This is a genomic window from Runella sp. MFBS21 (assembly GCF_029433105.1).
Classification (GTDB): Bacteria; Bacteroidota; Bacteroidia; order Cytophagales; family Spirosomataceae; genus Runella.
Genome location: NZ_JARNTW010000030.1, coordinates 1 through 57,671, shown reverse-complemented (window position 1 = coordinate 57,671; position 57,671 = coordinate 1). Strand labels below are relative to the sequence as shown.

Here is a 57,671-nt window from a genome sequence, read left to right as displayed (position 1 = left end):
CCCTTGATAATAAGCTTTGGGGTTGATAAATGTCATTCCTATACCACCAAATATATACGGCTTTATAAAGCGCTCGGTATGAAATCCAAACAAATCAGCTTGCAAACCTACATAAGCAGCAGAATTAGTGGATCTAAAAGAAAGGTTGTTGTACCAAATAGGTCCGCCTTCTTGTTTGGCCGAAAGTCTATATAGATTTATTTCTCCTCTAGCCGAAAAGTGTTCAGATAACCTATACAATAAAGCCACCGCTAAATGTGGTTCAATGAATCTCAAATCGGTTTTGGCTCTCATATCTCCTAAGTAATAAGACAATCCTCCGCCGAAACTAAGCTTCATGCTTCCAAAAGCAGGAGTATTACGATATAGCCGGCTGGATCTACTCGTTTGAGATCTAAGTACTTGTGCACAAAAAATAAGAAATAAGAATACGAACCAACGAACTTTCATGTTATGACTGCTTTATTGACCTCACTCCATACATTTACTACATAACGAAAATTATAGCGATGCTAATACACAAAATTGTGCCATAATATATGTTGTACAGAAAGGGCTATTTTGACAAAAGTAAAAGGATAAAATTATTTTATAAAATTTCTCACAAAATGCTTGCTTTTGCAGCTTGAATTTCAGACCTTTGCAAGCCTTTTCAGAAAGACGCCTTTTAGTTTCAATCAAAATATAGGTTGGGTGAAGGTCCGAAAGGAAACCGCATCTGAATTCACTGATGATAAGCTCCCTTACGAGAGTATTATTTTCAAGATAGAAGTCAGATGTCTCCGCATCTGACTTTTTTTTTGAAATCAAATAAACGTACTTGGATTGTTAAAATAAATTTACGACCTTTGCAGTCCATTTTGTAAAATAAATTTTATAACCTGCTGTAAATCAAAAAGATGTCTGGTTTAATAGGAAAAAAAATCGGGATGACAAGCGTGTACACTGCGGACGGGCAGGCTCTGGCGTGTACTGTAATTGAGGCTGGTCCTTGTGTAGTTACGCAAGTTAAAACCGATGAAACCGATGGATACTCAGCTATTCAGCTCGGTTTTGCAGAAAAAAAAGAAAAACACACGACCCAGCCGCTCGCGGGTCACTTCAAGAAAGCTGGGACAACGCCCAAGCGCAAATTGGTTGAGTTTAAGGAATTTACTCAAGATCTTTCGCTCGGACAAACGTTGACTCTCTCAGAGGTATTTGTTGAAGGTGATTTTGTTGATGTTGTAGGTACTGCTAAGGGGCGTGGTTTCCAAGGGGTAGTTAAGCGTCATGGTTTTGGAGGTGTTGGTGGCCAAACACACGGTCAGCACAACCGCCAACGTCACCCAGGTTCGATTGGAGCTTGTTCATTCCCTTCTCGTGTATTTAAAGGGCTTCGTATGGCAGGTCGAATGGGTAACAATCGCGTTAAGGTTCAAAACCTTAAAGTGTTGAAAGTCATTCCTGAGCAGAATCTCGTCGTTATTAGTGGTTCAGTGCCGGGTGCGAAGAATTCTTTTGTAATCATCGAGAAGTAATTAATAGCTACGGTGAACTGTTCAATCCGATATTAAGACAATGGAACTTTCAGTATTAGATATAAAAGGAAAAGATACGGGCAAAAAAGTAGCCCTTGCCGATGAAGTTTTCGGCATTGAGCCAAATGAGCACGTTGTGTATTTGGACGTTAAGCAGTATTTGGCTAACCAACGTCAGGGTACACACAAATCAAAAGAGCGCGGAGAAGTTTCGTACTCAACAAAGAAAATTAAGCGCCAAAAAGGAACTGGAGGCGCGCGTGCTGGTTCAATCAAGTCGCCAGTATTCGTAGGTGGTGGTCGTGTATTTGGTCCAAGACCTCGCGATTATAGCTTCAAACTGAACAAGAAAGTGAAGGTATTGGCGCGTAAGTCTGTACTTTCTGCAAAAGCCAAAGCAAATGGTATTTCTGTGATTGAGGACTTTACTTTTGAAGCACCCAAAACAAAACAATACTTAGCGCTCTTGTCTGCTTTCTCGCTTTCAAATAAGAAGACCCTTCTTATTTTGCCTGCTAATGACAAAAACGTGTATTTGTCAGGACGTAACATCCCAAAGGTAAATATCACTACTGCAGATGAAGTAAATACTTATGATCTCATCAATGCTGAGGTGCTGTTGATAAGTGAAACGGCTGTGTCGAAGTTAGAAAATCTTTTGAACAAGTAAGACAATGAGTGTACTCAAGAGACCCATATTGACCGAAAAAGCTACTGCACTCAGTAATTTGGGTAAGTATGTATTTGAAGTGTCAAAAACTGCCAATAAAATAGAAATTGCTAAAGCCATCGAGAAAATGTATGGTGTAAACGTAGCAAGCGTAGATACAATGCGCGTTATTGGTCGTAAAAAAACTAGAATGTCACGTGGTAAAGCAATTAGTGGTATTACTTCAACGTATAAAAAAGCCATAGTGACTCTAAAAGAAGGCGAATTGATTGATATCTACGCCGAAATTGTTTAATAATCGTTGAAGTAGCAAATAACAGAACAAAACAATGGGAGTCATTAAGCTCAAACCAACAACACCCGGTCAACGCTTTCGTACGGCTCCGTCGTTTGACGAGATAACAACCGACAAGCCCGAGAAAAGTCTGTTGGCCCCCATCAAAAAAACTGGTGGACGCAATAGCCAAGGTCGTCGTACAGCTCGTTACATTGGCGGTGGCCACAAGCGCATGTACCGTATCATTGATTTTAAGCGTAACAAAACTGATATCCCTGCTACGGTAGTATCAGTAGAGTACGATCCTAACCGTTCTGCACGTATTGCTCTATTGCAATATGAAGACGGTGAAAAACGCTACATCATTGCTCCACAAGGAATCGTAGTAGGTCAGACCGTGATTTCTGGCTCAAGTGTAGCACCAGAAGTAGGCAACGCGCTTCCTTTAAGCTCAATGCCAATCGGTACTATTGTTCACAATGTAGAACTACATCCAGGTAAAGGAGGACAATTGGTACGCAGTGCTGGTACTTATGCTCAATTAGTTGCACGGGATGGTAAATACGCGGTATTGCGTATGCCCTCAAGTGAGATGCGTATGGTTTTGTCAGTCTGCATCGCTACTGTAGGGTCAGTATCTAACGCAGATCATATGAACGTAAGCTTAGGTAAAGCTGGTCGTAAGCGTTGGTTAGGTATTCGTCCTCGCGTTCGTGGGGTTGCAATGAACCCAATCGATCACCCTATGGGTGGTGGTGAAGGCCGTGCCTCAGGAGGTCATCCACGCTCACGTACAGGTTTGTACGCAAAGGGTAAAAAGACCCGTACTCCTAAAAAGTATTCAAACCGTTTGATCATTAGCAAACGTAAAAAATAATCGAAGATAAATGGGACGTTCGATAAAAAAAGGGCCATACATTGATTTTCGCCTTCAGAGCAAAATCGACACCATGAATGGTTCTGGCAAAAAATCAGTTATTAAAACTTGGTCAAGACGCAGTACAATCTCTCCAGATTTTATTGGTCATACTTTTGCGGTACACAATGGGAATAAATTCATTCCTGTGTACGTAACCGAAAACATGGTAGGGCATAAGCTAGGTGAATTTTCACCTACTCGTAACTTCCGCGGACACATTGCAAAAAAAGACAAAGGAAAGAGATAAGTTATTAGTTAATGGTTAGCCATCATTCATTGGTTTTATTCCACATAACTATTAACAGATAACAATTAATGTTTTTCTGAAAGAAAATGGAAGCAAGAGCTATATTAAGAAACGTACCCACTTCACCTCGCAAAATGCGCCTTGTGGCTGACATGATTAGAGGCCAGAAAGTGAGCCGTGCGCTAGCAATTTTGCAGTATCAGCCACAGGCTGCTGCTCCGGTTTTGAAAAAAGTGTTGATGTCGGCAGTAGCCAATTGGCAACAACTCAACGAAGGCGCTAAACTTGAGGATGCTGATTTGGTCGTTAAAACGATATTTGTGGACGGTGGTGCCATGCTAAAGCGCCTACGCCCAGCTCCACAAGGACGTGCTTATCGCGTTCGTAAACGTTCAAATCATATCACTATCGTGGTAGATGATGCTGCACAATTAATCCAACAAGAAGCCTAAAATTTCAATAACGAATGGGACAGAAAGTTAACCCTGTAGGTCTGCGACTCGGTATCGTCCGTGGTTGGGAATCAAGCTGGTACGGTGGACGTGAGTTTGCTGACAAGCTGATTGAAGATGAGCAGATTCGCAAATATATTTCCGCTCGTATTCCAAAAGGCGCTATTTCAAAAGTAGTAATTGAACGTACTTTGAAACGCATCACTTTGACGATTCACACTGCCCGCCCAGGGATTGTAATCGGAAAAGGTGGAAACGAGGTTGATAAAATCAAAGAAGAACTCAAGAAGATTACGGGTAAAGATATCCAAATCAACATCTACGAAATAAAGCGTCCAGAAATAGATGCTAAATTGGTAGGAGAGTCAATTGCCCAACAATTAGAAAACCGTATCTCTTACCGTCGTGCGATGAAACAAGCGATTTCGTCGGCAATGAGAGTAGGTGCTCAAGGAATCAAAGTACGTATTTCTGGCCGCCTTGGTGGAGCAGAAATGGCCCGTACTGAAGAGTACAAAGAAGGCCGCGTGCCTCTTCATACCTTGCGTGCTGATATTGACTATGCTATCTCTGAAGCATTGACAGTATACGGTAAAATCGGTATCAAAGTTTGGGTCTTCAAAGGTGAAATCTTTGGAAAGCGTGATTTGTCTCCTGTGAGCGGTGGCGCTGCCTCAGCAGAACGTAGTGGAGGCAACGAACGTGGAGGAGAAAGAGGCGATCGTCGTCGTGGTGGTGGTGACCGTGAAGGTGGCGACCGTCGTAGAGGAGGTGATCGTGACGGTGGCAAAAACCGTAACAATAATCGCAATAAGAAAAAGTAATTATCGAAAGCAAAAGAGCTTGAAAAGCTCTACTAATACTGCTGAACCATGTTACAACCGAAAAGAACCAAGTTCCGCAAACAACAAAAAAGCAAAGGGTCTGAACAAGGTATGGCCACTCGTGGCCACCAGATCGCTTTCGGTACGTTTGCCATTAAAGCGCTCGAACCGGGCTGGATTACAGCTCGCCAGATTGAGGCAGCTCGTATTTCCGTTACTCGTGCAATGAAACGTGAAGGTCAGGTATGGATTCGTATCTTCCCAGATAAACCAATCACCAAAAAACCTCTTGAGGTTCGTATGGGTAAAGGAAAAGGTGCTCCTGAATATTGGGTAGCCCCTGTTAAAGCAGGAACCATTTTGTTTGAAGCTACTGGTGTTTCTCTTGAATTAGCAAGCGAAGCCCTTCGATTAGCGGCACAAAAATTACCTGTGAAGACTAAATTCGTAGTTCGTCGCGATCATCAAGAAGCAGAATAAGCATTAGTCAAATGAAAAATAGTGAAATAAAAGCGCTAAGTGTAGAGCAATTGCAACAAACCCTTGTGGAAGAGCAAGATCGCCTACTTAAGTTGAAGTTTGCTCACGCCGTATCTCCTATTGAAAATCCGATGCGTATTCGTAATACGCGCCGTCTGATTGCTAGGTTGAAGACGGAGTTGTCGGCTAAAAACAAGGCCGTAAGCGCGTAATAATGGTCAGGAGACCCCAATTGTAAAATAACCGACACAATGGAGGCAGCAGCACAAACAACCGTAGAAAGAAATTTACGCAAAGTCAGAGTAGGCCGCGTCGTAAGCAACAAGATGGAAAAATCTTGCGTTGTTGCGGTCGAGCGTAAAGTTAAGCACCCCAAATATGGTAAGTTTATGAAAAAAACAACCAAATTGATGGTGCATGACGAAAACAATGAGTGTGGCATTGGCGATACAATTCGCGTCATGGAAACTCGCCCACTTAGCAAGAATAAGCGTTGGAGATTAGTCGAAATCATTGAAAAAGCGAAATAACAATGGTACAGCAAGAATCAAGACTGTCTGTCGCTGATAATAGTGGAGCAAAAGAAGTACTCGTAATCCGTGTATTGGGTGGTACTGGCAAGCGTTACGCTTCTATTGGCGATAAAGTAGTAGTGACAGTTAAACAGGCAATTCCCTCGGGCAACATTAAGAAAGGTACTGTTTCTAAGGCCGTTGTTGTTCGTACCAAAAAGGAAATCCGTCGTAAAGATGGCTCTTATATTCGATTTGAGGACAATGCCGTAGTATTACTCAACAACCAAGACGAGCCACGTGGTACTCGTATCTTTGGCCCTGTTGCTCGCGAATTGCGTGAGAAAAACTTTATGAAAATTGTTTCATTGGCACCTGAAGTATTATAAGAAGCAATGGAAAGAAAATACAACAAACAACCCAAGCTGCATATCCGTACCGGCGACACGGTAAAGGTAATAGCAGGTAACTCAAAGGGTCAGACTGGCAAAGTCACGAAAGTGTTAGTAGAGAAACAACGTGCTATCGTAGAAGGTGTAAACTTGATAACAAAGCACATAAAGCCTACTGCCGCTAATCCTCAAGGTGAGCTTAAAAAAACGGAAGGTTCGATTCATATCAGTAATTTGATGTTGGTTGATCCTGCTAATGGCCAGCCTACACGTATTGGTCGTAAGCTTAATGATAAAGGAAAGCTACAACGCTATTCGAAAGAAACTGGGCAGTTTATTCCAGACTCTTCGAAATAGTCGGCCCATTAAAAGTAGCCTACAGTAAAAAACACAATTTATAAAGTGGGTCGGAAATCCACTAAATCAAAAAAATGGCAACTCCGAGATTAAAAGAAAAATATTCGAACGATATCGTCAAGCAATTGAACGAGAAGTTCCAATACAAATCGGTAATGCAAGTACCTCGTTTGTCGAAAATTGTAATCAACAAGGGAATTGGTGCTGCTGTAGCTGATAAGAAATTGATAGATGCTGGTTTAGAAGAAATTACCATCATCGCTGGACAGAAAGCTGTTCCTACAATTTCTAAAAAAGCGATTTCAAACTTCAAACTTCGCGAAAAAATGCCAATTGGTGTTAAAGTTACTCTTCGCGGAGATCGTATGTACGAGTTTTTAGATCGTTTGAATTCTATCGCTTTGCCACGTGTCCGTGACTTCCAAGGAATCAGCGACAAAGGCTTTGACGGACGTGGTAACTACACATTTGGTGTTAAAGAGCAAATTATCTTCCCTGAAATTCAGATTGATAAAGTAAACAAGATCTCAGGTATGGATATTACGTTTGTAACAACCGCAAAAACTGACGAAGAGAGCTATGAGCTTCTAAAAGCTCTTGGTATGCCCTTCGTAAAAGGTAAGAAATAAAAATCCTTTTTATAAATAAGGAAATGGCTAAAGAATCCGTAAAAGCAAGAGAATTGAAAAGACAGAAGTTGGTTGCAAGATATGCCGCCAAACGTGCTGCACTCAAAGAAGCTGGAGACTACGAAGGCTTGGACAAATTACCCCGAAATTCATCAGCGGTACGTTTGCACAACCGCTGCCGTCTTACAGGGCGTCCTAGAGGGTATATGCGTAAATTTGGGATTTGTCGCGTAGTTTTTCGTGAAATGGCATCCCAAGGGAAAATTCCCGGCGTAACCAAATCAAGTTGGTAAACCTCTTTTGTTTTTAAAAAATCAATTCCGTAACTTTGCAGCCCTTTTGCGGAAGGGTAGCAACAAATCAGTAGAGAAATGATAACCGATCCCATAGCAGATTATCTGACGAGAATCAGAAACGCCATAAGGGCGAAGCACCGGGTTGTGGAAATACCTGCTTCTAACATTAAGAAGGAGATAACGAAAGTACTCTACGACAAAGGCTTTATCCAAAACTATAAGTTTGAAGATAACGGTCCTCAGGGTACAATCAAGATTGCTTTGAAGTACAACCCCGTAACAAAGCAGTCGGCCATTGTTGATTTGCAACGTGTAAGTAAACCAGGTTTGCGTAAATATTCGGGTGCGACCGAATTGCCTCGCGTACTCAACGGTTTAGGTGTTGCAATCGTATCTACCTCGAAAGGGGTAATGACTGACAAAGAAGCTCGCGTCTTGAACGTGGGCGGAGAAGTATTGTGTTACGTTTACTGATAAAAACATAGAAAGAACATGTCACGTATAGGAAAAAAGCCGATTACGCTACCAGCAAACGTCACAGTATCGGTGTCAGATGAAAACATTGTAACAGTAAAAGGTCCTAAGGGATCCTTGAGCCGTGCAATTGATAGAGATATTACAATAGAGGTAGAAGGAACTGAACTAGTAGTTAGCCGTCCTACCGAACAAAAACGTCACAAGGCAATGCATGGCCTTTACCGCGCACTCATCAACAATATGGTGACGGGCGTAAGCGAAGGCTATAAAGCACAACTTGAAATTGTAGGGGTAGGTTACAAAGCTTCTGTCAATAACAATGTGCTAGAAATGAGCCTTGGCTATTCTCATGGTATCTATTTTGCTGTACCGTCTGAAGTAAAGATAACAGCAACAATGGAGAAAGGTCAAAACCCGAAAGTTTTCTTGGAATGTATAGACAAAGAACTTTTAGGTCAAATTGCAGCTAAAATTCGCTCATTCCGCAAAGTTGAACCTTACAAAGGAAAAGGTATTCGTTTTGTTGGAGAAGAGATTAGACGTAAGGCTGGTAAAGCGGCTGCTAAGAAGTAATCGGTAATCTGAAAAATAGTAAGCAATCATGGCTTCAGTAAAAAGCGAAAGAAGACAGCGCATCAAGTACCGGATTCGGAAAAAGGTAAATGGTACATCAGAAAAACCACGCCTTTCTGTATTCAGATCAAATGCGCGAATTTATGCGCAAATAATAGATGACACAAAAGGTCTCACTCTTGCCGCAGCTTCATCTTACGAACTTGACGCAAACAAGTCAAGTGTAAATACAGAAGATGCTAAACAAGTAGGACTCAAAATAGCCGAAAAAGCTATTGCTGTAGGTGTTAGCACGGTTGTTTTTGACCGTAATGGTTATTTGTTTCATGGCAAAGTTAAAGCATTGGCAGACGGCGCTCGTGAGGGTGGTCTCAAATTCTAATAAGATATGTCAAACAGTATTAAACCTGTGAAGTATAATGAGGCTGACCTTAAAGAAAAGGTAGTCGCTATCAATCGCGTTGCTAAAGTAGTAAAAGGTGGTCGCCGTTTTAGCTTCTCAGCAATCGTTGTCGTCGGTGACGGCAAAGGTGTAGTAGGTTATGGCTTAGGAAAAGCTAATGAAGTAACCGACGCTATCGCAAAAGGAATCGAAGATGCGAAGAAAAACCTCGTACAAGTTCCGTTGCTTAAAGGCACAGTGCCTCACGAAATGCACGGTAAATTTAGTGGAGGTTTGGTTTTTGTAAAACCTGCCGCTCCTGGTACTGGAGTAATTGCAGGTGGTGCGATGCGCGCTGTTTTAGAAGCGGCAGGAGTGCATGATGTATTAGCGAAATCAAAAGGTTCTTCAAACCCTCACAATGTGGTAAAGGCAACTATTGATGCCTTACTAAAAATGAGAGCTCCTCATCAGGTAGCTTTTCAACGTGGGGTGAAGTTGGCCAAAGTTTTTAATGGATAATCTTTTACGAAAATGTCAAAGATAAGAGTTACACAAGTTAGAAGCAAAATTGGTCGACCTGAGAGTCAAAAGCGTACACTGACAGCTTTAGGCCTTGGTAAAATCAGTAGTAGCGTTGAGATTGAAGTGAATCCTGCCATCGCTGGTATGATTCGTCAAGTAGATCATTTAGTGAAAGTCGAAGAGATTTAACAAAGAAGTTAATTGTTTGGTTGTATTTTTCTATAACTACTAGACAATTAACACTTAACCATTCCCTTACAGGCAATGAATCTTAGCTCATTAAAACCAGCCGCAGGCTCGGTAAAGACAAAAAAACGTTTAGGTAGAGGTCACGGTTCAGGAATGGGCGGAACATCTACTCGTGGACATAAAGGTGCGCAATCACGTTCTGGTTATAGTCAAAAAAGCCACTTTGAAGGTGGGCAGATGCCTCTCCAAAGACGTGTTCCTAAGTTTGGTTTCAAAAATATTAACCGTGTAGAATACAAAGCACTTAACTTGGATACAATCCAAGCATTAGTAGAAAAAACTAACGTGTCTGTAGTTGATACGGAAGTGCTTTTGAGCAATGGATTAATTTCTAAAACAGATTTAGTGAAAGTACTTAATCGCGGTGAATTGAAAGCTGCAGTAGAAGTAAAAGTCCATGCTTTCTCTAAAACAGCCGCCGAAGCCATTGAAAAAGCAGGTGGAAAAGCAGTTACTTTGTAATCTTTCAAAAGATTTTTGTAACTTTGCCTGATTTTTTCACAGGTAAATCTAAAAACGCATGAAACGGTTTATACAGACCTTAAAAAATATCTTTTCAATTGAAGAGTTGAGAAATCGTATTCTCTACACTCTTCTCTTGATTTCAGTCTATCGATTAGGTTATTATATTGTACTACCGGGTGTAGACGAATCAAAGCTTAACATCGATACCGGTGGCCTATTAGGGTTACTAGATACCTTTTTAGGGGGGGCATTTAGCAAAGCTTCAATCTTTGCATTAGGTATTATGCCTTATATTTCTGCTTCAATTGCTATCCAGCTTTTGACAATGGCTTTGCCTTATTTTCAAAAAATGCAGAAAGAAGGCGAGTCTGGGCGGAAAAAACTGAACCAAATCACGCGAGTACTTACGATTTTTGTAACTATTGCACAATCGATTAGTTATTTGCAAACGACAATCTCGACAGATGCGTTACTTATCAGTCGGGCCTCGTTTACGATATCCTCTGTGTTCATTCTTACTGCTGGTACTATTTTTTGTATGTGGTTAGGAGAAAGAATTACAGACAAGGGAATAGGAAATGGTACTTCCATGCTTATCATGATTGGTATTGTTTCTCGTTTTCCTAAAGCTATCTTTCAGGAAGCATCTTCGAGAGGTTCAGGTGAAGCTTTGATTTTTGTACTAGAAATAGTGGCCTTATTCTTAGTGGTAATGTTTGCTGTAGCACTAACACAGGCCGTTCGCCGAATCCCTATTCAATATGCCAAACAAGTAGTTGGTAATAAAGTAATGGGAGGCCAAAGACAATATCTTCCTCTTAAGCTTAATACCTCAGGAGTAATGCCTATCATTTTTGCTCAGGCATTAATGTTTATCCCTTCTTTAGTAGCAGGGCTTTTTGCAGAAAAGAGTGACTTCGCTAGTTCTATTGCAACTATATTCAATGATTATACGACTTGGCAGTACAATGGCCTTTTTGCAACGTTGATTATTGTATTCACCTTCTTTTACACTGCAATTGCAATTAATCCACAGCAAATCGCAGACGATATGAAACGTGGAGGTGGATTTATTCCGGGTGTTAAACCTGGTTTAGCAACATCGGACTTTATCGCAACCGTTCTTGACAGGATTACTTTACCAGGTGGTATTTTGTTAGCAGTTGTAGCTATTTTACCATCTCTGGCAAGTTTGACCGGTATGACACGTGAATTTGCTCAATTCTTTGGTGGTACGTCATTACTTATCCTTGTGGGAGTTGTTTTGGATACACTCCAGCAAGTTGAAAGCTATCTCTTGATGAAGAGATACGAAGGTTTGATGAAATCTGGACGTGTAAAAGGTCGTACAGAAACAGTTGCTGCCTAATGTCAAAGATGATGTTTCTAAAATCAGAAGAAGAAGTCTTACTGATTAAGGAAAGCGCACAAGTATTAGGGAAAACGCATGCTGAAGTAGCTAAATGGATAAAACCAGGGGTTACTACTAAGCAATTAGATAAAATAGCAGACGAATATATAAGAGACAATAAAGGTATACCTTCTTTTAAGGGGTATAACGGCTTCCCAGCTTCGCTTTGTATATCTCTCAACGAAACAGTAGTACATGGTTTTCCAAGCCAGTATGTATTGAAAGAAGGAGATATAATATCAATCGACTGCGGTGTGAAATTACACGGATTTCATAGCGATAGTGCTTATACTTACCCCGTGGGTACCGTAAGTACAGAAGCGATGAATCTGCTAAAACGTACAAAGCAATCGCTCTATTTAGGTATAGAACAAGCGGTAGAAGGAAAAAGTGTAGGAGATATAGGATTTGCTATTCAGTCATATGTTGAGCGTTTTGGTTATGGGGTGGTTAGAGAGTTAGTGGGGCATGGCGTAGGTCGAAACCTCCACGAAAGCCCCGAGGTTCCTAATTATGGAAAGAAAGGTCAAGGCCCAAAGCTAAAAGAAGGGATTGTGATAGCCATAGAACCTATGATAACCCTTGGAAAGCGTACAGTAGTGCAGGAAAAAGACGGATGGACAATACGCACTGCCGACCGTAAACCTGCCGCTCATTTTGAGCACACTGTATTGGTTCGAAAAGGGAAAGCCGAGATTTTGACCACGTTTAAATATATAGAAGAAGTAACCGAAAACACGACGTTAATGGTAAGCGTCTAACTTTCTTACCAAAAAGCTGTATATGGCAAAACAAGGACTTATCGAAGTAGATGGAATTATTGTAGAGGCATTATCAAATGCTATGTTTAGAGTACAACTTGAAAACAAGCACGAAGTAATCGCCCATATTTCGGGTAAGATGAGAATGAATTACATTAAAATCTTGCAAGGTGACCGAGTTAAATTAGAAATGTCACCCTATGATTTGTCTAAAGCTCGGATAATTTACCGATATAAATAACAGTAACTTGATGGTAGATAGCGAATTTTAGAATACTTTTTTTTAGAGATTCTATTGTTTCAAAGTCTTAAATCCAAAATCAAATACAACAATGAAAGTTAAAGCGTCTATTAAAAAGCGCAGTGCTGAATGTAAAGTGATTCGCCGTAAAGGGAAACTTTACGTTATCAATAAGAAAAATCCCAAGTACAAACAAAGACAAGGATAATTATAAGATATGGCACGTATTGCAGGTGTTGACATTCCGGATAAAAAACGCGGTGAAATTTCGTTAACTTACATTTACGGAATCGGACGTAGCTCTTCTCGTAAAATATTGGAGAAGGCCGGAGTTAATTTAGACAAAAAAGTAGCTGAATGGTCTGATGAGGAAGCAAACGCTATCCGGGCGATCATTAACGGTGAATATAACACAGAAGGAACTCTTCGCTCAGAAATTCAGTTGAGCATCAAGCGCCTTATGGATATTGGTTGCTATCGTGGTTTGCGCCATCGTAAAGGTTTGCCTGTACGTGGTCAGAGAACAAAAAACAATAGCCGCACGCGTAAAGGAAAACGTAAGACAGTGGCCAACAAGAAAAAAGCTACTAAGTAGTAATTGAGTTAAAAGTTATTTGTGAGTAATTGGTTATAATTTTAATTAACGAATACAAGTAGCTAATAACATTCAACCTGAATAATAAAATGGCTCAAAATAAGCGTAAAGATAAAGCTAAAAAACGCATTGTACAGGTGGAGCAAGTTGGCCAAGTCCATATCAAAGCTTCATTTAACAACATCATTATCTCAGTTACCAATTTGTCAGGACAAGTGATTTCTTGGGCATCTGCTGGTAAAATGGGCTTCAAAGGCTCTAAGAAAAATACCCCTTATGCTGCACAAACAGCAGCTCAAAGCTGCGCTCAAGTAGCATATGACTTAGGAATGCGCAAAGCTGAGGTGTTTGTTAAAGGACCAGGTTCTGGTCGTGAATCGGCGATTCGTACTGTACAAAACGTGGGTATTGAAGTAACAACTATCAAGGATATTACTCCACTACCTCACAATGGTTGCCGTCCCCCCAAACGTAGAAGAGTATAAGTACTAAGTTTTTATAAAGCCGTAAGGACAATCCGCAATTTGGACACTGGGGTTGCAGGATTGTTCATACGGTAATTTTTGTGTTTAAATTAATTCAATTCAAATGGCACGTTATACAGGTCCAAAGTCAAAAATTTCACGCCGTTTTGGTGAACCCATCATGGGGCCAAGCAAGGCGTTGAATAAGAAAAATTATCCTCCCGGTCAGCATGGCCGTGGTCGTCGTAGCAAAAAGTCTGAATACGCACTTCAGCTACAAGAAAAACAAAAAGTGAAATATACTTACGGTATTTTGGAACGCCAATTCCGTAACTTGTTTCATCGCGCAGCAGTACGTGAAGGTATTACTGGTGAAAACTTGCTCAAATTGTGCGAAGCACGTTTGGATAATACAGTGTATCGTTTGGGTATCGCTCCCACTCGCCGCGCTGCTCGTCAGTTAGTAACTCACAAGCACATCACTATTGATGGTGAAGTTGTAAACGTTCCTTCATTTTCGCTTCGCCCAGGGCAAGTAGTTGGAGTACGTGAAAAATCAAAATCACTCGAGGCTATTACAGCTAGTTTGGTTGCACGTACAGCTGCAGCTAAGCGTTTTAACTGGCTTGAATGGGATAACTCTTTAATGGTTGGTAAGTTTGTTCAGTATCCGGAACGTGATCAGATTCCTGAGAATGTCAACGAGCAAGCCATCGTCGAATTGTACTCGAAGTAACTTTAAAGTATTGCAAAACCCATTGGGGTGGGGTTCCACGTCAAGGGTTTTGTTTTTGTATGTTTAGTAAAACATACTTTTTTGGCTTATTGCCACACTTCGGACTCTAAAAAAACTGCTAATCCTATGTCTATTTTAGCATTCCAAATGCCCGACAAAGTCGTAATGGAAAAAGCCGACGATTTTCACGGGTTGTTTGAGTTCAAGCCTCTTGAAAAAGGTTTTGGCGTAACAATCGGAAATGCGTTGCGCCGTATTTTGCTTTCATCACTTGAGGGGTACGCTATCATTAGTGTAAAATTCCCCAGTGTACTTCATGAGTTTTCCTCAATCGAAGGAGTGGTGGAAGATGTTACCGAAATCGTGCTGAACCTTAAAATGGTACGCTTTAAAAAGGTTTCGGAATTGGTTGATAACAAAATCACGGTAAGTGTTAAGAACCAATCAGTCGTAACCGCTGGCGATATTGCTAAGTTTACCTCTTCATTTCAGGTTTTAAACCCCGATTTAGTTATTTGCCACATCGACGACCAGATTACTTTCGAGATGGAAATCATCCTTGAGAAGGGTCGTGGATATGTACCTGCGGACGAACCGCGCAACATGGAATTGCCGATAGGGCACATTCCTATTGATGCGATTTATACGCCCATTAAAAATGTTAAGTATAGCGTTGAAAATACGCGTGTAGAACAGAAAACTGACTACGAAAAACTGCTCATTGAAGTAACTACCGACGGGTCTATTCACCCTGAAGAAGCTTTGAAAGGAGCTGCTTACATTTTGATTCAACACTTCATGTTGTTCTCTGATCAAACTATGACGTTTGAAACTCAGAAAAATGATGAAGTAAGCGAAGTAGACGAAGAAATGCTTCGTATGCGTAAGCTTTTGAAAACACCTCTTGCTGACCTTGATTTGTCTGTGCGGGCTTACAACTGCCTTAAATCAGCAGACATCAAATCTCTAGGGGATCTTGTCAAATTAGAAGTAGCTGACATGATGAAGTTCCGTAATTTTGGTAAAAAATCTTTAACAGAATTGGAACAGCTTGTGGCAGAAAAAAACCTTGTTTTCGGTATGGACGTTGCGAAGTACCGCTTAGACGAGGATTAGTGTTAATGTAAGATGTGTTGTCACATCTTAGTTTTTTTTAACAAATTATTTCACCGGTTAGTATTCTGAAGCGCGTAAATCGCCGCTCGAAGCTAATCTCAAACTCAAACCAATGAGACACGGTAAAAAAGACAACCATTTAGGTCGTACCTCATCGCACCGTAGTGCGTTGTTGCGAAACATGGCTGCATCGTTGATTTTGCACAAGCGTATCCAAACTACCTTGGCGAAAGCAAAAGAGCTTAAAAAATTTGTAGAACCAATTTTGACACGGGCTAAGGAAGACAACACCCACAATCGTCGTATTGTTTTTTCTTATATCCCTGAAAAAGAGGTTATCAAAGAACTTTTCAGTACTGTATCTGACAAAATCGCTGACCGTCCCGGTGGATACACTCGTATCATTAAATTGGGTACTCGTCAAGGAGATGCGGCTGAAATATGCTTGATTGAGCTAGTTGACTTTAACGAAACTCTTCTAACAGCAGTTGAAGAGAAAGCTACTAAAACTCGTCGTAGCCGTCGTGGAGGTAAAAAAGCTTCTTCTCAAGATGAGCCAGAAACCTCAGCTGTAGAAGTAAAAGCTGCACCTACTGTAATCGAAGAAGCCCCTGCTACTGAGGAAGCTGCCACAGAAGCCGCTGATGATTTAGAGATTATTGAGGGGATTGGACCTAAAATCGCCGCCGCTTTAGTTAGCGCAGGTGTGAGCACCTTTGCTCAACTGGCAGACATGACTCCTGAAGAAATTCAGAAAATTGTATCTGAAGCTGGTATTGGCTCGAAAAGTCCAGCGACTTGGCCGCAACAAGCTGCCCTTGCGCGTGACGGGAAGTTTGATGAATTGAAAACTTGGCAAGACGAATTAAACGCTGGTCAAGAATAATTTTTCTCATAAAAAATAAAAAAAAATGAAGAAAAATTAAAATACAGAAGGGGTTAAACGAAAGTTTAGCCCCTTTTTTTTGAAATTTGTAGCAACAATTCTCAATTACTAAATAAAAAATGAGTTCTAGACAACCTGCATTATTACTTCTGGAAGATGGGACAGCCCTTAGAGGGACTGCACTAGGTAAAATTGGCACCATGGGAGGGGAGATTTGCTTTAACACAGGTATGACCGGATATCAGGAAATTTATACGGATCCTTCATACTTTGGGCAAATCGTCATAAATACGACCTCTCATATCGGAAACTATGGGGTACAACTAGAAAATGAAGAAGAATCCAGCTCGATTAAAATTAGCGGAATGGTTTGTAATTCGTTTTCTCAGATTTATTCTCGTAAAACTGCGGATTTTTCTCTTCAAACTTATTTTGAACGTGCCAACATCGTCGGAATCAGTGATGTAGACACTCGCCAGTTGGTTCGGCATGTAAGACAAAAGGGAGTAATGAATGCTATCATTTCATCCGAAATTTTGGATGAAAAAACGTTGCGTGAACACCTCCTGGATGTCCCTAGTATGGACGGGCTAGAATTGTCATCCATTGTAAGTACAAAAGATGTGTACTTTATGGGGGATGAAGCTACTGCAAAATATCGGATTGCAGTAATGGATTATGGGATTAAAAAGAGTATCCTCTTAAATTTGGTGCAACGTGGCTGCTTTTGTAAAGTATTTCCTGCAAAAACATCCTTTGAGGAAGTAATGGCGTTTAATCCAGACGGATTTTTTATCTCCAATGGGCCAGGGGATCCAGCTGCAATGCCGTATGCGGTCGAAACCGTAAAACAATTTTTAGATACCAATAAGCCCTTGTTTGGAATATGTTTAGGACACCAAATTTTGGGTCTTGCTAGTGGGATTTCTACCTTTAAAATGCACCACGGTCATAGAGGACTCAATCACCCTGTCAAAAATCTTCAAACAGGACTATCTGAAATTACATCTCAAAACCACGGTTTTGCAGTAAGTCCGGCTGAAATTGAAGCTCACCCTGATGTAGAGGTGACCCATATTAATTTGAACGATAAAACGATAGAAGGGATTCGTCGTAAAGACAAACCAGCGTTTTCGGTACAATATCACCCAGAAGCCTCTCCGGGACCTCACGATTCACGTTATTTGTTTGATGATTTTGTGAAGTTATTTAAAGCTTAATACCCTAATTGTATGCTAAAAAGCTCCCTAAATTACTTTTGGGGAGCTTTTTGTTTGGTAGCTTGGTAAATTTAAGGGGTGAGTTGCTTTTAAAAGAACTTATCGAAGTATCCATAAAAACTTTCTAAGTTCTTAGCTTTCTCATGAAAAATTATCTTTATACACTGTCGATTGTAGTAGCTGCTACATTGGCTATGTTTTATCCAGCTCCTTTTACCCAAATTGGTGATTTTCAGCTCAAAAGTCTTATTCTTCCTTTACTTCAAATCATTATGTTTGGAATGGGGACTACTATGAGTCCTAAAGATTTTGAGGCAGTAGTAAAATCACCCAAGAGTGTATTGATTGGAATTGTGTGTCAGTTTACAATTATGCCATTGATAGGGTTTTCATTAGCTACATTGTTTGAATTTCCGGCCGAAATAGCAGCGGGTGTTATTTTGATAGGTTGCTCTCCAAGTGGGTTGGCTTCTAATGTAATGGCCTATATTGCAAAGGCCAATGTTGCCCTTTCCTTAACTATTACTTCGTTGGCAACCCTGTTAGCACCTGTGCTTACTCCTTTATTAATGAAGCTTCTAGGAGGTGCATTTATTGAAGTTGATTTCTTCAAAATGATGATTGAAATTTTGAAGATTATTATTTTACCCATTGGGCTTGGTTTATTAGTCAATCGCTTATTTAGACATCAAGCCGATTTTTTAAATAGATATATGCCTTTGGTTTCAATGGCAGGAATTGCGCTTATTATTTGTATTATTACGGCCGCAGGGCGTGAGAGTTTATTGAAAGTTGGAGGAGCGTTGGTAATATGTACTCTCATTCATAACTTATGTGGTTACTTGTTAGGATATTGGAGTAGTAAACTCCTAAAACTGCCCGAACAAGACTGTAGAACAGTAGCTATTGAGGTAGGATTACAAAATGGGGGATTAGCTTCAGGTATTGCCTTACAAATGGGCAAAGTTGCTACAGTGGGGTTGGCACCTGCTCTTTTTGGCCCTATTATGAACATTACAGGATCTCTGCTAGCGAGCTGGTGGAGTAAAAGAACACCCAAAGACTAAATCTCTCCTTATATTCTAGTAGCTTAGAATAAATACCAAACAGCGCATAATGTATACACAGTTTATTTTTAGTAATCAAGTCGCTATCGTAACAGGGGCGGGACAAGGGATTGGGCTGGAAATTGTTAAACAATTAGTAGCACAAGGAGCATCTGTTCTTCTGAATGATGTAGATATAAACCTTACTCAAGAAGCCGTGAAACTCGTCAGCCACGAAAGATGCATAGGACTGTCAGGAAATGCCGCCGATGTGGACTTTGTGCGTACAATGGTCGACAAAGCCGTAGAAGTGTTTGGTCAACTCAACATCATAATCGCTAATGCAGGTATCACTACTTTTGGGGACTTTTTTGAATACCAACCAGAATCTCTACAAAAGTTATTAGATTTGAATTTGAGGGGGAGTTTCTTTTTAACTCAGGCGGCAGCCATTCAAATGAGAAAGCAAGCTTCTGGGGGAAGAGTGCTACTAATGTCGTCTGTAACGGGGCATCAAGCTCACAAATACCTAGCAGCATACGGAATGACTAAAGCAGCTCTCGAAATGCTTGCTAAGAGCCTAGTAATTGAACTTTCACCATTTAAAATCACCATCAACACAGTTGCCCCTGGTGCAACGATGACGGAGCGTACCGCCGAAGATCCTAATTATAACGATACCTGGGGAAAAATCACACCACTAGGTACTCCTGCGACGGTTCAAGATATTGCGCATGCGGCATTATTTTTAGTATCTCCTTTGGCGGGTCATATCACGGGGCAATCGTTGGTAGTAGACGGGGGCTGGACTGCCGTAAGTCCTTCTCCTTATGCAGATTAACATCCTAATAGCAATTGTTAGGCTTTTATGGAAAAACCTGCTCTGATTTTTTTCGTAGTGGCAGTTATTAGTTTTGTAGGCTCACTACAACTGGGACCAGTCAATATGACTGTGATACAAACCGTACTCCGGCAACATCTCAAAGCAGGAATATGGGTGGCAATAGGAGGGTGTTTACCAGAAATGATTTATGCAGCAGCAGCTGTATGGTTTGGAATGTGGTTTAATACACATCCACAAGTTTTGTATTATTTAGAATGGCTAGCTATCCCCATTTTGGTTTTAATGGGAATTTTAATGCTACGAAAACCTAGTAACCCTTCTCAAGGTCCTTCTTCTAGTTTTGTGCATCAATCTCTTATTTTGAAGGGGTTTTTGGTAGGTATACTCAATCCTCAACTTTTTCCTTATTGGCTTGTTGTATTGCTGCAATTTCAGGGCTATTCGTGGCTTCATATCCACCACTTTAGCGAGCAGTTTTCTTTTGTGCTCGGAACCGCCTTTGGCGCTTTGGGACTGTTGGTAGGGGTGGCTTATCTAACTAGCCGTTTTCGAGAAGCAATCCTAGCTAAACTAACCAATATCAATTCAAATCAACTTTTAGGATGGTTTTTTATTGGCTTGGGGATTGTTCAGTTACTGAAGAAGATATTATAAAAAGAGGGAAGATTACCTAAAGCAATCTTCCCTCTTTGACCAAAACCAAAAAGTTGATTATTTCTTTCCGTATTTTTTGAAGAATTTATCAACGCGACCAGTCGTATCAAGCAAGGTATTTTTGCCTGTATAGAATGGGTGAGATTGTGAAGTTACCTCAGCCTTGAACACGGGATAGGTCTTGCCTTCAAACTCAATAGTTTCTTTGGTAGGAGCACAAGAACGAGTCACAAACTTATCATCTGTGGCTAAGTCCCAAAATACTACCTCTCTGTAATCTGGATGAATGCCTTTTTTCATTTCTGTATCTACTATAATATTATGATGCTTGTTTCTAAAACGGGATGCAAAGATAGTAACTTTTTGAAAATCAAAAAAATATCTTAAAAAAGAAGTTGAAAGTTTGGTTTTTGAGAGAAAAATAAATGCCTCACTTTCAACGAATTGGAATAATTGGATATTGCCATGGAGAGATAGACCTCATATCTCTCTACAAAGACGATTAGTCAAACCAACGTATCCCTTAGATAGCCTATCAAGGCCTGTAAGAGCGAAATATTGTGAAATCTTTAAATAAAAGAAATGGCTCCAACCTACTAAAGTTTTAAAAGTAGTTGGGAATCATAGCTTAAGAACATTACTTTTGCGCCTTCATAAGTCAATTATTAAGCATTACGAAGCCCTAAAAATGTACAAAGGCAAAAAAGTAATTGTTGTGATGCCCGCTTATAAGGCATCCCTTACCTTGGAAAAAACTTACCAAGAGATTCCATTTGATTTGGTAGATGAAGTTATTTTAGTCGACGATGCAAGTCCCGACAATACCGTAGATGTAGCTAAAAAACTGGGGATTAAACATGTAATCCGACATGAAAAAAATAAAGGCTATGGCGGTAATCAGAAAACTTGCTATACCAAAGCATTAGAACTTGGCGGTGATATTGTGATTATGCTTCATCCTGATTACCAGTATACTCCACTGCTTCTGACGGCTATGATTTCAATCATCGGTAATGATTTATATCAAGTCGTATTTGGTTCACGAATTTTAGGAAAAGGGGCACTCAAAGGAGGTATGCCCATGTACAAATACATTGCAAATCGTTTTCTGACGTTTGCCCAAAATGTATTGATGAACCAAAAATTGTCTGAATATCACACTGGCTATAGAGCGTTTTCGGGGGAAGTCCTCAAAAATGTCCCTTTTCATAAATGTGATGATGATTTTGTGTTTGATAATGAGATGATTGCCCAAATATTCTGGGCAGGTTATGAGATAGCTGAAGTTACGTGCCCTACCAAATACTTCGATGAGGCTTCCTCTATCAATTTTCAAAGAAGTATGAAATACGGATTAGGGGTATTGAGAGTTTCGGGTCGGTATTGTTTGGCTAAATTGGGTCTTTGGAAATGGGCGATACTGAGTAAATAAAAAAAGTCCAGAATAAACTGGACCTTTCTTCTACTGTCGACTGTAAAAATAAAAGACAACCAAACTGCATTTAAGCATCTTTCCACCCAATCGCGCAACCAACGGCTTTGGTTTGGGTCACTACGACGGGCTTACCCGCTAGGATATTATTAACTGCATCCTCCACGTAGCGTTTTGTAACACTCGTGGGGTCTTGATAATTGTCGTCGATTGTACCAATATATTGTACTGTAAATTTACTGCCTTCATTTTTTAAAACAAATACGTGTGGCGTACGAGTTGCGCCAAATGCCTTTGCTACGGTTTGGGTTAGGTCTTGTAAATATGGGAAAGAATATCTTTTTTCGCTAGCTCTTTTCTTCATATTATCAAAAGAATCTTCTTCATAATCTGAAGCGTCGTTGGAGTTTATGGCAATCACTGGGAATTGAAGAGATGCATACTTTTTGTCTAGTCCGATGATTCTTTCTTCATAAGCTTTTGCAAATGGGCAGTGATTGGTCGTAAATACCACAATGACCCCTTTTTTATATTTATAATCAGCCAGACTTACGGAGTTTCCTCCCACATTTTGCAGCGTAAAATTAGCAACAGTAGCCCCAATGCTATAGCCATTAGGAGAGGCTTGGGCGATTTGTGAACGAAAAAATAAAGTAGTAGCCATGCCTAATGCCAAAATAGCTACTAATGCCAGCCAAAACTTATTTTTCATGATATTTAGATGATTTGAAATTTTGACAAATATTTTATAAAAAGTCACAGAAAATCAGAAAGTTCTTTCACCAAACGGTCATAATCTAATTTTTGTTCAAAAAATACTTTCTTCTTTTTTGAGTTATTAATGATTAAAGTGGCGGGAATGGCTCCTGACCAAGTTGGGTCTATTTTATCAATCCATTCATTAGCGTCGGGTTCATTCAATAGCCACACTTTTGTACTAAGATTGCGTTGATTTACAAATGGTATAACCCTCGTATTCAAGTCTTTCACAAAATCCATGCTAATCAGTACTACTTTTACATTTTTGTTTTTATAGTTTTTTTGAACTTCTTCAAAAAAAGGAATTTCGCTGATACAAGGCTTACACCAAGTCGCCCAAAAGTTCAGAACATAAGTGGTATCTGAAGATGTCGTTAAAACTTCTTGTACTTCCTGCCATTTGATAACGTTTACTTGTTGGCAATTGGCCTCACAGTGGTTAAACAACAACCCCAAACCTAAAAGAGCAATGACCTTTCTCATCTAACTATATTGTTTTACCAACATAAATTTAATGTAATAAACGATAAGTTGTAACTTTCGGTGTCTTTTATCATAAAAACATGGCCACTATCAAAAAACTTCTGGTCGCCAATCGGGGCGAAATCGCACTGCGGGTGATGCGTACTGCTCGTGAAATGGGAATTCAAACGGTAGCAGTCTATAGTGAAGCTGATCGCGAGGCATTGCATGTACGATATGCCGACGAATCAGTGTGTATCGGGGCTGCTGCTTCGTCTGAGTCATATCTAAGAGGGGATAAAATCATCGAAGTATGTAAAACCCTCAATGTAGATGCAATCCATCCAGGCTATGGGTTTTTATCAGAAAATGCCAAGTTTTCGCAAATGGTAAACGACGCAGGTATTCTTTTTGTGGGCCCTTCTGCTCATAGTATCGAAATCATGGGAGATAAGCTTTCTGCCAAAAGAGCGGCCGCCAAGTACAATATTCCGATGGTACCTGGTACACCAGATGCCGTCACAGACAGAACCGAAGCAAAAAAAATAGCATCTGCTATCGGCTACCCTGTTTTGATTAAAGCAAGTGCTGGAGGTGGTGGCAAGGGTATGCGAATTGTAGAAAATGAAGAAGAATTTGATGAACAAATGGAACGGGCCGTAAGCGAAGCTATTTCAGCTTTTGGAGACGGAGCCGTGTTTGTTGAAAAATATGTGGCTTCTCCTCGGCACGTCGAAATACAAGTACTAGGAGATAAGCATGGCAATATCATTCATTTGTTTGAAAGAGAGTGCTCGGTACAGCGGAGGCATCAAAAAGTTGTGGAAGAAGCCCCTTCTTCTTGTCTCACGCCCGAAATCAGACAAGCAATGGGGCAATGTGCCGTAGATGTGGCACGCTCATGCGGATATTACGGAGCGGGTACAGTTGAATTTATCGTTGATGATAAACTCAATTTTTACTTTCTCGAAATGAATACACGCCTGCAAGTAGAACACCCCGTAACCGAAATGATTACAGGAGTGGATTTAGTGCGTCAGATGATTTATATAGCCGAAGGGCGTCCATTAGAAATCAAGCAAGAAGATTTGAAAATTAATGGGCATGCCATGGAAATACGGGTATATGCCGAAGACCCTACCAATAACTTTTTGCCTGACGTTGGTACATTACAAACCTACGTGCGTCCTCAAGGCAATGGTGTAAGAGTAGACGATGGATTTGAACAAGGAATGGCTATCCCGATTTATTATGATCCTATGATTGCCAAACTCATCACTTACGCTGCCACGCGAGAAGAAGCGATTGAAAAAATGATAAGGGCGATTGACGAATACCAAATCAGTGGCGTCCAGACTACCCTAGATTTTTGCCGATTTGTGATGGAGCATGACGCATTCCGTTCGGGCAATTTTGACACCCATTTTGTCAAGTATTATTTTACACCTGAAGTATTACAAAAAACTGTAAGCTCAGAAGAAGCCCAAATAGCGGCTGCATTGGTTGGATATTTAATCAATCAAGTTCAGCAATCTGACCAAGTAGCTACTGTCAATAATGCTGTAGTCAAAAGCAATTGGAAAACTAAGCGGGCTAATTGGAAATGATATTCTAAAAAGCATGTAGGATGATTCCTAACATAGTCATTAAAAAATAGGGGACTAAACCAGCGGCTCCAGCATAGTCTTGAGCCATGCGCTGACCAAAAAATAAACAAGTAATAGAAATACCGCCTATGCTTAATCCATAAGCGGATATTGTAAGCCCCCACGAACTACCCACTAATATCAAAAGCGTGCCGCTAAGTGAAATAAGTCCAGCGGAGGTTTCAAGAAGCGTAATGACGGGCATCAGCAGACCCACCGTAGGGGCCAAAAGAGATTTTTTGAAATGCTCTTTGAAGTAATCCAAATTGCCTTGATAATGAAAGACTTTATCGAGTCCAGATTGGGTAAAGAGAATACCATTGAAAGTAGTAATAAGCAACTTGGCAAGCGTCAGTGCTGAAAATCCAAAAATTTCCATGTATAGTGATTTAATGGTTTTAGGTTCTTCACAAATTTCGTAGTTTTTGGTAATTATTTTGTAACCATCAACTTTTTCTCAAAGAACATAGTTAAATTTACAAAATAATGTACCAATAAATGCTTCTCAGCCAACGCATACGACAATCAATAGCTCAAGGCTTCTTGGTAGTTTTTACCTTGATGCTTTTGAATGGTATCGTGTTTAGGCATGCACACAAGCTTTCGAGTGGAAAAGTCATTACCCACGCTCACCCTTACAAAAAAGCGGCTCAATCAAATTCTCCTTTTCAACCAAACGATCACACCTCCAATGAGCTGTTTTTGTTGGATTCGTTTAGCAATGCATCATTTGTGGGGTTGACATTGTCGGTGGCATTGGCAGCTATAAAAATCACACAAGTATTTTTCCCAAGTGTTAATTCATATTACCTATTAACGGCCTATCATACGCCTTTCTTTGGCAACTTCTCTCTTCGCGGGCCTCCTGTGCTTTTTTGTTAATTGTTTGCAGTTTTTAGTTAATCAATTTTAGGTCTAAAAAAGCGTCCTATGCTTTGCATATATGCCTATAGTTTTAGGTATGTAGTGTTGGCATGGTGGGCTATACGCATCATTATCAATACTTAGCACAGAATTCAATGAAAAAAATATATTTACTGCTAGCGTTGGCGCTAGTACAATTTTATGCCTTTGCCCAAACTGGAAGCATAAGAGGGACTGTATTGGTCAAAGGAAAACCACTGGAGTTTGCAACCGCAGCTCTTAAGGGTACTCAATACGGTACAACAACCAACGAACAAGGGGTTTTTGAAATTAAAAACATTAAATATGGGAGTTATCAATTAGTTATTTCGGCTATTGGGTATCGAAATATCACAAAATCAGTGACGGTGTCGGAAGCAAAGTTTTTTCAGGAACTCTCGTTACAAGGCGAAGAATTAGAAAACTCCTTAGCGGAGGTGGTAGTAACAGGTACTATGAAAGAAGTCTCTAAACTTGAAAGTGCTGTACCAGTTGAGATTTATACGCCTGTTTTTTTTAAAAGAAATCCCGTTCCTAATTTATTTGAATCTTTACAAAACATCAATGGCATCCGTCCGCAGCTTAATTGCAATGTATGTAATACCGGCGATATCCACATTAATGGGCTAGAAGGACCCTATACGATGATTATGATTGACGGAATGCCTATTGTATCGGGGCTTTCTACGGTATATGGTTTGAGCGGGATTCCAAGTGCGCTCATTGAGCGCGTGGAAGTAGTCAAAGGGCCAGCATCTACTTTGTATGGTTCAGAGGCCGTTGGGGGGCTTATCAACGTAATCACGAAGAAGCCTTCGTCTGCACCCTTGGTGTCGGCTGATGTAATGGGTACGTCTTGGGCTGAATTTAATACAGATTTGGGCCTAAAATATAAAGTAGGGGAAAAAGCCCAATCTTTATTTGGTTTGAACTATTTCAATTTCCAACGCCCTACCGACAAGAATGGTGATGGTTTTACGGATATTACGCTTCAAAATCGCATTTCTCTTTTCAATAAAATTAGCTTTGACCGTAAAGACAATCGGCTATTTTCGATTGGCGGACGCTATGTTTATGAAAACCGCTGGGGAGGACAAATGCAATGGACGCCCAAAGACCGTGGCAGCAATGAAATCTATGCCGAAAGTATTTATACCAAACGTTGGGAAGTAATCGGTGCTTACCAATTGCCTATTCGTGAAAAAATTACGTTTCAATTTTCGGCCAATGGGCATAATCAAGATTCTTACTATGGTACCACTCCTTTTACTGCTCAACAATATATCGGGTTTGGGCAATTTACTTGGGATAAAAAAATAGCAGAAAAGCATGATTTGTTAGTTGGTACAGCCTTGCGATATACTTATTATGATGACAATACCCCGGCCACAAGCCTTGACAATACCAATGCCCCCTCAAAAGTAGTATTGCCGGGTATCTTTGCCCAAGACGAGATTTCGCTTACTGCCAATCATAAATTATTGCTTGGGCTACGCTATGACTATAATTCTATTCATGGCAATATTTTGACTCCTCGTCTTAATTATAAATGGACTTCAACAGACAAGAAAAATGTATTGAGGGCTAGTGTTGGAAATGGTTATCGAGTAGCTAATGTATTTACAGAAGATCATGCCGCTCTAACAGGCGCTAGAAAAGTAGAATTTACGGAAGAACTCAAACCGGAGCGTTCGTGGAATGGAAATCTAAATTATGTGCGCAAATTCTTTTTGTCAAATGGTGGCTTCGTTGGGCTTGATGCTACGGCTTTTTATACCTTCTTCAACAACCGTATCATTCCTGATTACTTAACCGACCCCAACAAAATCATTTATAGCAATTTAGCCGGAAATGCTGTTTCGAAAGGAATATCGCTAAATATAGATTTTTCGTTGGCCAATGGTCTGAAAGTGATGACAGGCGCAACAGCCATGGATGTGTTTCAGAGACAAGACGATGGCTCTGGCAATTTGGTGAAAATGACTCAATTGCTCACCGAGAAATTTACAGGAGTGTGGTCGGTATCGTATAGTTTTCAACAGATTGGTCTATCCGTAGATTATACTGGAAATCTCTATGGCCCTATGAAATTGCCCGTGCTTGGACCATTAGACCCACGTCCTGAGTATTCGCCTTGGTGGAGCATACAGAATATCCAACTTACCAAGAAATTTAACAACGGTCTCGAAATCTACGGCGGGGTCAAAAACTTGCTAAACTTTACACCTACCAAAGATGCGATTGCAAGAGCTTTTGATCCTTTTGATAAAGGAGTCACCTTTGATAACACTGGACAAGTAGTACCCACTCCCAACAATCCGTATGCGCTGACATTCGACCCTTCGTATGTATATGCTCCCAATCAAGGCATTCGGGCTTTTGCAGGTGTAAGATACAATCTGTTTAAATGAAAAAATACTTTTGGATTATAGTAGCTTGTGGTGGTTTGAGCCTTGGCAATCATTTTGCCAAGGCTCAGGCTGTGCAATGGACTTCTTTTGAGCATCTAAGTGATAGTTTGAGGAAAGAAAGAAAACCGTTGCTGATATTTATACACACCGATTGGTGCAAATACTGTAAGTTAATGGAAACCAAAACATTTCAAGAGCCATTGCTTGCTGATGCTTTAAACAAAAATTTTTATTGCCTGTCTCTCAATGCCGAAGAAACTAAGGGCTTACTATTTTTGAATCGAAAATATAAATTTAAGCCTACTGGAGTAAATACGGGAATACACGAACTCGCCGAAGTGCTAGGTACTGAGCAGGGCAAACTTACTTTCCCCACTACCGTGTTTTTTGACCAAAATCTTCAATTGCAGGGCAGAATAGTAGGGGTGATGGCGGCTAAACAACTACAACAGTTGTGTGAGTAAATGAACTGATTTTTGTCATTGGAGAAATGTAAGTGAGGCACCTATTTTGTAAAACTTTTGTTTTTACGCTATGCCAAAACTAATCGAAACTCGCGCTGATGTAGAATTGATGGTGAATCAATTCTATCAAAAAATTCGTCAAGATGCTGAATTGGGACCTATTTTTGATGAAATAGCTCAGGTAGACTGGGATGTACATCTGCCCAAAATGTATGATTTCTGGGAGGGAATATTGTTTGGTACGCTCAATTATGCAGGCAGACCTATGCCTCCTCATTTTAGATTGACCCAAAAACATACCCTAACACCAGCGCATTTTGATCATTGGTTGGCGCTCTTTTTTGAAAATATAGATGAACTTTTTGAGGGAGACAAGGCACAAGAAGTGAAGTATCGAGCCTATAGTATTGCGACAATTATGAACAATCGAGTACAACAAGTAAATGCGCAAATGGAGTTCGAAAACTGATTTTGAATCTATTACAAAAGTGTACTATTTTAGGTAAATTTTGTAATGATGAAGTTTTTTGTTGTACTATTGAAAGAATATTAATATATAACTAATTGGTATTCATTGACTTGAATTGTATTTATTTTATATCTTTGTAGCGCAAACCAAATAACCAAAAAACACTATGGCGATTGCAAAGCAAGTATTGAAAAGCAAACCTGTTTGTAAAGTAACGTTCTCACTTTCTGCTGATAGAGTGGCTGACGCGAAAGAGGTTGCAGTATTGGGTGAGTTTAATGGTTGGGCTACAGAAGCCGCTACAAAATTGAAAAAACAAAAAGATGGTTCATACAAAGCTACTGTAGAATTAGAAACTGGAAAAGAATATGCTTTCCGTTATTTGATTGACGGTGCTACTTGGACCAACGACGAAGCGGCAGATAAATATATCCCAAGCGGTGTATCTAACGAAGAAAACTCAGTAGTAGTTTTGTAGACAAAAGCCTTTCTATCAAAAAAGCCTCGTTCATAACAAACGAGGCTTTTTTGTGTCCCTAACCCTGTATAAATTTACTATGCCATTTCGGTCACTTGTAAAATCTTAATAGGTTGGGGTTCATTATGACGGATATAGGTTTTAAAAAAGCTACGTATTTTCAAATACAAAACACCTAAAACGGCTTCTTTAAAAATCTTTGTCGACATTTTGGATTCTCCTTTGGTACGGTCAGTAAAAATAATTGGTACTTCGGTGAGTTTGTACCCGTATTTCCAAGCATTAAACTTCATTTCGATTTGAAAAGCATACCCTACAAATCTAATATGATCTAAGCCGATACCTTGCAATACTTCACGCTTGTAGCAAATAAAACCCGCAGTCGGGTCCATGATATCAACTCCCATTACAAAACGAACATATACTCCCGCGAAATACGACATCAATACCCGGCCCATTGGCCAATTGACTACATTTACGCCTTTGATATACCGTGAACCGATAGCTACATCATGACCTTCGATAGCACATGCCTCATAAAGACGTACTAGGTCGTTAGGGTTATGAGAAAAATCGGCATCCATTTCAAACATGTATCGATATCCCTCTTTGAGAGCCCATTTGAAGCCATGAATGTAGGCCGTACCTAGCCCTTGTTTACCTTTGCGCTCAAGCAAATGAAGCTGACCGTCAAATTCACTTTGAAGTTGTTTTACTTTCAAAGCTGTACCATCTGGCGAACCGTCATCAACAATTAAAATATCAAAAGGCTGCGCCAAGCTAAATACCTTACGGACAATAGCTTCGATGTTTTCAATTTCGTTGTAAGTTGGAATCACTACCACACATTCTTTCATAGCTTTAAATGGGTTTGGGATGATATAAAGCACTAATACAAAAACGATTCCAAACTACCGTAAGTATGCTCCCAGTTCGTTAAAAAAAGTTAATTAAGGGGTAAGAACGGTTGAATACTCCTTCACAGCCTCAATAAAGCAACGCACTTTGTCTGGATTGGTATCTGGATAAACCCCATGACCTAAGTTGGCGATGTAGCGGCTGGTCCCGAAGGCTTCAATCATACTCCTGACCTCTTTTTTAATTTGATCATAGGAAGCATACAAAACACAAGGATCTAAATTACCTTGTAAAGTTTTGTTTGGCACCAGCATTCGTGATTCGGTAGGGTCCATATTCCAATCTAATCCAACTACAGAGCAATTGAGATTGCCGATTTCTTGACGGGCAAAAAAAGCACCTTTGGCGAAAACCGTCACAGGTACTTCTGAGATGGCATCACAAATCTGTTTTATATAAGGTAGTGAATACTCGCGGTATTGAGCTGGTGATAAAATTCCCGCCCAAGAATCAAAAATTTGAACTAGATTAGCACCTGCTACGATTTGGGCTTTGAGATAGGCAATGGTACTATCAGTGATTTTTTGCAATAGTTTATGTGAAAATTCAGGGTCAGCGTACAAGGCTTTTTTGGCAACTGAAAAAGTCTTAGAACCGCGCCCTTCAGTCATATAGCAGAAGATCGTGAATGGAGCACCCGCAAATCCGATTAGAGGGACACGGCCATTTAGTTCTCGTTTTACGATTTTGATGGCATCTAGTACATATGCTAAATCCGCTTCAGGCTCAGCAATGCGTAGGCTGTCAATATCGGTCATTGACTGCACTACTTTCGGAAATACAGGACCTTTCTTTTCTTCCATTTCATAAGGAAGCCCCATCGCTTCTGGGATGACTAATATGTCAGAAAAAATGATAGCAGCATCTACTCCCAGTAAATCCACGGGTTGAATCGTCACTTCGGCGGCTAGCTCGGGATTGGTAGCGAGTTTGATAAAACTTCCAGCTTTTTCGCGCACTGCGCGGTATTCGGCCAATATACGCCCTGCTTGGCGCATCATCCAAACCGGTACTCTTTCGGTTTGTTCTCCGCGTGCGGCACGCAGAAGTAAGTCGTTTTTTAGTGATTCCATGATGCAAATGTACGAAGAAGCTAGATGCTGGGATGGACAAGAAAGAGAAATGTAGCGCCTTTTTCTACTAATAAAAATGAAAAAGTTTTGAAAAGTTTAGATTCATTGACGTTCCATAAACATCAAAGCAGAATTAGATATCATAATATTTTTTGAAAAAAGCTGCTATTTATGAAACACGAAATACACAAATATTTTTAATAGCAAAATTTGGTTAAATATGGCTTTTTTGCCCAGAAATTGCGTTTTTAGAAAGCGGATTCCTATATTTACCTCACTTTCAATAAAATTTTTTTTCTGCTCAAAGACGATTGGCAAGGTTTTAGCCGTTAAGGATTTGAGTACGCTGACCGTTGAAGAATCGTGGGCCTTATTAAGAAAAACCTATACCTTATTTCAATAATATCATTCGCTATCTTTGGGTTGTCATGCTTTCTATGGCTGACTAGCCAAGAGGCTGTGGCTCAGTCACAACCTACCAATAGACGAAGCACTACGCCAGATACAAGTCACAGTAATCGCCAAAGCCGTAGACTATTGTACTCGACTTGGATGGATCGATTTGGTAATCGTTTTAATTATGTTCCATCTCGCTCATCGCTTTATTTGCGCGATCCCAAAAGCCTTTCTAATGAATTTCGCTTAGATTCTACCGGCCGTATGTCGGTTTATGAACGCATTGGAGATACTAAATTACCTCCTCTAAATTATCGTAATCCATTGACGATGAGTTATGAGGATTTTCAAAAACTACAAGATAAACGCGTTTTTGAATATCTACGTCGCGAATACTCCGCCAAGCAAGATGGAAAAGGAGCACTTGGAGCCAGAGGACTCCTTCCTAAATTGGATTTACCTCCTGGGTTTGATCGGGTTTTTGGAAGTAATATCGTCGATTTCAAACCCAATGGCTTCGTATTATTAGATTTTGGAGTAATCAACCAAAAAAACCAAGATCCTAATATTCCGATTCGGCAACGAAATCAAACCAACTTTTTATTTAATGAGCAAATCAACATCAACTTCAATGGAAAAATTGGGGATAAACTTGGGATGTTGACTAATTTCGATACTAAGTCGAGCTTCAACTTTGAAAATCAACTCAAACTAGACTATCGGCCTGGGAAGGCTAATTTACCCACCACCCCCAATGTACCGGGAATGGGGCAAACAGGCGTTAATGGGTTAGGGCAAAATAGCACTTTTGGTCAAGGGTTTGGCCCTCAGAGTTATATTCCCGAAAATGAGAGTATCATTCAAGGAGTGCAGGCGGGGAATGTCAATTGGCAATTGCCTTCTCAATTGATTCCAGGAGTTCAAAATCTATTTGGTGCAAAAGTTGACTTACGTTTCGGGCGTTTGACAGCTACGGTAGTAGCGTCTCAGCAGCGTAGCCGTCAGCAATGTATCACCTTGAGAGGTGGGGTTCAAAACCGTGCTTTTGAGATTCGTGCGGATGCGTATGATGAAAACCGACACTTTTTTTTAGGGTACTTTTTTAGAAATAATTATGAAAGATGGCTTGGTAACTTGCCCATGATTATGTCTGGTATAACGGTGACACGTCTAGAAGTGTATGTCACCAACCGTACCAATAATACCGAGACATTACGTAATATAGTCGGTTTTTCGGACTTAGGAGAATCTACTCCTGCCAATACCACCAATCCAAACTTGCAACCAATCTCAGCAAACCAACCTATCAATAATAAAAGCAATGGCTTGTTTGCGAAAGTAACTACTGATAATGAACTCCGTGAAGCTGATAAAACCAGCTTTGCCCTTGATAGCCGTTACAATCTTCAGCGTGGTACGGATTATGACTTACTACGTGGAGCGCGTAAACTCTCCGAACGTGAATATAAATTTCAACCGGAGCTGGGTTACATATCATTGCTAACGCCTCTGCGTAACGATGAAATATTGGCAGTAGCCTATGAGTATACATTCAACGGCCAAAAATACAAAGTAGGAGAGCTCACCGAAGATTATCAATCTCGTCGCGATGATGAAGTTTTGGTGCTTAAACTATTGAAGTCTTCCACTATTCGTAATAACACGGCACACCCTATGTGGAATTTGATGATGAAAAACATCTATTCATTAAATACCACTCAAGTCGCTAAGCAAAACTTTCAGCTGAGAGTCATTTACAAAGATGATTTAACAGGGATTGATAACCCTAACCTACAAGAGGGGCCTATTGCCAATATCCCTTTGGTGAAAGTAATGGGACTTGATAGGCTCAATTCTTTGAATGACCCTGTCTTTGATAGCCAAAGAAATCCTGTAGGAGACGGAAACTTCGACTTTATTGAAGGCGTCACGATAGATAGCCGTATGGGACGAGTGATATTCCCGGTTTTGGAACCATTTGGTGCTAATCTTGCGAAGCAATTTGTAGGACAGGAAGTATTGGCTAATAAGTATGTTTTTAATGAGCTTTATCGCAGTACACAGATTGATGCGCAGCAAATTACTGAAAAAAATAAATACTTCCTTAAAGGGTCTTTTCAAGGAGCAGCCGGCGGCTCTACGGTACAATTGCCCTTTGGAGTATCCGACAAATCTGTAACAGTAAGAGCAGGAGGAGTACAGCTGCAACAAGGTATCGACTATAGTGTAGAAGGGCAATCGGGAGCGGTACGTATCATCAATGAAAGTGTTACTAATTCGGGTCGTGATATTGAAATCTGCTACGAACAGCCTGATTTGTTCCAAAATCAAATCAGGACACTACTCGGAACGCGCCTCAACTACACCGTCAATCGAGACATGCAAGTAGGGGTAACTGCCATGAGATTGAGAGAAACGCCGCCTGGTTTTTTGACCCGCGCTTCTTTGGGCAACGACCCCGTCAGTAACTCAATCATTGGCGCAGATTTGACGTTTCGCAAAGAATCTCGGCTTTTGACAAAACTGCTTGATAAGCTGCCTTTGCTCGAAACCAAAGAAATATCAAGTGTGCAGTTTCAGGGAGAGGTGGCACAATCGTTTGCTGGTTTGCATCCACAAGTTCGGAACCGGATTTACATTGATGATTTTGAGGCGGCTCGTACGCAGTTTGACCTTACACGTCAGCCCAACCGTTGGCGATTAGGAGCTACGCCAGCACAATTCCCTCAGGGTACACCCACCGACCCTCTCCCATACGCTTACAATCGTGCTAAAATTTCGGCTTATACGATTGATATTTCTTTTTCGCCGCAAGCCCAAGCGGGATTGCGTGAGCGACCCCAAAATATTACACCTCAGGATTTTAACAATTTTTATGAACGTCTTTTTCGACCCCAAGATATATTTAAAGGAAGAGGACAGTATTTGGTCAATCTGCCAGAAAGTATCTTAGACATCGCTTATTTCCCACAAGAAAGGGGAATGTACAATTACACTACCGACTTAGATGCCAATGGCTTGCTTCGTAATCCACGCAATAATTTTGGAGCGATAACGCGCGCAATCGGCTCTGATGTAGATTTTGACAATGCCAACGTCGAAATTGTGGAGTTTTGGCTTATGGATCCTTTCAAAGAAGGTCCTAATGGAGTGGTTAAAGATGGAATTGTAAATCGGAATAATACCACTGGCGGAAAACTTTATTTCAACTTAGGGGAGATTTCGGAAGATGTAATCAAAAACGGACGTTATGATTTCGAGAATGGACTGCCTCTAGTAGATAAAGTAGCCACCTCGACTCCAGACCAACCTGCCAATGTAGCCGAAACGGCTTGGGGATATTCGACGCGTCAGCAATATATTATCAATGCTTTTACTAATGAGCCTGAAGCCCGTGCCAAGCAGGATATTGGATTAGATGGATTAAGTAATTTGGAGGAACGTGATTTTTTTAGTGAATATATCCAACGTCTTCCCACCAACCTAACGACAGAGGCCCGCAACCAAATCTTGGCTGACCCTTCGGGTGATGACTTTGAGTTTTATTTTAGTGCCAAAGCCGACAGTGCTAACAAAAAAATAGTGGAACGTTATAAAAACTACATGGGTATGGAAAACAACACCCCTGAGTTTAATAGCACCAGTGAGATTACTCCTGCCTCCACTAATTTACCAGATATTGAAGATCTAAACGTCGACAATACTATCAACGACCAAGAGGCTTATTATGAATACGAAATAGATTTACAGAAAGACCAATTGGGAGTAGGCAAACCTTACATTGTGGATGTAGTGACGGCTCCTAACGATAATGGTGATTTTGTTAACTGGTATTTGTTTCGCGTGCCTGTTAGAGAATACACCAAGAAAGTCGGTAATATCAATGGCTTTAAATCTATTCGTTTTATCAGAATGTATCTTACTGGTTGGTCAGAGCCGGTAGTTTTGCGTTTTGCACAACTTCAGATGGTCGCTACCCAATATCGCAAATACACAGGCGACCTCAATGCGCGTGGTCTTCAGGAAGTTCCCGAACCTTATGATGCGCAATTTAAAATAGCCACGGTAAGCGTAGAAGAAAATGGAACAGCTCCTACTGACCCAAAAGCTCAGAGGTATATTTATACGGTTCCTCCCGGAGTACAGAGGGATGTAGATTTTACAACTCCGAACCAACGTCCCCTCAATGAGCAAGCGATGAGCTTGTGCGTAACCGATTTGCGTGATGGTGACTCTCGCGCAGCTTTCAAAAATGTGCAGAGCCAAAACTTACTATTCCGCGAAAGGCTCAAAATGTATGTTCACATGCATGATGCAATGAGTGGTCAGGTATCAGCATTTATGCGATTGGGAACAGACGTGACTGAGCATTATTATGAAATTGAAGTAACAAACCTCCAAGCTACACTCCCCAATAGAGATATTCCGGAGGAAGTGTGGCCTGCTCAAAATGAAATAGACGTCGAAATTCCTTGGTTGATAGAGGCCAAAGCCGAAAGAGACCGACAGCCTAACCCTTCGTTGAGTGCACCTTATACTGTTACAAAAACTGACAATCTAGGAAGAGTATACCGCATTACGGTAGTGGGACGGCCAGATTTGAGCAATGTGATGGTGATTATGATTGGGATGCGAAATCCCCGTTCGGTAGATCAGTCTCCTCAGAGCTTTTGTATATGGGTCAATGAGCTTCATGTACAAGGTTTTGATAATCAGTCTGGAACGGCTGCCATTGCGCGGGCAGATATTAAATTAGCTGATTTCGCTACGGTTCAAATGGCCGGAAAATGGACTACTTTTGGTTTTGGGGGAGTACAACAAAAGCTCGCTGACCGTTCTCGCGACAATACCACCGAATTTAGTATTTCATCGGCTATAGCATTAGACAAATTGTTGGATGAAAAATGGGGCTTCAAAATTCCGCTCTATGTCAATTATGATATCAAGCAAATAAGCCCTCATTTCAATCCTTACGACCCTGATACACCTTTGGCGATGTCGTTGGCCAATTATGCAGAAAATGACCCGCGACGATTACAACTCGAAAACGCTGCTATCGAAAAGGCCGAACGACGAGGGTTTAACTTTTCTAATGTTCGTAAAACCAAAACAAATCCTAATGCTAAGCGGCATTTCTGGGATTTTGAAAACTTTGCTTTTACATATGCATACAATGAGCAAACACGCCGCAGTAGTATGGTTGCTGATTATACGCAAAGACAATATCGTGGAGGGATTGTATACCAATATGGTTTTCCTCAACGACCTTGGGAACCATTACGAAATATCAAAGGATTTGAACGTCCTTATTTAGAGCTACTTAAAGATTTTAATCTTTCTCTTTTGCCCACTCAGATAGCAATACGATTTGATGCCGACCGTAGTTTTATTCGTACGCAATATCGCAGTGGAGACCTTTCAGATGTGGGTCAATATCCGTTGTTTGAAAAATATTTCTTGTTTAATCGAGCTTATGATCTCAACTGGAACTTGACCAAAAATGTGGTGCTAACCTATAGCGCTTTAGCCAATGCTATCATAGACGAACCTTTAGGAAATATTGATACCGAAATCAAAAGAGATTCCGTTTGGCGTAACTTCCGAAGTTTTGGTCGGATGAAAAATTATGACCAAAAGATAAAACTTACTTATAGACTTCCGCTCGAAAAAATTCCTCTCCTCGACTGGATGACTGCCGATTATAATCATAACATCAATTATCAGTTTTCGCCTATTACTTCTTTCTCTTCCTCTTTGTACAGTGGTACAGATGGATTGAATAGTAGTGGTTTAAATAATGCTACCTATAATACAAATACTTCCAATCAAAGTTCAGCTTTTACTGCGGGTGGTTATCGCCTTACAGATACTGATAATTATCTTTTGGGAAATAGCATTCGAAATGGTAGAGAACAATCCATAAGAGGAAAAGTAGATTTTGTGAAATTATACAACAAACTACGTTATCTAAGATTTGCCAATAATCCTTCGCCTCCTCGCAAAAACTTTGCCCGTAGCCCTGGCGACGATGAAGATGTGGCGCGAGAACCAAGTAAATTGTTGAAAAATATCACTCGTTTGTTGATGACAGTGCGGGGCATTGATGTGGATTATACTATCCAAAAAACAACGATGTTGCCAGGGTATTTGCCTGGAAGCCAAGGTGTATGGGGGCTTGAGGGTACAAAAGTTACTTCTTTGACTCATTTTATTTTTGGTAGTCAGAGCCCTAATGTTTTGTATGATGCAGCCGCAAAGGGAGATTTGACCAGAAGTACCATGCTCAATGTGCCTTTTGTGCAGACCGATAGTCGCTTGTTTAGAATCAATACCCGTTTGGAGCCGTTCAAAGATTTTAAAATACAAATCAATGCCCAACTCAAACGAGGTGATGAATATCGCATGTTTTATCGCGTCACAGATTCTACCGACCGAACTACCTATAGAGTTCAAAGCCCAGTAAGAAGCGGTAATTTTCAAATGTCTTTTATGTCTTTCAGAACGGCATTTGCTAAAATCAACAAGGATAATTCTTCACCTATTTTTGACCAATTTAAAGCCAATAGAGCAATCGTGCTAGAGAGGTTAATGAGAAGGGAAGGAAAGCCAGAAAATGTTGAGTATAACCTCAACTCTCAAGATGTACTGATTGCAGCATTTTTTGCGGCTTATAATGGTAAGGATGCTAATGAGGTAAGAACCAACCCCTTCCTTGGGTTTCCATTGCCCAACTGGCGGGTAGATTATGGAGGGTTGTCGCAGATTCCTTTCTTCAAAAAAATCTTTAGTGCATTTACTTTGGAGCATAGCTATCAATCTACGTACAGCGTGGGTAATTTCACCTCTGCTTTGGATTATAATGAAGCCTATACTCAATACCTCACGCTCGACAACCGGGATTATCAGTTGGCTTTGTTAGGCGGTGAAAACAACAATGCTATTCCTATTTTTGTAATGAGTACCATTACTTTGTCTGAGCGGTTTTTTCCACTGATTGGGTTCCGAGCTCGTACTCAAAACAAAATCGATTTGCGTCTTACTTATAATCAAGATCGAACGATTTCGCTCAATTTATCAAATGCCCAATTGGCAGAGATGTTTAACCGTGATATCACGGCCTCAGTAGGTTTTACGCGCAACAACGTACGGATTCCTTTCAGAATCAACGGGGAATTTAAAAAACTCAAAAACGACCTTTTGTTTCAGTGTAATTTTACCATCCGAGATACTCGTACGGTTCAGCGTCGTTTTGATGAGCCTCCTACGGCTATCATGGGTAATTATAACTTCCAACTACGCCCGCAAGTCAACTATACTGTGAGCAAATTGTGGAGTATTCAGTTTTATTTTGACCGTACTTTCAACAATCCTTATGTACTCAATTCGTACCGTCGGGCTACCACGGCAGGAGGCATACAAGTGCGATTCAATGTAGCGGAGTTGTAATGAAAAGACTTTCTAAGAATTAGGGGGCAATGCCTTAAACTTAGAAAGTCTTTTTACAAAAAACGGCATTAATTTACTGATATAATCGCCATCGTAAGCCGACTCACACATACCAATTTCCCTTCTTCGTTAGTGATTTTGATTTCCCATATTTGGGTACTCCGCCCTATATGTATAGGCGTAGCAGTGCCATATACCCACCCGCTTTTGACGCCTCGGATATGATTGGCGTTGATTTCGAGACCTACAGCTTGCTGCCCCGAATTAGGAGCAAGTGTCAGGAACGAAGCGACACTACCGAGGGTTTCGGCAAGTACTACGGAGGCTCCTCCGTGCAAAAGCCCGAAAGGCTGGTGAGTGCGATGGTCCACTGGCATTTTGGCCGTGATAAAATCCTCGCCTATTTCAATATATTCGATACCTAGCTGATTTGCAATGGTATTTTTATTCCATTGCTGGATTTGTTCGATGGTAATATTTTTGTTGAACATCGGGAAAAGGGGTAATTTTGTAATGAGAGTCAAAATTATTATAAAATATAACCTACCTAACAAATTGTCTTCTAAAACTATTTACCTCATTCGTCATGGCGAAACTGACTACAATCGTCGCGGCGTAGTGCAAGGAAGTGGCATAGATGCCGAGCTTAATGCCCTAGGTCATGCACAAGCTAACGCTTTTTATGAAGCCTATCAGCACCTGAATTTTGATAAGATTTATACTTCTAAACTCATTCGAACAGTGCAGAGCGTTCGGGGGTTTTTAGATAGGGGCTTGCCTCATGAATCTTATGAAGGCCTTAATGAGATTAGTTGGGGGATAAGGGAAGGGCGTACTCCTACTAGCATGGACAATGACTATTATCGAGAGTTGGTGACAAGTTGGCAAGGAGGAAAAATCGACTTGCAAGCCGAAGGAGGAGAAAGCCCAGTGGATGTCAAAAATCGACAACTGCCAGTGATTGATTTGATTTTGTCAAGGCCTGAAGAACGCACCATTTTGGTAGCTATGCATGGACGCGCCATGAGGGTATTGTTGGCTACCTTGTTTGAAAAACCCCTCTATGAAATGGATAATTATTTACATACCAATTTAGGGTTGTATTTGCTTCATTATGACTATCCTACCAAGCGTTTTTCTTTGGAAAAAGAAAATGATACTACCCACTTAGTCAATATTGTGGTGTAGCTTATTTCTTATCAAGTCTGAACTTACTACCCTATAAATATGACCCGCGAACAACTCATTGAACAAATAAAACGTAAGAAATCATTTCTCTGTGTGGGGCTTGACCCAGATTTAAAAAAAATACCCAAACATATCTTGCGTGAACCTGATGCCATTTTTGAATTCAATAAAAGAATCATTGATGCCACGGCACCCTATGCGGTAGCTTATAAGCCTAATATTGCTTTTTACGAAGCACTCGGGCCTCGTGGATGGAATAGCCTTCAGCGGACTTTAGGGTATATTCCCAAAGAATGCTTTACTATTGCTGATGCAAAGCGAGGGGATATTGGCAATACCTCTTCATTGTACGCACAGGCTTTTTTTGATAAAAGCTCTTCAGGAATGTCTTTTGATAGTATCACTGTGGCTCCCTATATGGGTAGAGATTCGGTTATTCCTTTTTTAGATTTTAAGGATAAATGGGTGATATTGTTGGCTTTGACTTCCAATGAAGGCAGTGCCGATTTTCAGATGAACTTGCTTAACCCCAGACTGACACGAAACGATGAGGATGATTTGGGGCTTATGAATAGCCAAGTCGTGCTAGACAATGAAAATGAGTTTGTGTTTGAACGGGTCATTAAAGTATCTCAGCAATGGGCAGGAGCCGACCGCCTGATGTATGTAGTAGGCGCAACCAAAGCACCCATGCTAAAACAAATACGTCGCCTAGCGCCCGATCATTTTTTATTGATTCCGGGAGTGGGAGCACAAGGAGGAAGCATGGAGGAGGTTTGTAAATATGGGATGAACAAAGACTGCGGCCTGCTAGTAAATGCCGCTAGAAGTATCATTTATGCTTCTTCAGGGGTTGATTTTCCGCAAAAAGCGGCAGCAGAAGCCAAAGCAATGCAGCAAGAAATGGAGAAATATCTACAAGAGTTCGGTATTTTGGCTTAAGTCAAAGAAAAAACTCAAAAAGTAGGCAGCTGTATTTCACACTTGATTGATTTTTAGCTTTTTAAGAAGCCATTCTTTTTCTACTTCTAGTACTTCGCCTGGTTGGAGATTGCCAAGTTTGATGTCTTCGATAGACCAGCGTACAAGACGAAGGGTAGGAAAGCCCACGGCAGCAGTCATACGACGAACTTGCCGATTTTTGCCTTCGTGTAAGGTAAGTGCTATCCAACTCGTAGGAATATTTTGTCGAACCCGAATCGGAGGTACACGTTCTGGCAAGGGGGGAGGAACTATCAAAAGTTGTACTTTAGCGGGCTGTGTATGGTGGGGCTTTCCGTCAATTGAAATGGTAACTCCTTTTTTTAGCGCTTCTTGAGCCTCGTTAGTAATCTGCCCGTCGACTTGTACAAAATAGGTTCGCTGATGTTTGAACTTGGGGTTGAGTAGGCGATGATTGAGGCTAGTATCATTGGTCAACAACAACAAACCTTCGCTATCCGCATCAAGACGCCCTACCGGATAAACATCCTTTGAAAACTCATAGGGCAAATCGGCCAAAGTGGGTTTATCTCCTTCGACCGAAAACTGTGAAAGCATTCCGAAAGGTTTGTAAATAAGAAAATAACGGTTTTTCACTAGATTGTTAAAAATAAAAAGTCAGATGAGATACAAGCGTTTTTCATCTGACTTTTGTGCTTTTATTAAAGGTTTTCGATAATCATGGCAGAGGCACCGCCGCCGCCGTTGCAGATAGCCGCCAATCCGTATTTCCCTCCTTTTTGAGTCAGTACATTTTGGAGCGTTACGATGATACGAGCACCTGAGCAGCCAAGAGGATGCCCTAGAGATACCGCTCCGCCAAATACGTTGGTTTGTTGATGCGAGATTCCCATTTCTTTCATGAATGCTAATGCAACTACCGCAAAAGCTTCGTTGATTTCAAAGTAATCAATTTGAGAAGTAGTCAGACCTGCTTTTTTAAGAGCTTTAGGTGCGGCTACAGTTGGCGCAGTTGTAAACCACTCAGGTTCGTGCTCGGCATCGGCAAAAGCGACAATGCGGGCGAGAGGTTCTATCCCTAATTCTTTTACTTTTTGTTCGCTCATCAAGATGGTAGCGGCGGCTCCGTCATTGATAGTAGAGGCATTGGCGGCGGTTACGGTTCCTTCTTTGCTAAAAGCAGCGCGCAGAGAAGGTATTTTGTCAAATTTTACATTCTTATATTCTTCGTCTTGAGAAACTGTGACAGGTTCGCCTTTTTTTTGAGGAACTTGAACGGGTACTATTTCTTTGGAAAAATAACCCGCTTCCCACGCCGTAGCGCTACGTTGATAAGAAGCAATCGCAAAAGCATCTTGCTCTTCACGGCTAAAATGATATTTTTGGGCGGTAGCATCGGCGCATACTCCCATGGCCATTCCACCATAGGCGTCGGTAAGACCGTCTTTGGCTAGTCCATCGATAAAGATACCGTTGCCATAGCCATATCCGCCAAAACGCGCTTTATCAAGGTAAAAAGGAATTTGGGACATATTTTCCATGCCACCTGCTACGATGACATCGGCTTGCCCGAGCATGATATCTTGAGCGGCTATCATCATGGCTTTCATGCCAGAGGCGCATACTTTATTGATAGTGGTACATGTTACATTTTTGCTTAAGCCACCGCCTAAAGCAGCTTGGCGGGCGGGAGCTTGGCCTAAGTTGGCCGATACCACATTGCCCATATAAACGGTTTCTACCAAAGCGGACTCAATCCCGGCGCGAGATACGGCTTCTTTGATGGCAGTAGCTCCTAATTGCGTAGCCGAAACCCCTGACAAACTTCCTCCAAAGCTACCAATAGGAGTTCGGACGGCTGATACTAAATATACTGCTTTCATGTTGTTGATGATTTTTGTAAATACATAGACCACTTCCCAAGATAGAAAATTCTCTGAAAATACTACCTGACAAATGCCTCCTTTTCAAAAAGGAAGAACCAAAGTTAAAGCATTTTTGGTTTAGTTGATATGACTCGAATGTATTACTGGTTAGGTGCTTTTTTGGTTTTCTTTGCGGCATTTTGTTTTGCGTTGAAAGGTATTTTTATCAAACTCGCGTTTCGATATGACATAGACTCCATTTCCTTACTAACATTGCGGATGGTTTTTTCGCTCCCCATATATCTATTTATAGCGTGGCGATTAGCGGCTCGAGAGCAAAATGTAAAGCTCTCTCTTCGTGAATGGGGGTGGGTCTCAATATTAGGAATCATGGGGTATTATGTAGCGAGTTTTTTCAATTTTGAGGCATTCAACTACATCACGGCAAGTCTTGAGCGAATTTTGCTTTTTATTTATCCCACCTTTGTGTTGCTTATCAATGCTTTTTTTCGTCAAAAACCTGTTTCTAAACTTCAACTTCTTGCCTTGGGATTGACGTATTCGGGTATTTTACTGGCGTTTTTTGAAAATATCGATTCAGCCCAGCAAACAAACCTCTTTTTAGGTGCGTTTTGGGTGATTTGTAGCGGTTTGGCTTATTCCTTGTTTTTGGTAGGAGGAGATAAAATTATTCCGCAAGTGGGTCCCCAAAAGTTTACGACTTATGCACTTATCGCGGCTACTGTGCCTGTGATGATACATTGTTTTATTGCTAATCGTTTCCAGATTTGGCATTATCCAAGTGAAGTATATTGGATTGGTATTACGATGGCTATCTTAGTGACGGTATTGCCTACTTTTGCTATTGCCGAAGGTATCAAACGAGTCGGCTCGGGCAATGCGTCTATTATTGCCAGTATTGGGCCTATTTTTACAATTTTTTTAGCCACTTATATCCTAGATGAAAATATTTCACTACCCCAAATCCTAGGTACTTTGCTTGTGCTATTGGGGGTGTTTTTGATAGGGTGGAAAGGCAAAAAATAACCGACAAAAAAAGCCTATATAAACTTCTTTTGTCGGTTCAGAAGGGGGCTATTGGCTCCAGCTTGTAGGAGTACGACCCCAGCGATGTGTTTTAAGTTGTTCAAGCAACGATTCGGAAAGTTGCCGCCCGTCGCTAGTAGCCATATTGGATTCTACATTCCGAATTTTGCGCATACCTGGTATCGTGGTGGCTACATCATTGTTGGCCAAAATAAACCGTAGTGCCATTTCGGGCATATTCATTCCGGAAGGAATAAGCGGGCGAAGTGCATCGGCATGTTCGACGCTCGAAATGAGATTTTCGGGTACAAAGTATGTACTCCGCCAATCATCTGCTGGAAACTTCGTGTCTTTGGTAAAAGTACCTGTGAGCGTGCCTTCATCGAAAGGCACACGAGCTATGACTGCCACATCTAGTTCTTTACAAAGCGGAAAGAGATTGTCTTCTGGTGCTTGGTCAAAAATATTGTAAATGACCTGCACTGCCGAGATTTTTCCTGTACGGAGGGTGTTGAGGACGTTGTCGGGTTCCCAACGGTTCACACTTACTCCCCAATGTTGCACTTTGCCATCGCGAGTTAGCTTTTCAATGGCATTCTGCCATTCTTCGCGCTGTGCCCAATGGTCTTCCCATACGTGAAACTGCTGTAAATCGATAGTTTCGACTCCCAAATTTTTGAGGCTTTTTTCGGTGTATTCGATGATATGACTAGCGGGAAAACAGTCGTCGAGGCTAAATTCTGGTTTAGAAGGCCACTTAAAGTTTTTGGGGGGGATTTTGGTCGCAATGTACAGACGTTTGTCAGCGTGTTGCTTTACAAGTTTGCCTAGTATTTGTTCACTTAAACCGGCTCCATAACCCCAAGCGGTGTCAAAGAAATTACACCCTAATTCTACTGAACGATTGAGGGCGGTGTTATACTCTGTCTCTTCTGAACCTGTCCAGCCCGCTAAGCCCCACATGCCATAACCGATTTCGCTCACTTGCCAGTCGGTTTTTCCAAATCTTCGATATTGCATTGTTTTGGTATGATATTTTTAAAAGAAAAACTAACGTATATTGGAATGTTATTTTTGATAAGCTATGGCTATTCCTAAAATACTCAAAATAAGTTTATACCTTATTGGAGCTTTCGTGGTTTTGATAGGTGGGATGGGTGTGTGGGCTTATCAATACCGTGATGATTTGTTTCGTTATATTGTCAAAGAAGCCAATCAGCATATCAATGGACGAGTGAGCATCAAGGATTTTGGTTTTACTCCTTTTGCCAATGGTATAGGATTCACTTTTTCGTTGTTTGGAGTTCAATTGCAAGATACGGCTTTTGTACGTCATCAAACGAAGTTGCTATCACTGGAGCAGCTTACGCTTGAAGTAGATGCCCGCAAACTCTTAAATAAAGAATTGAAAATCACTTCTGTTTGTTTAAAAGAAGGAAAAATTTCTGTTTTTGTGGACAGCAATGGCTACAGTAATCTAAGTGTTTTTAATCAGATAAATGCTCCAGATACCACTCAGGTTTCTTCGCAGTCCCCTATGCTACGCCAAATTTTTGGCAATTTAAAGGAGGTTTGTTTAAAAGATGTAGCGTTTTCGCTACAAAATTCCCCTAAAAATCAACGAATTGGCTTCACGGCTGAAGACCTCACCAATAAGTTTTCGCAAATAGATTCTCTTTGGAAAATGAAACTCAAAGGAGAAGTTTATTTTGAAGGACTGGCTTTCAATGTTAAAAGGGGCGCTTTTTTAGAAAATAAAAATACTACGTTGGATTTAGAGTTGGTGTTTAATCCTGACATTGCCACCCTACAAGTGTTACCTTCTTCGGTGCATGTTTTTCAAGATGCGTTTTCCTTACAAGGCAGTGTAGACTTTTCTTCGGAAGGACATATCAAACTTCAAATAGATACAGATACCATCGCGGCACCTCGTGCTTTGGCTATTTTGCCTAAAACATTGGAAAAAAAAATAAGTCAATTTGAAATCTTACCCATTGTAACAGGACACGTATTCTTAGATGCTCCTCTACGTCAAAGAGGTACTGACCCCTTGGTGGTGGTGGATTTTCAAACCCATACTTTCGAATACCAAAGCCCTATTGGACCGTTGTCGGAAGTGATAGCGACGGGACATTTTACAAACCAAGTAGATTCCCTGCTGCCCATTGGCAATCAAAATTCGCACATTGTCGCAAAAAATGTAAGTGCCTTGTTTAATGGGGTGATTCCGATGAATACTGCTTTTACGGTATCAGATTTGGATGAGCCAATGCTGGTGATGGAGGGGAATTTTAGGGCGCAGTTGAAAGAATGCAATGACTTGATTGATGAGCGTAATTTCAAACTAATATCGGGCAATGTATGGGTAGATTACTGCTATGAAGGAAGTATGAATCCTATTTTTGACCCCCATACCAAACAACTCAATGGCAAACTTGACGGTCATGCCAAGCTTGAAAATGGAGCTTTTGTGTATCTCCCTCACCGTCTTAGTTTTAGCGGAATGAATAGTGGGATGCGTTTTAATGGTAAGAAAGTAGAAATATCATACTTACATCTAAAGCATCAAAAAAATCAAATAAAAATGAGTGGTAAGGTGGAAGGCTTACTCCCTTACGCTTTTAATTCTTCGGGTAAAGTAATAGGGGATATCGCCGTATTTACACCTGATTTAGGGCTGGATTGGATTCGCAACTATCAACATGCAGGGAGAAGCAATGGAAAGTTTTTTACGCAATTGGTCGACAAAATCCTTTCTCATTTAGAATTGAAAACGTTGTTGATTGCTAAAAAAGTACATTATCATAATTTTCAGGCCGAAAATGTCAAAGGAAAAGTGTATCTCAGTGAAAAAGCTATCAAATGTGAAAATGTGCGAATGAATGCTTTTGGGGGAACTTTTGAGGTGACAGGAGGTATAAATAACTTCAATCAAGCTATTCATCAACTGTATGCAAAAGGACGCCTCAACAATGCTAATGTTCAAAAAGTTTTTTATGGTTTTGATAATTTTGGGCAAGAGACCGTCTCCGACCGAAATCTCAAAGGCAAAATAAGTGCTACCTTTTCTTATTCAAGTCAGCTCAATAAAGACTTTAAATTGATTCCCTCTACCATGAATGGGCGCTTGGCTTTTGAGCTTGTGGAAGCAGAACTAAACCATTTTGAACCTCTCAAAAAAATGCAACGAGTGTTTTTCAAAAGAAGAAATTTTGATAATGTTCGTTTTGAGCGTCTTCAAAATGAGTTTGTGTTGCAAGGTCAAGAAATCAATATGGCTCAAATGAAAATAGCTTCGAGCGTATTAACTTTCTTTGTAGGAGGCACTTATAGCTTTGGTACCAAAACGGACTTGTTGGTACATGTACCTTTAAGTAATTTGAAAAGGGATGATAATGATGAGCAACATATCATTCATGACCTTAATGGACGAAACCTAATCATCAGAGCCATAGAAGAGGAAGGAGAGGTAAAACTGAAATATCACCTTGATTGGCGGAAAAAACAACGAAATGTTTTATGATGCGTCCCACGACTATCCATTTTCCTGCAAAAATTAATAAATAATTAACAATTTGGTAATATTGAAACAAGCGTAGATTAGGGTCTATGAGCGTAATTTTGTGGCCTAAGTTTGGACAAAGAAATGTATATTCTTAGAAGCCTAATTAGTAAGTATTGTGGTTTTGGAGAATAGCCCAAAAACTTAAAGATTTCATAACGACTTAGAGGGTAAGCAACTTTGGTTTGATAAACTTTGCCGTTGTACATTTGCTTATTCTGAAAACAACTACTTACTTCACAAATCAAATCCGTGACTTTTGAAAAATCCCTCTTTTAGATTTGTTTTAAGCGCTAACTTCTTGATGAAGAGTAGTTCGTTGGCTTTCTTAAACGAAAAAAAACAAATAAACTTTTACGCTCACTTCCTATGTTTGGTTTAGAATTAGACATTTTTATTCTGCTCTTCATATGCATTTTATGCGCTTGTGCTTTTGAATTTGTAAATGGATTTCATGACACTGCCAACGCCGTGGCTACTGTCATATATACCAACTCTCTCAAGCCCACGACCGCCGTTATATGGTCAGGTTTTTGTAATTTCTTAGGTGTACTCTTGGGCGGGATAGCTGTGGCGATGGGGATTGTGAATTTACTTCCTGTGGAGCTACTCATCGACCAAAATGTCTATCATAGTATTGCGATGGTACTTTCTTTGTTGCTAAGTGCGATTATTTGGAATTTTGGGACTTGGTATTTTGGGCTTCCTTCTTCTAGCTCTCACACGTTGATTGGGTCTATTTTGGGAGTAGGTTTAGCATTTTCGATGATGCCTGAGGCTACCGATGGCGCAGGCGTCAATTGGGGAAAAGCCACCGAAATATTCGGTTCATTGTTGTTGTCTCCTTTAGTAGGTTTTAGTTTGGCGGTTACGTTGATGTTTATATTGCGTCGTTCACTTAGTAAAGAAACCCGCGACCAAGTATTTAGTGAACCCAAAAAAAACCAAGAACCTCCTTTTTGGATTCGGGCTATTTTGATTTTGACTTGTACAGGGGTAAGTTTTTTTCACGGAAACAATGATGGTCAAAAAGGCGTAGGACTTGTAATGTTGATTTTGATTGGAATTGTGCCAGCGTATTTTGCGCTCAATGATAAAGTAGAACCTCAATCAATGAAAAAAAACCTGATAGCGATTGAGCAAACTATGAACAAAATAGATACTACGCTGCTAGGAGTAGAAGAAAAAAAGCAATTGGCTAAAGTGAAGAGTAGTAGTAGTGATCTCACAAATTTGATTAATGCTTCGGCGGCAGAAACACAAATCAAGCAAGACGAACGCTTGGATGCCCGTCGTGATATTTTAGTAATCAATAGTAATCTAAAAAAACTGTCAGAAAGTGCATCGGTCAATCTTAGCCCTCAAGATAAGGCAATTTTAAAAGAAAGTACGGATGATAAAAAGGGCCTACGCCGCTATACCGACTATGCGCCATTTTGGGTAGTACTCATGATTTCGCTGTCGTTGGGGTTAGGCACGATGGTAGGCTGGAAGCGAATTGTGGTAACTGTGGGAGAAAAAATTGGGAAATCTCACCTTACCTATGCGCAAGGAGCTTCGGCAGAGCTAGTAGCGGCGAGTACAATTGGATTAGCTTCAGGCTTAGGCTTGCCTGTGAGTACTACCCACATGTTGTCGTCGGGGATAGCGGGTACGATGGTAGCGAGCAAAGGAATTAAAAATTTACAAGCCAAAACAGTAAGAAATATCTTGTTAGCTTGGGTGCTCACTTTACCTGTTTCGATTTTCTTATCGTTTACGTTATATGTCTTTTTCCGTTGGATTTTGTAATTATTACATTATAAAGACTCAAAAACCACTTTTAAACCTGACAGAAAATCTATACTGTCGGGTTTTTTTATGCAACATTTCAACAATATTTAGCGTTAAAATTAAGCATCAAACAACTCTTTTGCTAACTTAGCCGCATACGCATCGTTCCAGAACTATTATGCAAAAGCATACATTTATATCAAGCGTGGTGATGGTGGGGTTTTTAGCCCTTCTAGTAGCCTGTAACTCTACCCAATCGATTTTCAAACAAGGGGTACGTAAATTTGATAATGGAGAATACGACCTAGCTATCAAAGATTTACAAACCGCCGAAAAAGCAAACTATGAAGTAGGGAGAGCCAATTATCTCATTGCAGAGTCGTATCGAATGTCCAATAGGTTTGAATTGGCGGTGCCTTATTATCAAAAAGCTTTAGAAAATGGTATAACAAACCCTGAAGCTCCTTTCAATTATGCGTTTGCATTGAAGGCGGCTGGCAAATACTCCGAAGCCGCAGCTCAGCTTGAGAAGTATATCGCAAGTAATCCTACCAGTAAAGTAGCTGCCGAAAAAGCCAATCGTGAGCTTTATACATTGAAATCGATAGATGTCATTCAGCAAAAAAAGACGTTTTATCAAGTAAAAAATTTAGGGAAACTCAATACCCCTGGTGCTGAATTTTCGCCTTTTGTGAAAGACGATGATTTGATTTTTGCGGCATCCCGCAAATCTACTGTTTATAAAACCAACGGTATGCCCATGACGGGGATTTACAAGGTAAAACTAGCCGAAAACTACGACGAAACAGGGGGCGATGCTCAGATTTTTAGCCCTTCCTTGTTTTTGGAAGGAGTCAATGAAGCAAACGTCACCTTTACCAAAGACGGTAAAACAGTAGTATTTGCAAGAGGAAACACTGGCAAACGCAAAGGTGCTGCAGATGTGGATTTGTATTTGAGTCGTTTTGCAAGTGGACAATGGACCGAACCTCGTTTGATTCCAGTAAGTGATTCGGCTTCCTGGGATGGAAGTCCAGCATTTTCTCGTGACGGTCGTACTCTATATTTTTGTTCCAATCGTCCAGGTGGAGTAGGAGGTATTGATATTTATCGTACCAATATGGATGCTTCGGGGCGTTTTAGCAAACCTGTAAACATGGGAAAAGACATCAATACGCCTGGCGATGAGATGTTTCCGTATGTAGGTCCCGATGCTAAACTCTATTTTGCATCCGACGGGCATCCGGGCTTAGGTAAGCTTGATTTGTTTGTGGCTACACGTTCGCAAGGCGTTATTTCGATCGAAAATTTAGGCGCTCCAATCAACTCTCGTTTCGATGATTTTGGGCTGGTATTTATTGATGATGAGATGAAATACGGGTTTTTCTCGTCGAATCGTGAGGGAGGCAAAGGCGATGATGATATTTATTTTGTAGAGGATGAAAGTGTAGGACTTGATTCGACCCAGATTGCCGAACTTGAAAAACTACCATTGGATGACCCCCGTCGTCGTACAATTGCTAAACCTGAACCACCCAAAATCGTTAACTATTATTTAGCAGGTACCATTTCTTCTAACGAAACGCCTAGCTTTCCGCTAGATTCGGCGGTAGTTAAAATCTATGAAGCCTCTGCCGATAGTTTGATAGGGCAAGGCAGTACCAAGGGGGGCGGGATATTTGGAACTTTTCCGTTGGAAGAAGGTAAAGATTATACCTTGCTCATAGAGAAGCCAGGTTATATAGCCAAGAGAGAGTCGTTTACGATGGCGGGTAGAGCTATTCCACAGATTTTCCGTAAAAAACTTACGATGGATACCACCTTTACGGTAGCCTATAAGCTCGACCGTTTGGCTATTAACAAAACCTTTGTGTTGGAGAATATCTACTATGACCTTGATAAATTCAATATTAGAGAAGATGCGGCGGTGGAACTAGATAAGTTGGTGCAGATTTTGAAAGATAACCCGACGGTTAGAATTGAGTTAAGTTCACATACCGATACCCGCGCTTCAGATTCTTACAACAATAAACTTTCTCAAAATAGGGCACAGTCGGCAGTGGATTATATTGCATCTAAAGGTGTAGAGGCCGATCGTCTTGTGGCAAAAGGCTACGGTGAAACTCGTCTTATTATTAAGGATGCTAAAACGGAAGAAGAACACCAGAAAAACCGTCGTACAGAGTTTACGATTTTGAGTTATTAAAATATAACCCTGCCAAGGTTATGAACCTTGGCAGGGTTTTTTGTTTTACTCCACTTTTCCACTTACCCAATAACTTTTAAAACCTTCTGAGTGATGTTGACGAGGCTAAAATATAACCGTGCCAAGGTTCACAACCTTGGCACGGTTTTTTGTTTTACTCCACTTTTACTTTTCCACCTCCCCAATAACTTCTAAAATCTCCCGAATACATGGCATCGGCTGAGACGGGGCCGATGGTGAAAGTACCTTTGGTAATCACTCGCACCATGTAATAGAAAGTTTTTTCGGTACTGTTGGCAGTCGTATAGTAGTTGATACGGTCGTCGCGAATATCGAAGTGGTCGGGAGTAGTGGGGTTCTGAATCCAAGGCATATCACGTGGTTCTGTGAGACGAGGATTCTCGATTTCAAACGCCGCAGGAAGCAAATCTGTTACTACCACATTCTCGACCGGGATACCATCAGTACTGCTGATAGATACTTTGACTACAATCAAATCGTTTTGACGGAAAGTACTCACAGCCTGTCCGTTGCGATTCAAAAATTGGCGACGTACCCGCAAGCCGGCATCTTCTTCTACGTAGCTGCCTGTGGTGCTGAGTCCTTCACTTTGAGCAAACCAATAGACGGAGCCTTTGCCTGTGGCAGTCCCGCCCCCCCGAAGGGATCCATTGATAGCAATACTCAAATCTTTGCCATCAAACTGATAGCCTTTGCCGTTGAGGGTCAAATTGGCCGTGGCCGTGCTTGTTGCATTTTTCTTTGCCAATTTGCCCAATGCCAAGAAGGCAAATGCCGCCTCTTGGGTATTGAGATAGGGCGTGGCATTGAGTGCTTGCGACAATCGCCTTGCCAATGTAGGAATTTGTAATTGATTTGGATCCGACTCTATAAGCGTATTGAGGGTCAAAGCCAAGTTGCGAATAGGAGAAGCAAAGCTGCCGCTTAATTGCCGTGGCGATTGTTTTTCGGGAAGATTAGCAGGAAGCAAATCTTTGTAGCTTCGTTCGTCACCTATTTGTTTGAAGGCTGAAGCAAGCAAATACCTTGAATCGGGCGTAAGCAATTGCTGATTTTGCTTATAATAATTCATAGAGGCGCGGTTTGCTTTTCCTCCCAAAGCCAAAGTATAAAGCCCATAGATAGAAGTACGGCTAGCGATATTTACTTGGGTGTAATTGCCTGCTTCGTCTAAAATATATTCTGACTCGGTAGCTAATGACCCTGTTTTGGTGGTCAAGTAATCTAGCATTCGTCCAAGGGCTGAAGCATTGATTTCAAAACCAGCCTCTTGAGCTTCGAGTAAAAAATGAGTGGCATATGCAGTGCCCCACGCCGACTCCTCCGTACTAGCAGGCCAATAGCTCACTGCTCCACTGGGAAGCTGCATACTTTCAATTTTTTGAATAGCCGCTTGGACATTGAAATTAGGATTAAAATCACTCGCCCCTGTTTTGACGATATAGGTTTTGGGGGCAAAACTTTTGGCAATATCTGCAAAATAAATTTGAGGAAACGCCTTCGAAATCGTCTGCTCAATACAACCATGTGGGTATCCTAAAAGATAGTCAAGTGCTTTGGCATATTGAACCATAGGAGAGCGGCTTACGATGATTTTGCTACTTACAGTATTAGGAATCAGGTCATGGCCTCTTAAATCAATCATTCCTTGACTACCTGCCACAATAGTACCCGATTGAGCGGTTTTGAGGAGTGAAGAAGCGGGACGAACCGTTAGCTCGGTTTTTTCTACAAATTTCTCTTTTCCATTGTTGACCGTCACGGTGATAGTACCTGTTCCCATAGCCTGAGCCGCTTTCACTACAAAAGCCGTACGATTTTCTTTTTCGGGGGCAATAGAAAGCCGTTGGGCGCTAGTAGAAAGAGATTGGAGTTTTCCATTTACGGCGATACTAGCGGTGACATTGGCCGCGTTTTTTTCAGTATTAGAAATATTGACGGGTACTATTATTTCATCACCAGGACTCAAAAAACGAGGCAAAGCGGTACTGATTACGATAGGGTCAGCGACTTTCATGTTTTTGTTGGCTGAGCCAAATTCGTTGTCTTTGTAAGCTACTGCCATGATGCGCAAATCACCCGAAAACTGAGGAATATCGACTTCAAATTCGGCTTCTCCGCTAAAACCACTATTGAGCTGCCCCGACCAATAGGCCACTAGATTGACCCGTCCATTGGAGAGCGGGTTGATTCGTTTTTCTAAATCATAACCATCACCTCCTACACTGCTCGAAGAAGCCAATGATAGCTCAGGGAAAAGGAAAGGATATAAGTCATGACTACTAACTTCTAAAGCACGTTTTTGATAGAAAAAGCCGTGTATATCAGGCGTTTGAAAATTCTTGATTTGCAAAATGCCCTCATCTACTACTGCTACTGTCACTTGTGCGTTACGGGCGGTTTTGATTTTGATTTTTTGTTTTGTTTTTGATCGCGATTTTTCCACTGCTACGATTTCTACTGGAAGCTTAGTGTCGGTGTCTTCCACTTTCACGGAGGCAAAACCATGCGCCACCGTCAGAGGTAAATCCGAATGGTCGAGGGGACGAATGAGTGTAGCGGTCAGGAATACATTGGGTAAATGTTTGCCTTCCAACGAAAATTTAAAAACCGCCGATTTGTTGTCTGTTTCTAGGTAGTGGTACTCCAATACACTATTTCTTTCTAACGTGACTAGGAGTTTTCCGGCAAAAGGCGTTTTAAACAAAACCGTCGCTTTGTCGCCAACCTGATAGGTGGGTTTGTCAAATTCCATCAAAACTTCGCCTTCATTACTTACTTCAAAGGAGGAGGCCGAAGTGTTTCCCCAACCATAGGCATAAAACGTCGTCGTGGTGTAGCCATTAGCATTGCTACGACGGATTCTGATTTCGTATTCGCCCGATACGGTGGGCACATAGCGCACTTCAGCGAAACCATTTTTGAAGGAAACCATGTTGGAATAAACTACTTTTTCGCGCTTTTTGGAGGCATATCGCAATTGGTCATTTTGCTTTTCTACGACCGTTTGGTAGTCCATCCGGATGATGTCAACTTGAGCAGTAGCAGAGGGCTTGGCATTTCCGTCTTTATCCACCGCTACAAGTCCAATAGGCACGGGGGCGTTCAGGCCCACGTAGCTATCATTCATTTTGACCCCATAAAAAACATCTTGTGTATAAACATCAAAGCGTTTGAGGCGATTGACGGGGCGGCCTGTTTCATCAAAAACTGTTACGTAAATTTTTCCTTCCAACACGCCCAAATCTTGGTGCGTGGCCGGAATTTGAAAATCTTGTTTGGCTATTCCGTTTTCATCGGTAGTGCCTTGCCTTACCACATTCTCAAATTTGGTATTACTACTCGGAATCTCGAAGATGTATTCTTTAAATTTGGAGGCAGCAAATGCTTTCCGCTTGAGCGAAAACTCCATTTCGTAGTTGCGACCCGAAGCAGGCGGCCCGAACAGATTGAGTGCGGTGGCACTGAGTTGAACTGTTTGACCCGAACGATAAAATTCTTGATTGCTTCTAACGTCCACCTTGATGCGGTCGGGCATAAATTCCTCAATGTGTAGCTTTTTAGAAGTCAACAATACATCGTTGGCGTTATATACTTCAATGCTATATCCACCGGTGACGGCAGCTTTATCAAGTGTAAGAGACATTTCGATGGCTCCTTCGCTGTTGGTAGTAAGGCGCGACGTTTTTAGTTCTTTTCCGTTTGGTAATAATACCTTTATTTTCAACGGGATTTCTCCAACGCTTTTCCAATTTTGGTGACGCACCACCGTGTTGAAATGAATCGTTTCGCCAGGGCGATAAATATCACGGTCTCCATACACAAAAGCTTCAAAACCCGTGGCATTGTCGCGTTTGCCTTCTACTTCAAAACGGGAAGTTTCGACTTGAGTATCTTCTAACAATAGATAATTGAAGTCTTCTTCTGTGTTATCACCCGAACGAGACGTTCGAGCTACAATCATAGCGATTTTAAAATTAGGTGCTTTTTCAGAAAGCTTATCAAATCTTACCACGCCTTTAGAATCTGTTTTGGCAGTAGCAACGGTTTGATTGTTAGACGAAATAAGGCTTATTTCCAATTTGTCTAAAGGCTCCGCGGTCTTGATTGAATTGGCAAAAACCCATACTTCATCTTTGCCTTGTTTAGTGATGAGGCCAATATCAGAAAGTGACACAAGTTTGTTGGCTCGTTGGTATTGTTCATCTTTGGATTGGACGGTTACGAGATAAATACCACGGAAAGAATTAGACGCATCGGGTATGCCAAGGTTAAGAGCCGATACCCCTTTTACTTTGGGCAAATTGTCAGTTTCGACGGTTTTGTCAACGATAAGGTCGCTGTAAGATTGATTGTAGTCGTCTTCATAATTAAATGCTCCAGTAGGTCCCCAATTATCTTCGCCGCCCAGATAGCCGTATTCTTCATAGCGATTGTTGCGGAGGTATTGCAAGATGTTGTTTTCATAAATCTTCGCGATTTTGACTTGTACTTTGGGTACATTCACAATCTGTACGCCTACATTACGAGAGCCTTTGGAAGAAAGATAAACAGCTTTTTTGTTGACAAAAGCAATGCTAGCCGGCATGAGGCCAAAAAACAAATCTTTGGTAACGCTTTCTTCCAAACGCGCGCCTAACACTCCTTTGATTTCTTGGTTTAGGGTCAAAACGTAGGTATCAGTTTCGTTAAAATCTCCGCGAATGATAAAGCCATTTTCGGTCAATTCGGCCTTAGTTTGTACCGCAGGCTGAATGCTGTAATAAGTACTAAGGTCTTCATTTTGGAGTTCTTGAGTTGTAATGATTCGCACCGTACCTCGGTTGTTTTCAAAGCCCGTTTTTACGTCTTTTATTTCAATTGTGGTTGACGAAGGGAGATTACTTGTGTATTTGATTTCTTCTTTGCTTGTATAGTTTGTATTCGGAACTTTCAGCCCCTTTTCCAAAACCACTTCTAAGGGTTGCTCGTTTTTGCTGCTCAGGGCATTGGACAGAGAAACCGTGACTGCATCTGATATTTGAGTCTGAATTACAGACGATTGTAGAGGGCGCTCTTCCGTATTAGCTTTGAGTTTGGCGCCTACTTCACTTCCATTGACGGCATAGTTGAACAAGAGCTTGGTTTTGGCAAGAGGCTTGCCAGTATCGCGGGATTTGGTCCAGTAGGTTTCGGCATTGGTCAGCTGTAAAAAGGGGGTGTGAAATTCCATTTCTTCGTCAGAAACGCCGTATTTATTTTCAATGGTTTTTTTTGCCAGTTCTTTACTCAACTCCGCTCGGTATTCGGTAGCTGGCTCGAAACCATTAGCGGGTGAAAACACCAGTTCGTTGGGCGCAGTCCATTTAAACTTTCCTGCTACGGCAGGTACAAACTCAACAAACTTGGTAGATTCCCAGCTGTTTAGGTCTGACATCTTTACAATGTCTTTATTGAAGGTAAAGACTAGGTTTTGGGCGAGGTTGATTTCATCCTCAAAATTTCGCCCAACGACTCGGATTTCATTGAGTTTTCCACATTCTGTAAAAAACAGTGTGGAAAACACCGCAAATTGTGGAAAAAGACGAATAATCTTTCGTAGGTTGAAGAGAGAGCGCATTTTTGGAAGGGATTATGAATAATTCTGGCATATAAACGATGAAAGTTCGGGAAATTGTAATCACCAAACAACAAAAGCGGGGGGCAATTATTTGGCGGCTCCGTAACGGCCTTTTGCGCTATTTTTTAGGGTATAAAGCACGCGATTTGAAGCACTCGCCACATTTATTTTTATAGTTCCGGTGGGCGTATTTGCTTTGGCACATCATTCTAAACCATACAGCTATGCACATCAATAAATGGCGATTGTTCTGGATTCATTATGGTGTATCACCCTGAAATAGCTTGACAGATTTAGGATTCATTTTTGGTCACTGAAATAGTTTCTAAAATTGTACTTTTTGCTTTTTCTCACGTTTTGATGCTCTCCATCTTTTAGTTAATGGTCCCTT

59 protein-coding genes (1 of these 59 running past the window's edge) are annotated in these 57,671 nt (G+C 40.9%); 47 read left to right on the top strand and 12 right to left on the bottom strand.

The genetic code is table 11. The features are described from left to right. Positions 1-339, bottom strand: partial view of a hypothetical protein gene (locus P1X15_RS30515; protein ID WP_277341897.1) — the 5' end (the start) only. The gene continues 399 nt to the left of window position 1, outside the view; the window shows 339 of its 738 coding nt (coding positions 1-339); the start codon lies at positions 337-339; the stop codon falls past the left edge of the window. Positions 340-899: 560 nt separating this feature from the next. On the opposite strand from P1X15_RS30515, the gene rplC reads away from it, so the two are divergent. From rplC to P1X15_RS30350, 33 genes are all read left to right on the top strand, one after another. Next, positions 900-1,520, top strand: coding sequence for a 50S ribosomal protein L3 (rplC, locus tag P1X15_RS30510; protein ID WP_028663483.1), 621 nt, complete (start codon positions 900-902; stop codon positions 1,518-1,520). A gap of 40 nt (positions 1,521-1,560) precedes the next feature. Beyond that, complete coding sequence (rplD, locus tag P1X15_RS30505; protein ID WP_028663484.1) at positions 1,561-2,190, top strand: 50S ribosomal protein L4; 630 nt, start codon at positions 1,561-1,563, stop codon at positions 2,188-2,190. A 4-nt stretch (positions 2,191-2,194) separates the two neighbouring features. Beyond that, positions 2,195-2,485, top strand: coding sequence for a 50S ribosomal protein L23 (rplW, locus tag P1X15_RS30500; RefSeq protein WP_277341896.1), 291 nt, complete (start codon positions 2,195-2,197; stop codon positions 2,483-2,485). A 34-nt stretch (positions 2,486-2,519) separates the two neighbouring features. After that, a complete protein-coding gene (gene rplB, locus P1X15_RS30495; protein ID WP_277341895.1) occupies positions 2,520-3,344 on the top strand; it encodes a 50S ribosomal protein L2 in 825 nt (274 codons plus the stop codon). A 10-nt stretch (positions 3,345-3,354) separates the two neighbouring features. Next, positions 3,355-3,633, top strand: coding sequence for a 30S ribosomal protein S19 (gene rpsS / locus P1X15_RS30490; protein WP_028663487.1), 279 nt, complete (start codon positions 3,355-3,357; stop codon positions 3,631-3,633). 86 nt (positions 3,634-3,719) lie between these two features. Further along, positions 3,720-4,085, top strand: coding sequence for a 50S ribosomal protein L22 (rplV, locus tag P1X15_RS30485; protein ID WP_028663488.1), 366 nt, complete (start codon positions 3,720-3,722; stop codon positions 4,083-4,085). 14 nt (positions 4,086-4,099) lie between these two features. Beyond that, positions 4,100-4,909 carry a 30S ribosomal protein S3 gene (gene rpsC, locus P1X15_RS30480; protein WP_028663489.1) on the top strand — a complete coding sequence of 270 codons (810 nt, stop codon included), beginning with the start codon at positions 4,100-4,102 and terminating at the stop codon, positions 4,907-4,909. Between the two features lie 48 nt (positions 4,910-4,957). Then, positions 4,958-5,389, top strand: coding sequence for a 50S ribosomal protein L16 (gene rplP / locus P1X15_RS30475; protein WP_028663490.1), 432 nt, complete (start codon positions 4,958-4,960; stop codon positions 5,387-5,389). A gap of 11 nt (positions 5,390-5,400) precedes the next feature. Next, the gene (gene rpmC / locus P1X15_RS30470; RefSeq protein WP_028663491.1) at positions 5,401-5,601 is read left to right on the top strand and encodes a 50S ribosomal protein L29; all 201 of its coding nucleotides are present in this window, start codon (positions 5,401-5,403) and stop codon (positions 5,599-5,601) included. Between the two features lie 39 nt (positions 5,602-5,640). Continuing rightward, positions 5,641-5,919 (top strand): 30S ribosomal protein S17, encoded by a 279-nt coding sequence (rpsQ, locus tag P1X15_RS30465; RefSeq protein ID WP_028523591.1) that lies wholly within the window; start codon positions 5,641-5,643, stop codon positions 5,917-5,919. Positions 5,920-5,921: 2 nt separating this feature from the next. Then, a complete protein-coding gene (gene rplN / locus P1X15_RS30460; RefSeq protein WP_028523592.1) occupies positions 5,922-6,290 on the top strand; it encodes a 50S ribosomal protein L14 in 369 nt (122 codons plus the stop codon). Between the two features lie 6 nt (positions 6,291-6,296). Continuing rightward, positions 6,297-6,650: a 50S ribosomal protein L24 gene (gene rplX, locus P1X15_RS30455; RefSeq protein ID WP_277341894.1), complete on the top strand. Its 354-nt coding sequence runs from the start codon at positions 6,297-6,299 to the stop codon at positions 6,648-6,650. Between the two features lie 74 nt (positions 6,651-6,724). Beyond that, positions 6,725-7,279, top strand: coding sequence for a 50S ribosomal protein L5 (gene rplE, locus P1X15_RS30450; protein WP_028663494.1), 555 nt, complete (start codon positions 6,725-6,727; stop codon positions 7,277-7,279). Positions 7,280-7,302: 23 nt separating this feature from the next. Continuing rightward, entirely contained in the window at positions 7,303-7,572 is a 270-nt protein-coding gene (gene rpsN / locus P1X15_RS30445) for a 30S ribosomal protein S14 (RefSeq protein WP_028663495.1), read from the top strand. Between the two features lie 78 nt (positions 7,573-7,650). Beyond that, a complete protein-coding gene (gene rpsH, locus P1X15_RS30440; RefSeq protein WP_037325715.1) occupies positions 7,651-8,049 on the top strand; it encodes a 30S ribosomal protein S8 in 399 nt (132 codons plus the stop codon). A gap of 18 nt (positions 8,050-8,067) precedes the next feature. Beyond that, the gene (gene rplF, locus P1X15_RS30435) at positions 8,068-8,625 is read left to right on the top strand and encodes a 50S ribosomal protein L6 (RefSeq protein ID WP_028663497.1); all 558 of its coding nucleotides are present in this window, start codon (positions 8,068-8,070) and stop codon (positions 8,623-8,625) included. 28 nt (positions 8,626-8,653) lie between these two features. Further along, on the top strand, positions 8,654-9,007 hold the full coding sequence (gene rplR, locus P1X15_RS30430; protein WP_277341893.1) for a 50S ribosomal protein L18: 354 nt from the start codon (positions 8,654-8,656) through the stop codon (positions 9,005-9,007). A 6-nt stretch (positions 9,008-9,013) separates the two neighbouring features. Beyond that, positions 9,014-9,529, top strand: coding sequence for a 30S ribosomal protein S5 (rpsE, locus tag P1X15_RS30425; protein WP_013927421.1), 516 nt, complete (start codon positions 9,014-9,016; stop codon positions 9,527-9,529). A gap of 12 nt (positions 9,530-9,541) precedes the next feature. After that, on the top strand, positions 9,542-9,721 hold the full coding sequence (gene rpmD, locus P1X15_RS30420; RefSeq protein WP_277341892.1) for a 50S ribosomal protein L30: 180 nt from the start codon (positions 9,542-9,544) through the stop codon (positions 9,719-9,721). A 75-nt stretch (positions 9,722-9,796) separates the two neighbouring features. Next, entirely contained in the window at positions 9,797-10,243 is a 447-nt protein-coding gene (gene rplO, locus P1X15_RS30415) for a 50S ribosomal protein L15 (protein ID WP_277341891.1), read from the top strand. A 58-nt stretch (positions 10,244-10,301) separates the two neighbouring features. Further along, the gene (secY, locus tag P1X15_RS30410; protein ID WP_277341890.1) at positions 10,302-11,615 is read left to right on the top strand and encodes a preprotein translocase subunit SecY; all 1,314 of its coding nucleotides are present in this window, start codon (positions 10,302-10,304) and stop codon (positions 11,613-11,615) included. An 8-nt stretch (positions 11,616-11,623) separates the two neighbouring features. Then, on the top strand, positions 11,624-12,418 hold the full coding sequence (gene map, locus P1X15_RS30405; RefSeq protein ID WP_277341889.1) for a type I methionyl aminopeptidase: 795 nt from the start codon (positions 11,624-11,626) through the stop codon (positions 12,416-12,418). 22 nt (positions 12,419-12,440) lie between these two features. After that, positions 12,441-12,659, top strand: coding sequence for a translation initiation factor IF-1 (gene infA, locus P1X15_RS30400; protein ID WP_013927416.1), 219 nt, complete (start codon positions 12,441-12,443; stop codon positions 12,657-12,659). Positions 12,660-12,750: 91 nt separating this feature from the next. Then, a complete protein-coding gene (rpmJ, locus tag P1X15_RS30395; protein ID WP_028523604.1) occupies positions 12,751-12,867 on the top strand; it encodes a 50S ribosomal protein L36 in 117 nt (38 codons plus the stop codon). Between the two features lie 9 nt (positions 12,868-12,876). Further along, the gene (gene rpsM, locus P1X15_RS30390) at positions 12,877-13,254 is read left to right on the top strand and encodes a 30S ribosomal protein S13 (RefSeq protein ID WP_028663503.1); all 378 of its coding nucleotides are present in this window, start codon (positions 12,877-12,879) and stop codon (positions 13,252-13,254) included. Between the two features lie 89 nt (positions 13,255-13,343). Beyond that, positions 13,344-13,739, top strand: a complete 396-nt coding sequence (gene rpsK / locus P1X15_RS30385; protein ID WP_277341888.1) for a 30S ribosomal protein S11 — start codon at positions 13,344-13,346, stop codon at positions 13,737-13,739. 103 nt (positions 13,740-13,842) lie between these two features. Beyond that, positions 13,843-14,454 (top strand): 30S ribosomal protein S4, encoded by a 612-nt coding sequence (gene rpsD / locus P1X15_RS30380; protein ID WP_028663505.1) that lies wholly within the window; start codon positions 13,843-13,845, stop codon positions 14,452-14,454. A gap of 126 nt (positions 14,455-14,580) precedes the next feature. Continuing rightward, positions 14,581-15,570 (top strand): DNA-directed RNA polymerase subunit alpha, encoded by a 990-nt coding sequence (locus tag P1X15_RS30375; protein ID WP_028663506.1) that lies wholly within the window; start codon positions 14,581-14,583, stop codon positions 15,568-15,570. A gap of 112 nt (positions 15,571-15,682) precedes the next feature. Continuing rightward, on the top strand, positions 15,683-16,456 hold the full coding sequence (rplQ, locus tag P1X15_RS30370; RefSeq protein ID WP_277341887.1) for a 50S ribosomal protein L17: 774 nt from the start codon (positions 15,683-15,685) through the stop codon (positions 16,454-16,456). A 119-nt stretch (positions 16,457-16,575) separates the two neighbouring features. After that, a complete protein-coding gene (gene carA / locus P1X15_RS30365) occupies positions 16,576-17,676 on the top strand; it encodes a glutamine-hydrolyzing carbamoyl-phosphate synthase small subunit (protein ID WP_277341886.1) in 1,101 nt (366 codons plus the stop codon). Between the two features lie 143 nt (positions 17,677-17,819). Continuing rightward, positions 17,820-18,743: a bile acid:sodium symporter family protein gene (locus P1X15_RS30360; protein WP_277341885.1), complete on the top strand. Its 924-nt coding sequence runs from the start codon at positions 17,820-17,822 to the stop codon at positions 18,741-18,743. Between the two features lie 49 nt (positions 18,744-18,792). After that, the gene (locus P1X15_RS30355; RefSeq protein WP_277341884.1) at positions 18,793-19,563 is read left to right on the top strand and encodes an SDR family NAD(P)-dependent oxidoreductase; all 771 of its coding nucleotides are present in this window, start codon (positions 18,793-18,795) and stop codon (positions 19,561-19,563) included. Between the two features lie 27 nt (positions 19,564-19,590). Further along, the gene (locus P1X15_RS30350) at positions 19,591-20,220 is read left to right on the top strand and encodes a LysE family translocator (protein WP_277341883.1); all 630 of its coding nucleotides are present in this window, start codon (positions 19,591-19,593) and stop codon (positions 20,218-20,220) included. 57 nt (positions 20,221-20,277) lie between these two features. Here P1X15_RS30350 and P1X15_RS30345 read toward each other — a convergent pair whose 3' ends face one another. After that, positions 20,278-20,520, bottom strand: coding sequence for a type B 50S ribosomal protein L31 (locus tag P1X15_RS30345; protein WP_028663512.1), 243 nt, complete (start codon positions 20,518-20,520; stop codon positions 20,278-20,280). Positions 20,521-20,908: 388 nt separating this feature from the next. Here P1X15_RS30345 and P1X15_RS30340 point away from each other — a divergent pair, with 388 nt between their 5' ends. Further along, positions 20,909-21,652, top strand: coding sequence for a glycosyltransferase family 2 protein (locus P1X15_RS30340; protein ID WP_277341882.1), 744 nt, complete (start codon positions 20,909-20,911; stop codon positions 21,650-21,652). A gap of 70 nt (positions 21,653-21,722) precedes the next feature. Here P1X15_RS30340 and P1X15_RS30335 read toward each other — a convergent pair whose 3' ends face one another. Together P1X15_RS30335 and P1X15_RS30330 are read right to left on the bottom strand one after the other, a co-directional pair. Further along, positions 21,723-22,364, bottom strand: a complete 642-nt coding sequence (locus tag P1X15_RS30335) for a thioredoxin family protein (protein ID WP_277341881.1) — start codon at positions 22,362-22,364, stop codon at positions 21,723-21,725. Positions 22,365-22,408: 44 nt separating this feature from the next. Then, on the bottom strand, positions 22,409-22,894 hold the full coding sequence (locus tag P1X15_RS30330) for a TlpA family protein disulfide reductase (protein ID WP_277341880.1): 486 nt from the start codon (positions 22,892-22,894) through the stop codon (positions 22,409-22,411). An 80-nt stretch (positions 22,895-22,974) separates the two neighbouring features. Between P1X15_RS30330 and accC the strand changes: the two genes are divergently transcribed. Beyond that, positions 22,975-24,480 carry an acetyl-CoA carboxylase biotin carboxylase subunit gene (accC, locus tag P1X15_RS30325; protein ID WP_277341879.1) on the top strand — a complete coding sequence of 502 codons (1,506 nt, stop codon included), beginning with the start codon at positions 22,975-22,977 and terminating at the stop codon, positions 24,478-24,480. Between the two features lie 4 nt (positions 24,481-24,484). On the opposite strand, the gene P1X15_RS30320 is transcribed toward accC, so the two are convergent. After that, on the bottom strand, positions 24,485-24,898 hold the full coding sequence (locus tag P1X15_RS30320) for a DoxX family protein (RefSeq protein WP_277341878.1): 414 nt from the start codon (positions 24,896-24,898) through the stop codon (positions 24,485-24,487). 119 nt (positions 24,899-25,017) lie between these two features. Between P1X15_RS30320 and P1X15_RS30315 the strand changes: the two genes are divergently transcribed. The 5 genes from P1X15_RS30315 to P1X15_RS30295 all read left to right on the top strand — a co-directional run bounded on the left by P1X15_RS30315 (position 25,018) and on the right by P1X15_RS30295 (position 29,244). Continuing rightward, positions 25,018-25,401 (top strand): hypothetical protein, encoded by a 384-nt coding sequence (locus P1X15_RS30315; RefSeq protein ID WP_277341877.1) that lies wholly within the window; start codon positions 25,018-25,020, stop codon positions 25,399-25,401. A 137-nt stretch (positions 25,402-25,538) separates the two neighbouring features. Next, entirely contained in the window at positions 25,539-27,833 is a 2,295-nt protein-coding gene (locus P1X15_RS30310) for a TonB-dependent receptor (RefSeq protein ID WP_277341876.1), read from the top strand. After that, a complete protein-coding gene (locus P1X15_RS30305) occupies positions 27,830-28,297 on the top strand; it encodes a thioredoxin family protein (RefSeq protein WP_277341875.1) in 468 nt (155 codons plus the stop codon). The genes P1X15_RS30310 and P1X15_RS30305 overlap by 4 nt, the downstream gene beginning before the upstream one ends. Before the next feature lie 70 nt (positions 28,298-28,367). Next, on the top strand, positions 28,368-28,766 hold the full coding sequence (locus P1X15_RS30300) for a group III truncated hemoglobin (RefSeq protein WP_277341874.1): 399 nt from the start codon (positions 28,368-28,370) through the stop codon (positions 28,764-28,766). A gap of 166 nt (positions 28,767-28,932) precedes the next feature. Next, positions 28,933-29,244: an isoamylase early set domain-containing protein gene (locus P1X15_RS30295; protein ID WP_028663518.1), complete on the top strand. Its 312-nt coding sequence runs from the start codon at positions 28,933-28,935 to the stop codon at positions 29,242-29,244. Between the two features lie 77 nt (positions 29,245-29,321). On the opposite strand, the gene P1X15_RS30290 is transcribed toward P1X15_RS30295, so the two are convergent. Together P1X15_RS30290 and hemE are read right to left on the bottom strand one after the other, a co-directional pair. Then, entirely contained in the window at positions 29,322-30,101 is a 780-nt protein-coding gene (locus P1X15_RS30290) for a polyprenol monophosphomannose synthase (RefSeq protein ID WP_277341873.1), read from the bottom strand. Between the two features lie 93 nt (positions 30,102-30,194). Beyond that, positions 30,195-31,235, bottom strand: a complete 1,041-nt coding sequence (hemE, locus tag P1X15_RS30285) for a uroporphyrinogen decarboxylase (RefSeq protein WP_277341872.1) — start codon at positions 31,233-31,235, stop codon at positions 30,195-30,197. Between the two features lie 459 nt (positions 31,236-31,694). On the opposite strand from hemE, the gene sprA reads away from it, so the two are divergent. Further along, complete coding sequence (sprA, locus tag P1X15_RS30280) at positions 31,695-39,077, top strand: cell surface protein SprA (RefSeq protein ID WP_277341871.1); 7,383 nt, start codon at positions 31,695-31,697, stop codon at positions 39,075-39,077. A gap of 68 nt (positions 39,078-39,145) precedes the next feature. Here sprA and P1X15_RS30275 read toward each other — a convergent pair whose 3' ends face one another. Then, a complete protein-coding gene (locus tag P1X15_RS30275; RefSeq protein WP_277341870.1) occupies positions 39,146-39,568 on the bottom strand; it encodes a hotdog fold thioesterase in 423 nt (140 codons plus the stop codon). Between the two features lie 64 nt (positions 39,569-39,632). On the opposite strand from P1X15_RS30275, the gene P1X15_RS30270 reads away from it, so the two are divergent. Next, a complete protein-coding gene (locus P1X15_RS30270) occupies positions 39,633-40,265 on the top strand; it encodes a histidine phosphatase family protein (RefSeq protein ID WP_277341869.1) in 633 nt (210 codons plus the stop codon). A 39-nt stretch (positions 40,266-40,304) separates the two neighbouring features. Further along, entirely contained in the window at positions 40,305-41,207 is a 903-nt protein-coding gene (pyrF, locus tag P1X15_RS30265; protein ID WP_277341868.1) for an orotidine-5'-phosphate decarboxylase, read from the top strand. A 36-nt stretch (positions 41,208-41,243) separates the two neighbouring features. Here pyrF and P1X15_RS30260 read toward each other — a convergent pair whose 3' ends face one another. Together P1X15_RS30260 and P1X15_RS30255 are read right to left on the bottom strand one after the other, a co-directional pair. Beyond that, positions 41,244-41,804 (bottom strand): pseudouridine synthase, encoded by a 561-nt coding sequence (locus P1X15_RS30260; protein WP_409049720.1) that lies wholly within the window; start codon positions 41,802-41,804, stop codon positions 41,244-41,246. A 104-nt stretch (positions 41,805-41,908) separates the two neighbouring features. Then, the gene (locus P1X15_RS30255; protein WP_277341866.1) at positions 41,909-43,090 is read right to left on the bottom strand and encodes a thiolase family protein; all 1,182 of its coding nucleotides are present in this window, start codon (positions 43,088-43,090) and stop codon (positions 41,909-41,911) included. A gap of 138 nt (positions 43,091-43,228) precedes the next feature. Between P1X15_RS30255 and P1X15_RS30250 the strand changes: the two genes are divergently transcribed. After that, positions 43,229-44,119 carry a DMT family transporter gene (locus P1X15_RS30250; protein ID WP_277341865.1) on the top strand — a complete coding sequence of 297 codons (891 nt, stop codon included), beginning with the start codon at positions 43,229-43,231 and terminating at the stop codon, positions 44,117-44,119. Positions 44,120-44,167: 48 nt separating this feature from the next. Here P1X15_RS30250 and P1X15_RS30245 read toward each other — a convergent pair whose 3' ends face one another. Next, positions 44,168-45,139: an aldo/keto reductase gene (locus P1X15_RS30245; RefSeq protein ID WP_277341864.1), complete on the bottom strand. Its 972-nt coding sequence runs from the start codon at positions 45,137-45,139 to the stop codon at positions 44,168-44,170. 64 nt (positions 45,140-45,203) lie between these two features. Here P1X15_RS30245 and P1X15_RS30240 point away from each other — a divergent pair, with 64 nt between their 5' ends. From P1X15_RS30240 to P1X15_RS30230, 3 genes are all read left to right on the top strand, one after another. Continuing rightward, positions 45,204-47,642: an AsmA-like C-terminal region-containing protein gene (locus P1X15_RS30240; protein ID WP_277341863.1), complete on the top strand. Its 2,439-nt coding sequence runs from the start codon at positions 45,204-45,206 to the stop codon at positions 47,640-47,642. A gap of 408 nt (positions 47,643-48,050) precedes the next feature. After that, complete coding sequence (locus P1X15_RS30235; protein WP_277341862.1) at positions 48,051-49,472, top strand: inorganic phosphate transporter; 1,422 nt, start codon at positions 48,051-48,053, stop codon at positions 49,470-49,472. Between the two features lie 160 nt (positions 49,473-49,632). Then, positions 49,633-51,660 carry an OmpA family protein gene (locus P1X15_RS30230; protein WP_277341861.1) on the top strand — a complete coding sequence of 676 codons (2,028 nt, stop codon included), beginning with the start codon at positions 49,633-49,635 and terminating at the stop codon, positions 51,658-51,660. 154 nt (positions 51,661-51,814) lie between these two features. On the opposite strand, the gene P1X15_RS30225 is transcribed toward P1X15_RS30230, so the two are convergent. Next, on the bottom strand, positions 51,815-57,280 hold the full coding sequence (locus tag P1X15_RS30225) for an alpha-2-macroglobulin (RefSeq protein WP_277341860.1): 5,466 nt from the start codon (positions 57,278-57,280) through the stop codon (positions 51,815-51,817). Between the last annotated feature and the right edge of the window lie 391 nt (positions 57,281-57,671).

Excerpts from the sequence above, each read along its gene's own strand:
- rplC (WP_028663483.1), top strand. The coding sequence starts at position 900 with ATGTCTGGTTTAATAGGAAAAAAAATCGGGATGACAAGCGTGTACACT.
- rplD (WP_028663484.1), top strand. The coding sequence starts at position 1,561 with ATGGAACTTTCAGTATTAGATATAAAAGGAAAAGATACGGGCAAAAAA.
- rplW (WP_277341896.1), top strand. The coding sequence starts at position 2,195 with ATGAGTGTACTCAAGAGACCCATATTGACCGAAAAAGCTACTGCACTC.
- rplB (WP_277341895.1), top strand. The coding sequence starts at position 2,520 with ATGGGAGTCATTAAGCTCAAACCAACAACACCCGGTCAACGCTTTCGT.
- rpsS (WP_028663487.1), top strand. The coding sequence starts at position 3,355 with ATGGGACGTTCGATAAAAAAAGGGCCATACATTGATTTTCGCCTTCAG.
- rplV (WP_028663488.1), top strand. The coding sequence starts at position 3,720 with ATGGAAGCAAGAGCTATATTAAGAAACGTACCCACTTCACCTCGCAAA.
- rpsC (WP_028663489.1), top strand. The coding sequence starts at position 4,100 with ATGGGACAGAAAGTTAACCCTGTAGGTCTGCGACTCGGTATCGTCCGT.
- rplP (WP_028663490.1), top strand. The coding sequence starts at position 4,958 with ATGTTACAACCGAAAAGAACCAAGTTCCGCAAACAACAAAAAAGCAAA.
- rpmC (WP_028663491.1), top strand. The coding sequence starts at position 5,401 with ATGAAAAATAGTGAAATAAAAGCGCTAAGTGTAGAGCAATTGCAACAA.
- rpsQ (WP_028523591.1), top strand. The coding sequence starts at position 5,641 with ATGGAGGCAGCAGCACAAACAACCGTAGAAAGAAATTTACGCAAAGTC.
- rplN (WP_028523592.1), top strand. The coding sequence starts at position 5,922 with ATGGTACAGCAAGAATCAAGACTGTCTGTCGCTGATAATAGTGGAGCA.
- rplX (WP_277341894.1), top strand. The coding sequence starts at position 6,297 with ATGGAAAGAAAATACAACAAACAACCCAAGCTGCATATCCGTACCGGC.
- rplE (WP_028663494.1), top strand. The coding sequence starts at position 6,725 with ATGGCAACTCCGAGATTAAAAGAAAAATATTCGAACGATATCGTCAAG.
- rpsN (WP_028663495.1), top strand. The coding sequence starts at position 7,303 with ATGGCTAAAGAATCCGTAAAAGCAAGAGAATTGAAAAGACAGAAGTTG.
- rpsH (WP_037325715.1), top strand. The coding sequence starts at position 7,651 with ATGATAACCGATCCCATAGCAGATTATCTGACGAGAATCAGAAACGCC.
- rplF (WP_028663497.1), top strand. The coding sequence starts at position 8,068 with ATGTCACGTATAGGAAAAAAGCCGATTACGCTACCAGCAAACGTCACA.
- rplR (WP_277341893.1), top strand. The coding sequence starts at position 8,654 with ATGGCTTCAGTAAAAAGCGAAAGAAGACAGCGCATCAAGTACCGGATT.
- rpsE (WP_013927421.1), top strand. The coding sequence starts at position 9,014 with ATGTCAAACAGTATTAAACCTGTGAAGTATAATGAGGCTGACCTTAAA.
- rpmD (WP_277341892.1), top strand. The coding sequence starts at position 9,542 with ATGTCAAAGATAAGAGTTACACAAGTTAGAAGCAAAATTGGTCGACCT.
- rplO (WP_277341891.1), top strand. The coding sequence starts at position 9,797 with ATGAATCTTAGCTCATTAAAACCAGCCGCAGGCTCGGTAAAGACAAAA.
- secY (WP_277341890.1), top strand. The coding sequence starts at position 10,302 with ATGAAACGGTTTATACAGACCTTAAAAAATATCTTTTCAATTGAAGAG.
- map (WP_277341889.1), top strand. The coding sequence starts at position 11,624 with ATGATGTTTCTAAAATCAGAAGAAGAAGTCTTACTGATTAAGGAAAGC.
- infA (WP_013927416.1), top strand. The coding sequence starts at position 12,441 with ATGGCAAAACAAGGACTTATCGAAGTAGATGGAATTATTGTAGAGGCA.
- rpmJ (WP_028523604.1), top strand. The coding sequence starts at position 12,751 with ATGAAAGTTAAAGCGTCTATTAAAAAGCGCAGTGCTGAATGTAAAGTG.
- rpsM (WP_028663503.1), top strand. The coding sequence starts at position 12,877 with ATGGCACGTATTGCAGGTGTTGACATTCCGGATAAAAAACGCGGTGAA.
- rpsK (WP_277341888.1), top strand. The coding sequence starts at position 13,344 with ATGGCTCAAAATAAGCGTAAAGATAAAGCTAAAAAACGCATTGTACAG.
- rpsD (WP_028663505.1), top strand. The coding sequence starts at position 13,843 with ATGGCACGTTATACAGGTCCAAAGTCAAAAATTTCACGCCGTTTTGGT.
- P1X15_RS30375 (WP_028663506.1), top strand. The coding sequence starts at position 14,581 with ATGTCTATTTTAGCATTCCAAATGCCCGACAAAGTCGTAATGGAAAAA.
- rplQ (WP_277341887.1), top strand. The coding sequence starts at position 15,683 with ATGAGACACGGTAAAAAAGACAACCATTTAGGTCGTACCTCATCGCAC.
- carA (WP_277341886.1), top strand. The coding sequence starts at position 16,576 with ATGAGTTCTAGACAACCTGCATTATTACTTCTGGAAGATGGGACAGCC.
- P1X15_RS30360 (WP_277341885.1), top strand. The coding sequence starts at position 17,820 with ATGAAAAATTATCTTTATACACTGTCGATTGTAGTAGCTGCTACATTG.
- P1X15_RS30355 (WP_277341884.1), top strand. The coding sequence starts at position 18,793 with ATGTATACACAGTTTATTTTTAGTAATCAAGTCGCTATCGTAACAGGG.
- P1X15_RS30350 (WP_277341883.1), top strand. The coding sequence starts at position 19,591 with ATGGAAAAACCTGCTCTGATTTTTTTCGTAGTGGCAGTTATTAGTTTT.
- P1X15_RS30345 (WP_028663512.1), bottom strand. The coding sequence starts at position 20,520 with ATGAAAAAAGGCATTCATCCAGATTACAGAGAGGTAGTATTTTGGGAC.
- P1X15_RS30340 (WP_277341882.1), top strand. The coding sequence starts at position 20,909 with ATGTACAAAGGCAAAAAAGTAATTGTTGTGATGCCCGCTTATAAGGCA.
- P1X15_RS30335 (WP_277341881.1), bottom strand. The coding sequence starts at position 22,364 with ATGAAAAATAAGTTTTGGCTGGCATTAGTAGCTATTTTGGCATTAGGC.
- P1X15_RS30330 (WP_277341880.1), bottom strand. The coding sequence starts at position 22,894 with ATGAGAAAGGTCATTGCTCTTTTAGGTTTGGGGTTGTTGTTTAACCAC.
- accC (WP_277341879.1), top strand. The coding sequence starts at position 22,975 with ATGGCCACTATCAAAAAACTTCTGGTCGCCAATCGGGGCGAAATCGCA.
- P1X15_RS30320 (WP_277341878.1), bottom strand. The coding sequence starts at position 24,898 with ATGGAAATTTTTGGATTTTCAGCACTGACGCTTGCCAAGTTGCTTATT.
- P1X15_RS30315 (WP_277341877.1), top strand. The coding sequence starts at position 25,018 with ATGCTTCTCAGCCAACGCATACGACAATCAATAGCTCAAGGCTTCTTG.
- P1X15_RS30310 (WP_277341876.1), top strand. The coding sequence starts at position 25,539 with ATGAAAAAAATATATTTACTGCTAGCGTTGGCGCTAGTACAATTTTAT.
- P1X15_RS30305 (WP_277341875.1), top strand. The coding sequence starts at position 27,830 with ATGAAAAAATACTTTTGGATTATAGTAGCTTGTGGTGGTTTGAGCCTT.
- P1X15_RS30300 (WP_277341874.1), top strand. The coding sequence starts at position 28,368 with ATGCCAAAACTAATCGAAACTCGCGCTGATGTAGAATTGATGGTGAAT.
- P1X15_RS30295 (WP_028663518.1), top strand. The coding sequence starts at position 28,933 with ATGGCGATTGCAAAGCAAGTATTGAAAAGCAAACCTGTTTGTAAAGTA.
- P1X15_RS30290 (WP_277341873.1), bottom strand. The coding sequence starts at position 30,101 with ATGAAAGAATGTGTGGTAGTGATTCCAACTTACAACGAAATTGAAAAC.
- hemE (WP_277341872.1), bottom strand. The coding sequence starts at position 31,235 with ATGGAATCACTAAAAAACGACTTACTTCTGCGTGCCGCACGCGGAGAA.
- P1X15_RS30275 (WP_277341870.1), bottom strand. The coding sequence starts at position 39,568 with ATGTTCAACAAAAATATTACCATCGAACAAATCCAGCAATGGAATAAA.
- pyrF (WP_277341868.1), top strand. The coding sequence starts at position 40,305 with ATGACCCGCGAACAACTCATTGAACAAATAAAACGTAAGAAATCATTT.
- P1X15_RS30260 (WP_409049720.1), bottom strand. The coding sequence starts at position 41,804 with ATGCTTTCACAGTTTTCGGTCGAAGGAGATAAACCCACTTTGGCCGAT.
- P1X15_RS30255 (WP_277341866.1), bottom strand. The coding sequence starts at position 43,090 with ATGAAAGCAGTATATTTAGTATCAGCCGTCCGAACTCCTATTGGTAGC.
- P1X15_RS30250 (WP_277341865.1), top strand. The coding sequence starts at position 43,229 with ATGTATTACTGGTTAGGTGCTTTTTTGGTTTTCTTTGCGGCATTTTGT.
- P1X15_RS30245 (WP_277341864.1), bottom strand. The coding sequence starts at position 45,139 with ATGCAATATCGAAGATTTGGAAAAACCGACTGGCAAGTGAGCGAAATC.
- P1X15_RS30240 (WP_277341863.1), top strand. The coding sequence starts at position 45,204 with ATGGCTATTCCTAAAATACTCAAAATAAGTTTATACCTTATTGGAGCT.
- P1X15_RS30235 (WP_277341862.1), top strand. The coding sequence starts at position 48,051 with ATGTTTGGTTTAGAATTAGACATTTTTATTCTGCTCTTCATATGCATT.
- P1X15_RS30230 (WP_277341861.1), top strand. The coding sequence starts at position 49,633 with ATGCAAAAGCATACATTTATATCAAGCGTGGTGATGGTGGGGTTTTTA.
- P1X15_RS30225 (WP_277341860.1), bottom strand. The coding sequence starts at position 57,280 with ATGCGCTCTCTCTTCAACCTACGAAAGATTATTCGTCTTTTTCCACAA.